Genomic DNA, 57,671 nt, shown 5'->3' with positions numbered 1-57,671 from the left:
TCGGCGCGGTCGCCTGCATCGCGCTCGGCCTCGATTTCTTCGGTACGTGGACGATCACGGTCTGTGCGTTCGTCTCGGGCCTCGCGACGGTGCTGATCGTCTACGCCATGTCCCGCTCGGGCGGCCGCACGGAGGTCGTCACCCTGATCCTCACGGGCATCGCCGTGAACGCCCTCGCGGGCGCCCTGATCGGCCTGTTCCTCTCCTACGCCGACACGGCCGCCGTCAACCAGATCACGTTCTGGCAGCTCGGCTCGCTGGCGCAGGCGACCTGGCCGAAGGTGCTCGCGGTGCTGCCCTGCGCGGCGCTCGGCCTCCTGCTCGCCCCCTTCCACTCCCGCAAGTTGGACCTCCTCTCCCTCGGCGAACGCCCGGCCCGCCACCTGGGCGTGGACGTCGAAAGACTCCGGGTCACCCTCATCCTCGTCATCGCGCTCCTCACGGCGGCGGCGGTGGCGGTCTCCGGGGTGATCGGCTTCGTGGGCCTGGTGATCCCGCACCTGCTGCGGATGCTCGCGGGTCCAGGACACCGTTTCCTCGTCCCCGGCAGCGCGCTCGGCGGCGCGGTCGTCCTGGTAGGGGCCGACCTGGCCGCCCGTACGGTCGCGGCGCCCGCCGAACTCCCCATCGGCATCCTGACCGCCCTGACCGGCAGCCCGTTCTTCTTCTGGCTGCTGCGCCGCACCCGCCGCAAGCAAGGAGGCTGGGCATGACGCCGTCCTGGACGACCCGCATACGACGGCCGAGGGCGCTGCCGCCTCGCCACAACCCCGGCGACACGATCGCCGAGGCCCGCGCCCTGCACGTGAACCTGGGCTCCCGCGAGGTCCTGTCCGGCGTCGACCTGACGGTCCACGCGGGCGAGGTGCTGGCACTGGTCGGCCCCAACGGGGCAGGGAAATCAATCCTGTTGGCAGCGATCGCGGCGGACCTGCCGCCTGCCGCCGGTGAAGTGCACATCGGCGACCGCCCGGCCGCATCCTGGGCCGCGCCCGAACTGGCCCTGCGCCGAGCCCTGTTGCCCCTGTCGGCGGCTCTCTCGTTCCCCTTCACGGTGGAGGAAGTGGTCCGCATGGGCCGGGCCCCCTGGGCGGGCACTCCGTACGAGGACCAGGACGACGCGGCGGTCGCGGCGGCGCTACGGGCGACGGAGACGGAACGCTTCGCGGGCCGCCCCTTCTCGGCACTCTCCGGCGGCGAACGCGCCCGGGTGGCACTGGCCCGCATCCTGGCCCAGTCGACCCGGCTCCTGCTTCTCGACGAGCCGACGGCGGCCCTGGACCTGCGCCACCAGGAACTGGTCCTGCGCCTCTGCCGGGAACGGGCCGCGGCCGGTGACGCAGTCGTCGTCGTCCTGCACGACCTGGGCCTGGCCGCGGCCCACGCGGACCGCACGGCGATCCTCCACGCCGGCCGCGTCACGGCGGACGGCCCCCGGCCGAGGTCTTCGAGGCGGCGCTGCTCAGCGAGGTCTACCAGCACCCGGTCGAGGTACTGGCGCATCCGGGGTCGGGAGCGCCGCTGGTGGTACCGGTCCGCACTTGAGGAACCCCTGAGGCCGACCGGAGACCGGCCGCAGCTCGCCGGGAAATGAAAGGGGCAGACGAGTCGGGCTGTACGCCGGAGAGCATGCCCACGACTCAATGACCCGAGGAAACGTACAGAAAAGGCCTGCGGTCCGGAGGGGGCTTCGTCGCGATTGGAATCAAACGGCCCATTCGAAACACATCGAAGATGCCGGATAGCTGGCGTCCGTCCGAAGGGGCCAGCGGCTTTTCCGACTCAGCCGCCGTAATTAAAGAGCGCCGTCTCACCGAGCACCGAGCGGGCGCTCTCGAAGTCGGCCAAACGGGCCGCCACCGTGGCCTCAGCGATCCGTTCCGGGAGGGCGGCGGAGAATTTCAGGCCGCGTACGGCCCGGGGGTCCACTTCGGGCAGAACGAGGATCCCGCCGACGTCCTTACGAGCTGCAAGCCAGTCTGTCGGGCCAATATTCTCTCGCAGGCGCAGCCAGCTGTCGGTGGGTCGTTGCAGCGGGTCGGTGACCGACTGGAGGGTGGCCGCCAGAGTGGCGTTGGCGCGGTAACCCGCCCAGGTCCACCAACGAACGTCGGAGCCGACGCGCGTAATCAGCGTACCGTCCGGGTGCGCGGTGTCGGGTGCGTCAGTTTCGCGCTGTTCGGTCAGGCAGGCCTCCGCACGCCGAGTGAGGGAGACCGGCGGGGCCGCGCCCAGCAGCACCTCGCGCATGGCACGCGTCAGGGCGAACGACAGTCCGGCGACACCGCCGTTCATCCACTTGGCGATCCCTCCGCCGTCGGCCGGCTGGACGAAGACGCGTTTACGCAGCCAGTCGATGTACGTGACCTGCCAGCTGCGTCCGCCGAGCAGCAACCTCCTGGGGCCAGGGCGTACCTCCGTGAGCACGCTCGGGTCGGTGCGGCCGATCTCCGTGCGTCCGGACAGGACGGTGAACTGCGGGGGTGCGGTAAAGGAGGCGGTGAGTTCGATGAAGTGCTTTTTGCCGAAGCGGCGTTCCGCCTCCGGGCCGACGAAGAGCATCCCGCCGTCGCTTTCGAGGAAGCCCTCCTCGGTGAGGAAGCGCAGGATGGGGGCGGCCGACTTGTCGAACGGGGCGAGACCGTTCCACTGCCGGTCCCACAACTGGTCGCCGAGTTTGTGCTGTTGCAGGGTGACGGCCAGCAGTTGCTGGGCCACCAGGTGACGCGGTTCTGGCGGGGGGACGACCGGTTCCACCCAGCCCCGCGACCACAGCAGCAACAAACCCGCCGCCTGCAGCAGTGAGTCCTTGCGGGTGGTGAGGAACAGACAGTTCCGTACCGTCCCGGACCGCCGCCCTGTGCGTCCGATGCGTTGCAGGAACGAGGCTACGGAGGCCGGTGAGTCGATCTGGATGACGCGGTCCAGGTCGCCGACGTCGATGCCGAGTTCGAGGGTTGACGTGGAGACGATGACGCAATCGCGTGCATCGGCGAACGCCTGCTCGGAACGGGTGCGTTCATCGATAGAGAGCGAGGCGTGGGACAGGAAGACCGTCACCTCGCGCGCGCGGAGCGCCGCGCCCAACTCCTCCACCTGGCGGCGCGAGTCGCAGAACACGAGCCGCTTCTCGCCCTTGTGCAGTGCCGCGATGAGTTTGGCCGCGTTGTCGAGGGAGCCGACGTAGTCGAGTTCCACTTCGCCCGCAGGCCTGCTGGACGGCTCGGCACTGGCTCTGTCGCCGTGTCCGCTGCCGTCGGTGGTCGGCAGGTGCACTCCAGGGGCGACCACCTGACCGGTGCGGCTGCCGACGCCCGCACCTTGCAGCCAGCGCAGCAACTCGGCCGGGTTGCCGACGGTCGCCGAGAGCCCGACGCGCTGGATGGGCCGTCCGGTGACCCGCTCCAACCGTTCGAGCACGGCGAGCAGGTGCCAACCCCGGTCGTCCCCTGCGAACGCGTGCACTTCGTCGATGACGACGGCCCGCACACTCCCCAACAGGCGGACGTGGTCGGTCTTGACGCCGATCAGCATCGCTTCGAGCGACTCGGGCGTGGTCAGCAGGATGTCCGGCGCCTCGGCCCGGATGCGCTGCCGTTGCGATTCCTTGGTGTCGCCGTGCCAGAGCGCGGCCCGTCGCCCCAGCCACTGGGCGTACGTGTCGACGCGGCCGACCAGATTGTTGAGGAGCGCCTTGAGCGGACACAGGTACAGCACGGATGTGCCGGTCCACTTCTGCTCGGTCATCGCCGACAGAAGGGGGAAGCAGGACGCCTCGGTCTTGCCTCCTGCCGTCGGAGCCAGCAGTACGGCGTCCTGCCCCTGCATGAGCGGCGTGATCGCTTCCCGCTGCAGGGGGCGCAGATCGGGCCAGCCGAGGGTGTTGACGATGTGGTGGAGGACGACGGGGTCGAGTCGGTCCAGTACGTCGACGTCCTTGTCACCCGGGTCCTTCCCGGCCGGGAGTCCCGCTTCCTCCATCACAGCTCCAGGTCGATGTCATCGGCCGACGCGGAGCCCCCAGAAACCGTGGCGGCCAGGTTCCGCTCGACGTCGGTGAGTTCGCCGCCAGCGACGGTGAGCCGGTAGTGCTGCCGAGGGTCGAAGTCGTCGAACTGGTCCACGCGGTCGAGCACGTCCCCGACGAGTTTCTTCAGGAACAGCCGGGGGGCCACCCCGACCTTCCCGCCCAACGCCCCGCCGACGGCCACCGCGAGGTCGGCGACATAGGCGTCGTCGACGACCTTCCGCACACGCTCGGGCATTTCTGCCGCATCGGCATACAGGTCACGGATGGTGAGGCCGAGTCCGAGCAAGGACTCCTGGTTGAAGCCGGGAAGCCTGATCTGTACGGCGCGAGGGTTGTCGAAGCGCGGGTCGGTGGTGAAGTCGGTGGCCAGCCGCTGAGCGAGCGGGGCCAGCCGCTGCACGCCCTGCTGACCGTCGTAGAAGGCCGGGGTGCCCGTGATGACCAGATAGAGACCGGGGAAGCGGCCCGAGTGCACCTCGTCGATGAGCTGCCGCAGCGCGTTGAGTGCCTTGTCGCGGGCGTCCGACCGGACGCGCTGCAGCGTCTCCACCTCGTCGAGGACGACGAACAACCCGGTGTGCCCGGAGTCGCGCAGCACGGTGAGGAGCCCCTGCAGGAACCCGAGCGCACCAAAGTGGTCGAGGTCGCCGCGTACCCCGGCGGCCCGGCGGGCGGAGGCCGCGACGTGCGGCTGGCCACCGAGCCACGCCAGGACGGCCGCAGCGGTCGCCTCGTCGCCATCCGCAAGGGCGGCACGGTAGCCGCGCAGAGCGGTGGCGAACGACGGAGCATGCCGGGAGACCTCGGCGAGCCGTGCGACGAGCAGCTTCTCCACCTCGCTCGGAAGCTCCTCCTCGGTCGCGCCGGCCGCGAGAGCGTCCTCCTCCAGGGCGTAGAACCAGGCGTCGACCACGGGCCGCAGGGCGCTGGGCGGGAAACTGGAGGTGGTGAGCCGTTCGGTGAGCCGCCGGTAGACCGTCTCAAGTCGGTGCAGCGGGGTCTCGTTCTCCGAGACCTGGATCTCGGCCACGGCGAAGTTACGGCGCTTGGCCCGCTCCCCCAGCCAGCGGGTGAAGAACGTCTTGCCGGACCCGTACTCACCCCGCACGGCCTTGAACACGGAGCCGCCGGACGCCACGGCGTCCAGTTCCGCGTCCAGGGCCGTTTCGAACCGGCCGAGTCCGGTGGCCAGCAGGTCGAGTCCGCTGTCGGGTACGGCACCGCGCCGCAGCGCGTCGATGACGATACGGCGGCGGGCGGCGCTCACCTGTGCGGGGCGCTGGGATCCGGTGGTGCTCACAGCAACCAGTCTTCCATTTCCACGGGCACGCTCGTACTTTGTTGAATCGATTGACGGTCACCTGGATACGCTGCTGAAATTACTCTCCGTACAGAGGTCAGGGTGGGGAGAGGGACGAACGTGGCGGCGCTCGACAATGTGAAGCTGAAGGACGTACTCGCCGATGTGGCGTCGGGCTCCTTACAGTTGCCCGACTTCCAGCGGAACTGGAAGTGGGACGACGACCGGATCCGCGCCATTATCGCGACAGTGACGTTGGACTATCCGCTCGGCGTGGTGATGACGCTGCAGACCGGCGGATCCACCCGCTTCCGCTCCCGGACGCTCACCGGAGCGTGCCCGGACGGCGATCCGGCCGCGGACCTCCTCCTGCTGGACGGGCAGCAACGCCTCACCTCCCTTTTCCAGGCCTTGTGGTTGGACGCCCCGGTGAAGACCGCAGACGCCCGTGGCAATCCCATCGAGCAGTGGTACTACGTCGACATCGCGAAGGCGGTCGGCCCATCCGCGGATCGCGACGAGGCCATCCTGTCCGTCCCGGCGGACAAGGTGCTCCGCACCGACTTCAACCGCACGGTGGTGCTGGATCTGAGCGCCACGGAGGGCGAGTGCGCGGCCGGTCTCTTCCCTCTACACCTCGTCTTCGACGCCCAGCGCGTGAACCAGTGGAAGAAGACGTACATCAAGGCGGACGAGGACCGGAACTGGGACCTGTGGGGGCAGTTCGACGAGTCGGTCCTTCAGCAGGTCCGTGCCTTCCAGGTCCCTATGATCCGGCTGGCCTCCTCCACCTCCATGGACGCCGTCTGCGCGGTGTTTGAGCGGGTCAACACGGGCGGCGTGCCCCTGAACGTCTTCGAACTGCTCACCGCGACCTACGCGGGGGACCGCGAGTACGTGGACCAAACCGGGGACTACTACCAGCTCCCCGAAGTGTGGCGAGAGATCAAGCAGGGGCTGGCGGCGAAGTACCCGGTCTTCGGCCGACTGGACGGCGGTGTCGAAAACGGACTCAGCAGCATCGACTTCCTGCAGGCCATCGCCCTGGTACGCACCTGGGAGCGGAAGCAGGCGGGCGCCAGGGCCACGGTGTCGTGCAAGCGCAGGGACCTGCTGGACCTGCCGCTGGCCGACTTCGCCCGGCTGGCACCGAAAGTCGCGGACGCCTTCGCCTGGATGGGCGACTTCCTGGAGCGACAGTGCATCGTCCGCCCGAGCGATCTCCCGTACAAGACTCAGCTCGTCCCGCTCGCGGCCGTCCGCGCCATCCTCGACACTGCACTGGACGGCCTGGGAGCGGAGGAGAAGACCGAGCAGTGGTTCTGGTGCGGGGTCCTCGGCGAGATGTACGGCGGCTCCACCGAGACCCGCTTCACCCGTGACGTCGAGCAGCTCATCCCCTGGATCGCGCGGAACGACCGGGCGCCCGACACCGTCACGGACGCCTTCTTCTTCGCCGACCGCCTCGACAGCCTCACCACCCGCAACAGCGCTGCCTACAAGGGCATCTACGCCCTGCTCATCAAGCAAGGAGCGGTGGACTGGCACCACACGAACAGCCCGCTCAGCCCGGGCAGGCTGGACGAATACAGCGTGGACGTCCGGCAGATCTTCCCCAAGACCTGGTTCCGGCGCGGCAGCAGTGAGGGCCTGCCCACGAACTCCATCGTGAACAAGACCCCGCTGTCCTACCGCGCGGCGATGGACATGACCGGGGCACCGTCGTCCTACCTGTCCACCATGGTCGCGGCCTCCGACATGCGCCCCGAGTGGTTCGACGACGTACTCGCCACCCACCTCATCGATCCGGAAGCGCTCCGCGACAACGACTACGTGCGGTTCTACAACGACCGTTCCAAGCAGTTGCAGGATCTCGTGCACTCCGCCATGGGCAAGAGAACCATGCTCCGTGACCTCGCGGAGGGCGACGCCCGATGACGACCACACCGAGCGGGCCGGACCTCGCCATGCTCAAGGGCAGGACCGTCCCCGTGCAGGAGATTCTCGATCTGTTCCAGGTCAGGGTCCGCGACCATCGGACGGTGCACCGCATCTCGCAGGCGCTCACGGACGCCGGGCTGACGACTCTGCCGGACTTCGCCGTCTGCGGTCAGCGCAGCAACGTCGACGTGGTAGCGCTCACGTCCGTCCCCGCGCAGGCCGCCCCTACCGACGCGGAGGAGGACGAGACAGAAGAGGCCCTGCCCTCGGCCGCCCTTCCGCAGCGTCTGCTGCTCGGGGACATCCCGTCGGCGCGGCGCGGCCTGGTGTGCGTCGGCCCCGGTACACCCCTGCCGCAGACCACGTTCCTGATGCGTACCGAGGGCGTCGCACAGGTCCCGGTGACCACCGGCATGGCGCAGATCCACGGGGTGGTCACCTGGGGGTCCGTCGCCAAGATGTACGAGGCGGGCAAGCAGCCGACGCTGGACAACGCGATGGAGAAGGACTCCTTCCCGGTCACCGACACCCGCCAGGAGTTCTTCTCCGCCCTGCCGCTCATCCGCGAACACGGGTATCTCCTGGTCCGAGGCGACGACGGCTGTCTCTCGGGCATGGTCACCGCCGCGGACGTCACGGACCGCTTCGAAGGCGCGGCGCGGCCCTTCTTCATCGTCGGAGAGATCGAGTCCCTGCTGCGCCGCTGCCTGGGCGCGGCGCTGGACGAGGAGACCATCAAGGCCGTCCAGACGAACAAGAAGGCCGAGCAGCGCACCGGCCAGATCTCCGACCTCATGTTCGGCGACTATCTGAAGCTCCTCGACGGCGACCAGACGAAGACATCGCTGGCCGAACGCGCCGACGTCAACTGGGAAGCCCTGAAGTGGCCCAGCATGCCCAGGGAACAGTTCATCGGCCGTCTGAAGCGAGTGAAGGACATCCGCAACCGGATCGCCCATTTCGACGAGAAGCCACTTCCGCGGGAACTGCTCGACGAGCTGACGACGTTCGCGAAGCTGCTGCGGGCGTTCGTGGCCTGAGGCGGCGAGTGGGGCACCAGGGAACGCCGTCAGCCCGCTAAGCCGCTCACAGGGCGAACTGCTCGCGCAGCAGCGCCACATGAAGCCGTAGCGTGCGCCCGTCGGGCAAGGTCTCAAGTACCTGTACGCCGTCGTAGTTGAGAAGTTGCCTCAGGACCGCGGCGAAGCCGTCACCTCGAGTGGTGGGCATGCCCGCGCGCTGGGCGAGCGCGGTCACGGGCAGAGTGCCGCCCGCGTCGAGCAGGGCGGCGAGGGCCTTGTGGACCTGCTCCTGCTGAGGCTTGCGCGCCAGACCGTCGAGTTGCCCCTGATACGTCTCCGAGTCGAGCAGCGCCGTCACGAGCGCCTCGGTCCGGGAGACGACGACCGGCGTGAGCAGGGCGTCATCGCCGTCTCCCCCGGCGGTCAGCGTCACGTCGAAGAGCGCGTCGGGCAGCGTCCCGGGTTCGGGCTGCTTTTTACGAGATTTCGCCGTTCCCTTCTTCGGAGCCGCGACTGCCGGTTGCGCCGGACGCTCGTCCGATGCCGACCTCCCCGCCTCCTCCGGAGCCCACCAGGGCGGCCGCTGGTCACCCAACTCTCGCCATCCCTTGGGCGGTTCCGCCCCGAACGGCAGGAAGGCCAGCACCGGGATGGTGAACTCGGCCAGGGAGGCCCCGCCGTGATAGCCGGCCTTGAGGGCGGTGTAGCGGGAGTCCGCGTCCCAGAGCGCGACGATGGACGCGCCTGTCTCGGGCCAGACCACACGCGGCCCGGAGAGGGCGATCTCCCGTTCTGCCAAGGGGTCGCCAGGCACGCGGTGCCTCGCGGACGCGGGCTCGGTGACCGCGTCGGCCTTCGTTCCGTGCCGGTCGACCACGTGACCGTGGTCGCTGGTGATGACGACCGCCATGCCCTGGGTTGCCGCCACCCTGAGCAGCTCGCGCAGGCCGGGTACGTCGTCGACCCGCCAGGCTCCGTCGCCGAGTTTCTGTTCCTTGGCAAGGCGGTCGTCGATGGCGTTGAGGACTACGGCGACATGGGTCCTGCCGTCGCCGAGCGCTTCAGTGAGGGCCGGGCCGAAGATGTCGCCCGCGGTCTCGGTGCGCAGGTCGTCCTTGTGGAAGACGGCGGCCGGTGCCCCGCTCCACAGCTTCAGCGCGGGGAAGAGCCTCTCCTCATCGGCCTGGGCGCCCTTCATCAGGGTTCCCGCGAAGAGCGATGTCCGGGACACGGAGGTCACGGTGGGGAGGGCTGCGGCCATCGCCCGCCGACGCGGGGCCTCCTGGGCCAGCGGGTCGAACTCCGCCCAGGAGCGGCGTAGTTCCTCGCCGAGTTCGTTCGCTATGGCCGCGCTCATGCCGTCGAGCACGAGCAACAGCACCCGCCGCTCCTCCCCGCGCCGGACGACGGGCCCGACCACCCGGTCGAGGAAGGACTCGACGGTGAGCATGCGGCCGGGCTGGGTGCCGTCCTGTGTCCAGCCGGCCAGCGAGCGCGCGAAGGACGCGTCGATCTGCCGCCGTCGGTCCCTGACGCGCGCGCCAAGGGTGTCGTAGGCGGCCTTGAGGACGGAGTCCGGGTCGCCGCCGGCCTCGATGTGCTCCAGGGCAAGGTCGGCCCAGCCGGTCTCGGCGATGTGCCGCTGTATGCAGTCGCCGACGGAGGGCGCGTCAGTGGACGGGTCGGTGGCCAGCCAGCGGCCGAGGCGCTGCCCCATGCGGGCGCGTTCGACGCGGGCGGAATCCTCCGGATCGGTGGCGAGTCTGTGGTCGGCAAGCCGTTGGACGACCGCCGCGACCGCCGCCGTGTCGCCCGCCGCGAGGGCCTGGCCGACGGCCGTGAACCGGGCTTCCAGTCCGCCGCGCAGGACGGGGCTCGCCGCGACGGCCGCCGCCGCACCGAACTGACGGGCCAGCGCTGCGGCCCGGTCGAGCACAATGCCGGTGGTGCGGCGCGCCTCGCGGGCCTGGTCGGCGCCGCCGCCGCGGTGTCCGGCCGCCAGCAGCGCGCTTACGTACTCCTCGGCGGACCGGCCGAAGGCGCTTATCAGGGCGTCGAGTTGTTCGCCGACGGCCGGGGGCTGGTCGCCGAAGTAGCGTTCGGCACGGCCCCGGGCCTGGTACGTCTCGGGAGCGGGCTCGGCGTGCCGCCACAGGGCCGCGCATACGAGGCCGAAGGCGGCGGCGTCCGCGCCGCGTTCGGCGTCGACGAGAGCGAGCAGAGCGTGGCCAGCGAGACCGGCCTGGTCCTCCTCGCTGAGGAAAGTGGTCAGCCCGGCGTGCTCGGGACCACGCAGGCCCAGCAGCCGCTCGGGGGCTCCGGGCCGGGTCGACCAGTGCAGCAGGGTCTGCGCGTCGAGCCGGTCTTCGCCGAGGCCCCGCGTGCCGCCCTCGGTGTCGTAGCGGCCGAGGCGCAGTCGGCGCCGGGCGAGCGCGGTGAGAGCGTACTGCCGGGACAGCCAGCCGCCGGGCACGGGCGGCCAGCCGCCGGGCGGGGTGGCGTCGAGCAGGGCTTCGGCGGCCCAGTTGGCGTCCTTCAGACGCGGGTCGATCTGCCGGGCGCCGAACGCCTCCCGTACGACGTCCCAGCTGTCGACCATGTCGATGCGCTGCTTGTGGACGCGTGCGGTGATCGCCGGGTCGAGTTCGTTCTGTTCGCGGTCGGTGAGGACGACCAGGACGGCGGGGCCCGGGCGCCGGCCCGTCAGGTGGTCGAGGACGAGTTCGTGGACGGCGAGCGGTGAGGGCGCCACCGCGATGCCGGCCGTCCGGCCCTCGCCCCAGGCGGGTTCGGCGGGCCCGTCCCACTGGGGCGCGGACCGCAGCAGCACGACCCTGCGCCTGCCCCCGCCGTCTCCGGTCAGAGAGGCGGCGAGGGAGGACTGCGAGGACAGGTACTGGGTGACGGTCGCGGTGTTCAGCCGGACGGCGCCTGGGGCGGCGGCGACGGTGTCCGTCATTCGACGACCTTCCAGGTGATCTCAATGGTCGCGTCCGGGTGGCGGGCGGCCAGTTCGGACAGTTCAACCTCGAGGTCGGCAGCGGCGCGGGCCACCGTCGTACGGCGGCCACCGGTCGTTCGGGCGGAGCCGCTGCCCGAGGAGGCCGGTGCGGGCTCTCCCGGCGGGGCGTAGGGGATGCGCGGGTCGCTGGTCGAGGTGTTCAGGGACAGGTCGTCGGCCGTGGGCTCCGGCGCGACGGGAGGGGGTGTTGGGGTGGCGGTGGCCTGGCTGCGCTTCAGCAGGGCCACGACCTCGCGCTGCGTGCGGGCGAGCGCGTCACGCAGGTTGGCGGTGCGCTGATCGTCGCGGGCGATGTTGCGCAGCGATTCGAGCAGGGCCGCGCCCTCGGGGCCGAGTCCGGCGGCGAGTTCGAGGGTGCTCCAGGGCGCGGAGGCGACGGCCTCCGCGACGCTGCGGGCCTGCTTGATGGAGGTGCCGTACCGGTCGGCGCTGGTCTCGCCCAGGTCGAAGGAGGCGAGAACCTCCACGGTCTTCTTCGCACCGGACGCACCCCTGCCGGCCTCCGCCGTGAGCGCGTCGAGGAGTTGCAGGGAACGGCGGGCGAGGGCGAGCCGTCCGGTGTCGGCGGTCTGGTCGAGTCCGAGGAAGGAGGTGTGGGCCTCCAACTGGTGCACCAGGTCCGCCGCGTGGTCCCGGAGGGGGCGGGCGGCCTCAATGATCTGGCGGGCGAACTGGTTGACCATCCGGCCGCGCCGCAGGGCGGGAGCCTTCTCGCCGAAGATCGTCTCGAAGCGCTGCCGTGCCGTGTCCCAGTCCGTCTCAGCGGGCAGCGGCTGGCTGCGCAGCGCGTCATGGTCCTTGATCGCGGACAGTTCGGGCGCGGGGTCGAGTACGCTGCCGCCGCGCACCCACACCCGGTCGTCCATCTCGGCGAAGGCGGCGACGACGAGCCGTGCGAGGAAGTCGGGCAGGCCGCGCGGATCGGGCTTGTCCGTCCAGTCGGTGAGGGTGATCAGGGACAGGTCCCCGGTGACGCCCTGGGCGCTGGCGAGTTGGCGGAAGTGGTCGGCCCAGTAGCGGGACAGCTCGAAGTACGCCTCCTTCTGCTGCCCGAGACGCAGGGGTCCCGCGATCCGCTGCATGAGTTTGCGGTCGGTGGCCGGAACCTCCACCCGCCCGTCACGCGCCTCGGCTGCGGCCCGTACATGGCTGAACACCTTGCGGGTGTCGGGGGACTTGACGGCGGTGCCGGTGGCGTCGGGGTCGAGGTCGGGGTGCGCCGGGTACTGGTGGGCGAGCAGCTTGCCCGCGACGTGCCGGATGCCGTCGTGCAGGCTCTGCCCGAAGGACAGGGTGAGGTCGTCCACGTCGGGCAGCGGGACGAGGTGGTCGTCGAAGTCGGGAATGACGTCGGCGGCCTGCTTCTGGGCAAGCCCGTACGCCTGCTTGAAGGCGCCCTTGACCTGCTTGAGCAGAGCCTCGCGCTGGGTTTCGAGGAGGCCCTTGGCGCGGCTGCGGTTGTCGGCGTTGAGGTGGCCCGCGTACTGGGTGTCGAAGCGGTGCTCGTCGGCGAGGGCCTTGTCGATGACGACGAGGCGCCGGAAGTCGGCGAAGCGCTGCGCGGACAGATGGGCAGGCAGCCAGGCGATGACGAGGGACCGCTCGCCCTGCTGGCGCTCGCGCAGCCGCCGGATGCGGTTGACGTCCTCGACCGGACCCCATTCGCCCTCGTCGAAGGGAAGGTCGATCGCGATACGCCAGCGCCCGTCCTCCTGCGGCACCAGGTCGTGATCGGGCAGCTCGTCCTCGTCGGCGACGTTGCCGAACACGATCTCGGCGGTGCGGGACGTACCGCGCCACACGAAGCCGAGCTGATCGCTCAACTGCCCGTGCTCGACGCCCAGTTCCCCGGACAGCAGACGCCGGGCGAGGGCGACCCGGTTGCCGGGGTTGTCGTTGACCTGGGCGTTGGCGATGACGGAGTCGACGTCGACACCGGACAGCTCAAGCCGTACGCCGGGGTTGACGTCGGTGCCGGTCTCCTTGATCTCGGGGAACCTGGCCGCCCACTCGGCGACCTTGTTCTTGATGATGCCGACCTCGGCGCCCGGGATGGGCGCGAGGACCGACCCATGGTTGAGGGCGCCGAGCCGTCGGATGGTCAGCTCGGCCAGGGCGGGCACGCTGGGCGCGAGCGCCGACAGCAGCAGAGTGCACACGAGCCGGTTGTCGCCGACGAACAGGCGGCAGCGGTTGAGGTGCTGCGGGTCGGTGATGGTCTCGGGCCGCTTGACGTACTGCTCGACGTCGTCCTCGGTGATGTCGTACGAGCTGAGGAGGTAGGGCCGGAGCTTGGTCTTGTAGAGCTTGTCGGCGGCCTCGAAGACGACCTTCAGGCTGTCGGTGAACGGCTTGTCGCCGCCTTTCGCGATCACCGGGTAGAGGTCGCCGACGGGGATGAGCTGCCCGAGGCGGATCTCGTTGCGATGGTCGGCGAGGAGTTCGCCCATCAGCTTCAGACCGGTACGGGAGCGCTGCAAGGCGGACGAGATGTGAACCAGGGTGTCCATGAACGCCGGCGAGAACGGGTACGTCAGCCGGAACGACTCCGCGTCCGCGCCGGTCGTGCCCTTCTCCGAGCCGAGGAGGGTGTCCCATACCTGGGTGCCGACCCGCCTGGTCTGCTCGAAGGCCGCGTCGACGAGCTGTTCGGCCTCGGCGTCCTTCGCCTTGAGGATGCGCGCGTGCGCGATCTGCGGGAGGTTGCGGTCCTCCAGGGTGATCTTGTCGAACCGGCCGGAAGCCAGGTTCAGGGTGTCCTGGATGGAGGCTTCCGCCGCGCCGGACACCTCTTCGCCGACGAGTTCACGCAGGTCGCGCTGGCGGGCGATGAACGACACGACGGGGATGGCGCGTCGGGCGTCACCGCCCTCCACGAAGTTCGTGATCTTGCTGGCTTCGCGGGCCACGAACTTCTGCTCGTGGATCAGGGTCGCGAGCCAGAGGATCAACTCGTCCAGGAACAGGATCAGTCCGTCGTAGCCGAGCGACTTGGCGTGCTCGGCTACGACGGAGAGACCGGCGTCCAGGGAGATGAAGCCGTGCTCGTTCTCGGCGGCGTTCTGGGCGAAGCCGGGGAAGAGGTTGGTACCGGCGTCGTTGACCAGCTTCGCGCGCAGCTCCGCCGGGGTGGAGGGATTACGGAGGTCGAGCGGGGTGCCCCCCTCGTGGTCCTCCTCGGCGGCGAGGGCAGTGTCGAGGAGCTGTGGGGTCCAGGCGAAGCCCTCACCCCACTCGTCCGTTTCACCCTCACCCGCGTCGCCGCCGCCCAGGCCCCGGATGACCGCCTCGTCACCGTAGGTGGAACGGTTGGCCCGGATGTCGGCGAAGAGGGAGTCGGTCCGGTACACCTGCGGGGTCGGGGCGTCCGGGTGCAGCTTCTTGACGTGCGTGACGTACTCGCCGAGCACCCGCTGCTCAAGGGCCTTCGCGCCGAGCATGTGGTAGGGCACGAGCAGGAACTTCTTGCCGTCCGTGGTCAGCCACTCGTGCTTGGTCAGCACCGGGTCGAACTCGGTACGGGCACGGCCGACCGGGTCGCCGCTGAGCAGCGCGTACAGCACAGCCATGAAGTGCGACTTACCGGAACCGAATGAACCGTGCAGGTAGGCCGCCTTGGAGCGGTGCCCGTCGAGCGAGGACTTGATGAGCGCCAGCGCCTCGTCGAAGTTCTCCAGCAGCCGCTCGGTGACGACATAGTCCTTCAGCGCGTGCTGGGCGCCCTCGGGGGTCGTCGCCTCGGCGAGGGACAGCACGAAGTCCGAGGTGGAGACTTTCTCTTTGATGTCGATGACATCGCGGAGGAGGGGCGGCTGCTGGGCCATTACCGGTCACGCTCTCCATCTGGTGGCCTCCGCCACCGCTTGTGCTTGATCGTGCGGGACACCTGCCACTTGTACCAGATTTTGGTACCGATGTGGTACCGTTTTTCCGTACCATGAGGAAGGTGAGAGGTGTTGTAAATGACGATAAGCGCCAGCGAGGCCCGCAAGGACCTCTTCCCACTCATCAAGCGCATCAACGACGACCACACCCCCGTGCGCATCAGCTCCAAGGGGGGCGACGCGGTGCTGATGTCCGCCGAGGACTACGACTCCTGGCAGGAGACCGTCTACCTGCTGCGCTCTCCCGCCAACGCGCGAAGCCTCATGGAAGCCGTCGCACGGGACAGGGCCGGCGAGGCCGAGGTCACCAAGACCATGGAAGAGCTGGAAGAACTGGCGGGTGACGGGTGAGGAGCGTCCACTTCGACCCGGCCGGATGGGAGGACTTCCTGTTCTGGCTCGGCTCGGACCGCGCGAGGGCCCGCAGGATCACACGGCTGATCGCGGAGATCCAGCGCACCCCCTTCACCGGAATCGGCAAGCCGGAACCCCTGAAGGGCGACCTGTCCGGCTACTGGTCGCGCCGGATCGACGACGAACACCGGCTCGTCTACCGGGTGGACGAGAAGGAAGTCAAGATCCTCAAGGCCCGCTACCACTACTGAGGCCATCGCTCGCCCCGGTTCCGATACCCCGCCGCGTCATTCGCCGGGCGGTCTGGTTCATCTGGCGCAAGGTCGGTACGGCTGATTGAGTAACCCCACTTTTTACGCGCCGACTTGGGGGGAATCCAAGGCATGGCAACAGATGCCGACGACAGACCGGATCAGGAACCAGCCGTACGTGGACAGCAGGTCCTCGACCTCCTGAACAAGGCCATCGACGCCCAGAGCCAACTGGTACGCAAAAACATCGCCCGAGCCCGCCAGCGGAACCCGGAGGCGACACCGGCACAGGTGATCCGCAATCTGGAGCGGATGTACGTCAGCGCCTTGACGGGGACGGGTGCTGCGGTGGGAGCGACTGCGGCCGCGCCCGGCGTCGGCACGGGAGTCGCACTGGCACTGTCGGCAGGCGAGACGCTTTCGTCTCTTGAGCTGAGCGCCCTCTTCGCGCTTTCGGTCGCCGAAGTCCACGGCGTCCCCATCGACGAGGTCGAACGCCGCCGGACGATCGTGATGGGCATCATGCTCGGCGGGAGCGGCTCCGCCACCATTGGCAAGGTCGCCGAGCGCACGGGTCAACACTGGGGGCGCCAGGTTGTCGCCAAAGTGCCGGTCGAGACGTTGCGCCAGATCAACAAGATCTTGGGCAGGAACTTCATCACGAAGTACGGCACCAAGCAGGGAATCATCGTTCTCGGCCGAGTGGCCCCGTTCGGTATCGGCGCTGTGATCGGTGGGGGCGCCAACGCGGCCATGGCCTCTCTGTCCGTGAGGGCCGGCCGTCGCGCGTTCGGCCCGCCGCCTACGTCGTGGCAAGAGCTGACGCACGGCACGCCGCCAACGCCCGAGGACTCGTAGGGCTGCCCCCGGTAGGCCTGAGGGCTTCGGGGGCTTCACGGGCCCGTGCCGCGTCAGTGCCCCGCTCCGAGGTTGGTACGGGACGCTGCCGCGTGACGGGCCGCCCCATAGATCACGCTACGAGTGAAGCCAGCCTGCCGCCTGGCCCCCTCACAGGGCGGCCCCGTCCGTCCCACCCATCGAGGACCTTGCCCCCGTCAGAGCGCCGCGAACTCGACGAACGCGGTCCAGGCCGTGGGTTTTACGGCGAGCGCGGCGCGGGTTGTGTCCTTCGAGTCGCGCACGTGAATCCTGGTATGGCAGATGGCGACCTCTACGCATTCACCGCCGTCACCTGCGCTGTAACTGCTCTTGAACCAGGCCCGTCCGTCCAGGCCGAGCCTGACCTCTTCCCCGCTCATCTCTCTCCCAACAGCTCCTCGATCAACAAACGTGATTCTGCCGGAGTGCTGGCTTGTGCGCGCAGGGACCCGCAGGTACGTTCGAGCTCTCGAACCTTCTGACGCTCCGTGTGGACCCGGCTATCGCCTTGTACCTCCGCGTAGGCGATCCTGTGCCCATCCTTCAATTCCATCAAGGTGAACGGGCCAGCCAATCCAGCGTGTTGCTGACGTGAGAGCGGCATCACCTGAACCTCCACGTTCCGCTTCTCCTCAATGAGCAGGAGTTGCTCCAACTGTCCCCGCCATACCGACTCACCACCGAGCGGGCGCAGAAGTACGGCCTCCTCGATCACAAAGCTCAGGTGTGGAGCGGGTCGCCGGTCGAGGATCTCCTGTCGAGCCAGTCGGGCAGCCAACCGCTGCTCGATGACCTCTTCATCCAGCTGCGGACTCCATATGGCGAACACCGTCCGCGCGTAGCCCTCGGTCTGCAGGAGGCCCGGCACAGCCTGGGTAGCGTACACGTGCAGTACAACCGCCTCGGCCTCGAATCTGGCCGCATCCCGAAAGAACGCCGGATACTGAGCTCGCGCCACCTCTTCCTTGCTCGTGCTCAACACCCCACCCGCGTCCAGCACTTCATCTGCTCGATCGACGAACTTCGGCGACGGAATGCGTCTCCCCTGCTCGAACGACGCGATCGTCGAGGCCGAGTACCCGGTCAGCGACCCGAGCCTCGCGCGGTCCATCCCCGCCCGTTCCCGAAACAACTTCAGCTGTCGCCCGAACACGCACAGCATGCCCGCGCCAACCTCGCACTCCGGCTGCTGAACCTCGTCGTCCACGCCGCAGCTCCTCCCATACGACCATCACGGTCAGCGGACTCCGCCCGGCCAACGCATGGCCCGAGAACCGGTCACGCCCGACACCACGTACAAGCGCACCGCCCACGCGTACAGGCCGCACCCGTCAGCGCATCACTCCTGTTCAACGCTACGCAGAGTGCACAACTGTTGGCCGCATGAAGTCAGCAACTCCCCCGAACGGGCATATGCCGCAACGCCCCGTCCCCGAACGCGAGTTCACCATGCGCTTCACCTCAACCCCGCGCGGCGCCCGCCTCGCCCGCCGCCTCGTCTCACACCGACTGAACGACTGGGGCCACCCCTATACGACCCCGATCAACGAGACCCTCACCCGCATCACGGCAGAACTGACCGCCAACGCCGTGTAGCACGGCCACATCAGGCCGGGACTTTCGCTTGAAACTCACCCTAGCCGAGAACATCTTCCGCATCGAGGTGACCGACACCCGCGCCGATAAACAGCCCCCACCCACTGCCCCGGCCCCCGACTCCGCACGAGAGTCCGGCCGCGGTCTCCTCCTCGTCACCGCCCTCGCGGACGACTGGGGCGTCACTCCTCGCCCGACCGCCCCCGGCAAAACCGTATGGGTTGAGCTGCGCGTACCGACGGGAGGCCACCGGCACACGCAGCCGCTGACCCCTCTTTCGGCAGACTCGACATCGGCGTACGGGCACACCACCGCGCCGTTTCCGGCTACTTCTTCACTGCTGCGCGACGGCCTCGGGTTGCGGCCTGGGGCTTCCAGTTACGGAGATCGTCGTCCGTGAGTCCATGCTCGCCCTGCTTCTGCTGACGGTAACCGGCGAAGAAGTCCGCCAGGGAGCCGCTGTAGAGCATGTCGAACTCGTTATGCCACTGGGACAGCCACGGCTGGAGTTCCAGCAGACCGGCGAGGAACGGCGTGATCTCCTCGGCGGTCAGTGCGGCGTTGGTGAAGTACGTGGCGAGAGCCTGCGCCTGCTCCCGGTGATCCCAGCCGGCCCAGCCGAACAGCTCGGGGGTGGCGGCGTTGGTCTGCCCGTACGAGATGAACCGCTCCTTGGGTACGTCGAGCTTGCCGCGCGCCTTCCAGAAGGAGGGGCGGAGGAAGTCGGCTGAGGTGTACTTCGGCGGCACGGGGATGGAATCCCGGATCTTCCGCTTGGCGGGCTCGTCAGGCGCGGCGTCCTCCTTGCGCTGGAGGTCCCAGACCTCTTCCCAATCGGCGCGCTTCTTCATGCCGGATGGCTTGTAGCGCAGAGCGGAGAGGAACGGCACGTGCTCGTCGGTGATCAGCTCGGAAACGACCTTCGCGAGCTCCTTGCGGGGCGCGTAGAGCTTGGCGACGGAGACGAAGTCCTCGTCACGGGAAAGCGCATCCGTGAGACGCGCAAGTGTGAGGATGACGGGCTGCCCGTTCTCATCGAACCAGTGGTCCCGGCTCTCCATCCGGTCGAGCAGCCAGGAGCGCAGGGCCTTCTCCTGGAGCACGTCCCAACCCTCGGTGGCCCAGCGGCGTTTGTACTCGGGGCGCTCAACCATTCCGACGGCACGGTTCGACTCGATGGCGTCGATGCGCTTCCGCACGATCTCCCGGTAAAGGGTGGGCCAGTGGTCCGGGATCTCCGTGATGGGGATGGAGTTGTGCCGCTTGAACCACTCGTCGCTGGCCTCGCCAGCGGCGACCCGGCGGGCCAGGACGATCTCGAAGGCACGCTCGCCGAGGGCGAGTTCCGGGATGTTGGGATCGTCGGGGTCTTTGGAGACACGAAGGTCTTCGGAGTGGAGGTTGTAGAGGGAGTAGACCTGCCAGTCCAGTTCCTCCTGGAGGGCAATCATCCGGGCAAGGAAAGATTCCCAGCTGGACTTGGCCGGACGGAGAACGTTAGCAGTGGGAGTTGCCCTACTCGCCACACTTGCAGGACCAGTTGAGGCAATCCTCTGAGCAAGGCTATCAATAGCGAAGGATAGCGAAGTTGGATACGCGACAGGAATGGGAAATTCCAGCAGAGGCGTGCTGTTGAACTGATAGAAGTCATCAAAGGGATGAGTGCTCTGCCGTGCCCCCTTCGAATCGACCGTACTTCCCATATTGTGACTAACTTGCTTCATCCAGAATCCTGCTGCCGAGCTGTTCAACAGGCCGAGCAAATTGAGATGCTCCTCCTCGCTCGCCCCCTCCCGCAACTTGATCACCGGAGCGGACCTGCCGAACACCTTCCCACCTCGGTCCAACACGAAATGATTATGCGTCGCAACAAATGCGAAAGGGATAGCCCACTGGTGCGCCCCTTGGTCCTTGGGAAGCTGATGCCACTCCCACCATGACCGGCCGTCAGTGAAGTACGTACCGCCTGAGAACGTGGCACGGCTTCCCAGATCGGTGCGATACGGCCATAGCCAACTGGCCAGGTTGGGAAATGCTTCTGGGCGAACCAGCTCGCGTCTGCTGTCGTACGGGTGGAAGGCGTCATCCCCGTCCGCAAATTGGAAGTCTCGCACTTCGTCGCCCACGACAAGGGGTTTGACGTACTCAGACTCGGCATCAACCCTTCTAAATGTGCGGGGAACGGCACTCATGGCGTCGTCTGATCCCATAATCCCGTAGAACCCAATTCGGTGCAGGTCATGCTTCAGAACCGCCTGCTGGGCCCTGTTGATCTGCTCAAGCATCTCTTGGCCGCCATCGATGAGGACCCACGGCTGCTTCGCGAAGTACTTCTCGCGGTCAAGATCATCCACAGACACCCATTGGCTCACCGAACCGGGCTTGTCGATCTGCTCCACAATCGCCCGCCAGACAAGCCCATCTTGGCCATTGTCCGGCACTGACGGCTCTCCCTGCACACTGCGAACGGTCCGGATGGCCAGCGATCGGCCGTGACCACCCCGCCGTCTGCCCACCAGAATGACCGTCGGTGTACCGTGCCCGGGGATGTAGGCACCCGAGGTATCGACGACCTCCGTCAACTCCACCGCATGCCCGAAGTACCCCTCGATAAGCTTCGCCCCGAACTCCCGCTTCATAAACGAGCTGGCAGTGATCTGCCCGACCGCCCCGTAGCCCTGCCCATCAGCGTCTCCACGCTTGGCCAGTTCAAAGAATCGCTGAGCGAATGGCACCGACAGCGCATACTTACCCGCGCACGCCGGATACAGCTCCCGGTAAAGAGCATTGAGCATCTTGTCCTTGACCGTGATGTACGGCGGGTTCCCCGCCACCACGTGATACCGCCCCGGCTGCAGAATTTCGGGGTACTCGTGCACGTCTTCCGTGGCGTACTTGAACTCCGCCAACTCGTCCACGAAATCCTGGTCCACTCCACCGAACAGGTTGCCCTGCTGGGAGCGGCGGGACTTGATCAGTGAGTCTCCCACCGCCAGATGCACCGGCCAGTCGTACTTCGCCGCCTCGACCAGTGTCCGGACACCACCAACCGCCATCGCCGCAACCAACAACCGGAAACGAGCAATCGCCACGGCGAACGGGTTGACATCCACACCGTGTACCGACTTGAGTGCGGCCGACACCCGCTCGTGCACGTCTTTACCTGGCTGGCCCTCACCCCACAGCCGCACCAGCCGCCGAAAGGCCCCCAACACAAAGTGGCCCGACCCGCACGTAGGGTCGATCATCTTCAGTTCCTCGTACCCGAACTCCCGCACCGCCGGATTCATCGTCCGGTCAAGGATGAACTCCTCCACGAACTCCGGCGTCTGGAGCAGGGCATACGTCTTCCGCGCGGTCTCACTCAACCACTGATATAGGTCTCCCAGGAATCGCGTGTCCCACCCCTCCGTGCCGTCCTCATTCAGCGGATCGGTGAAGTCGTGGACGAGGAAACCATCCTCATCCCTCCCCCGCCAGAACTCAACCAGATCGCGCGCACCGTCATGCGAAAGCGGAACCTGGTAGAGGGGGTTGTGCCGCTTGTCGAAAAGCAGCCGTCCCGCCTGCCCCTGTCCCAGTTCCTCGAACGCTTTCTCCAGCCAGCCGCGGTACGTCGGGTCCTCGTCCGACTCCACATATGCGTCGTACCGGGACTCCGCCAACTCCCGCCGGTCGTCCTTCGGCCCCGTGAGGTACGGCTCCAGGGTCAGCCAGTTGTCCTCGCAGAACCGCACGAACACAGTCCCCAGCACCCATGCCGCCGCGACCTGCGTGACCCGCTCGTCCAACCAGGAAGTCCACGTCGCCCCCGTACGCCGGAGGTTCCGGGCCCGGTCGTACTCGGCCCTGAGGCGCGCGCGGACCTCGTCCAGCGCCTTCACCTGTCGCCCAAGGTCAGTCTCGACCGCCTTGACCTGCTGCTTAAGGTCGTTCAACAGAGCCTTGCGGTCGATCACTTCGCGTCTCCCTCGCCACCACTGGCACTAGCCACAACGCCAACGTCACCGGCCCCCCGATGGGCGTTCCCCACCCACGTGTCCGGAAGCTGAATCCACTCCCCCAGGCCGGCCTGGTACGGCACAGCCACCTGCCCGAGCCGGGGCTCGCGCGAGGGGTCGCTCTGCGGGACCAGGAGCCACAGCCCCCGCCCGCCCTGCCGGGCCACAGACGCCAGCCGGTCCAGGACACCCATCGCGTCGTACCGCGCGAACACCCCGGCCTCCGTCAGCAGAACAGGCCCGGCCCCGCCACCAGAGCCACCACCCAGCAGCTCCGCGATCCGGGGCTCCACCACGCCCCACGCGGTCCGCGTGAACTCCGCGAACCGCACCGCACCCTTCGAACCCGCCTCGGCAGCGTCCGCCTTGAGCAGGGTCTCCCAGGTGGGCTTGGTCCCCGGCGTGACCTGCGCGTGCAAAGCCTCCAGGAACAGTTCCGTCACCGACACCGCACCCGTGCCCAGCCGCCCGGCACCCAGTTCCCGCACCGCGTCCCGTACCAACTGCTGCCGTACGGTCAGCACCCGGTACCCGTCCCGGCAGGCCGACGCGAGCAGTCGTTCCTCCGCGCGTACCGCGCCCGCGAGTTGCGGGTCGTCGGCGTACCGCGTCACCGCGCCCGTACGCGTCGACTGCCGCCACGCACCCGTCGTCAGGTAGCTCGACGCGTCGTCCACCCGCGTCGGCAAGTAGCGGAGCACGCCTTCCCGCTCGTGCATGTTGAGCGACAGCTCGAAACCCGCGTCGCGCAACGCCTTGGTGAGCGGGCCGCCCGTCGGCAGTTCGTGGTGCGTGCCGCCACGTCCGTCAGGAACGACCATCTCCGGGAAGCGAGCGCGGACCCTCTCGTGCACGGCCTCACCAGTCAGGCCCGGCTGCTGTCCCTCCGGCATACCCGGGATCCAGCGAACGAGCCCGGCCTGCGTGAGTCGCAGCGCCCGGACGAGCGACAGGTCCCGCGAGTAGATCTCCAGGCGCGGAGTGGCTGCGGCGTTCACGGACGCCGCAGCCGCCAGCTCCACCATGCGCCGCTCGTCCCAGTCGACCGCGCCCGGCGGCACCGTCAGCGCGCCCAGCTCGGCCAGCACCGTCGCCGCTGTCGGAAGAGTGTCCAGCTTGGCGAGCCGGTCCGCCGTCTTGCCCAGCCGTGTCGCGTACTCCAACAGGCCTGGCGCGGTCGGGGTGTCCGGGCCGTCGTTCTCCCGTACGTCGAGGGCGAGCAGACCGGCGCCCAGGGACTCGTCCGTCGCCTTGCGGTTCGGCTGGTGCAGGAACTCGGCTTCCTGCGGGAGGAGTTGCTCTACCTCGACCACTGCCCGCACTGCCGCCAGCGCCATCGCCCGCCGCTGTTCGCGCCCCGCGAGATGCGTACCGCGCCGGACCGCCAAGGCATCGGCGATCTCCACCGCCGACGCGACCCGGCCCATGCTCACCAGCAGGTCGACGATCTCCTCGCGCAGTGCCTGGACGGCGGGCTCCGCCTTCCAGCGCTTGCGCTCCTCCTTGAGCATCTGCGGGATACGGCCGTGGCTCAGCGCCAGCGCGTCCGCGACGTCCTTCTGCTTCGGCCAGACCCCGATGTCGGGCAGCACCCCGTGCTCGTCGGGCAGGCGCAGCAACAGCCGTACCATCTCCGCCTTGTTGCGGTTGGAGCCGTTGTTGTTGACGGCGGGCACGAAGACGGTCGCGAGAGTGTCGAGGCTGACGGAGCGCAGCGTGCGTGGGGGCAACGCGCCCGCCGAAGTGCTCGTGGCGAGTTCGTTGACGAGGGCAGACTCGGCGGCGGTGAGCTGCTCCAGCTCCTCCTTGGCCTCCGCGCGGCCCTTTGGCGTGAGCGGCGAGACGGGAATCTCGCGCAGCCGCTCGCCCCATTCGCGCTGTCGCTGCTGAACCTCGTTGCGGGTCTTGGCGCCGAGGCCGGGGGCGTTGACGAGCTTGCGGCGGCTGTAGTCCAGCAGTTCGCCGACCGTCGCGAGGCCGAGGCCGTAGAGGAAGGACTGCGCGGCGGGCGTGAGGCCGGAGACGGTCAGCGGGGTGTCGCGGGTGACCTCGGCGGCGACGCGGTCGCGCTGCTGCTCGGCGGTCTCCGGCTCGGCGTCCGCGATCGCCACCGTGACGGCACCCTTGGCGGGTGCCCTCTCCTCCGCGACTGCGACGGCCGGGTGGCGGGACCGGTGGCTGGACGGAACAGTCTGCGAGGCGTCGAGGAAGACCTTGCGCCAGGCGTCCCGCATGGGCTTCAGCTCGGGGAACCGCCGACCTGCGTCGCGGTGCAGGGCCTTCTGGAAGAAGGCGACGAGACCGTCCCGTACGGCCGGGTCGAAGGCCTCGGCCGCGATCGTCGGATACGGCCACTCATGCGCGTCGGTCATACGCGGCAGGACACTGCCGTCGCCCCACTTGGGCAGCTCGGCGGAAGCCATCTGATGCAGAGTGACGGCAACGGCGTACCGCTCGGCGTGCGAGTCGTACGAACCGCGGGTGATGACGTCGACGAAGGGGTCGAGGTAGCCGTCGGTGCCCGCGTTGGTGCTCTTCGCCGGGTAGCCGGCGAGGGAGAAGTCGATGAGGACGAGCTCGCGGGTGCGGTTGGGGCGGATCCGGATGGCGATGTTGTCGGGCTTGATGTCGCGGTGCCAGACACCCTCGCCCTCCAGGAAGTCGACGGCCCCGAAGAGATAGTCGCCGTACGCCTCCAACTGGTCCACCTGGAGGCGGCCGTTGTCGCGGAGCTGGCGGGAGACGGTCTCCTCACGGCGGCGCGGACGTCCGCCGCCCTCGGTGCCCTGTCCGTTGTCGTCACGCTCGTCACCGACGTACTCCAGGGCCAGGACGGTACGGCCGCCGATGTGCAGCGGCTCGGGTTCGACAAGGCGGATGATGCCGGAGTGGGGGCGCAGGCGCCGCATGGCCTCGGCCTCGCGGGCGACGATCTCGCTGCGGCTGTCGGAGAGGGCGACCTTCAGCACGGCCAGCGGGCGAGTCTTACGGGCTTCGGCCTGGAGGTCGCGGACGAGGAACGCGCGGCTGGTGGAGCCGGTGCCGAGACGGCGGCGGATCTCCCACCGGCCGGCGAACAGGTCACCGGCAACAGCCTCCAACGGATCCTTGTCGGCGGCAGTCCTGTCGTCCTCGTCGCCCGACCCCTCCGTGGCGGCGGCCGCCGGGGACGGGGCGGTGAGGGAGTCCTCGACGACCTCGAGCAGCTCAAGGAACTCGTCCACGCTGGACAGGCGTTGACCCGGGCGGTAGGCGGTGGCAGCCTGCACCAGCTCGTCCACGTCCTCCGACAAACCGTCCACGAGCGAGCTGGGGCGCAGTCCCTCCTCTGCCTCAAGGCGGGCCAGCAGCTCGGCCTGGCTGGCGGCCGGGGCCTTACCGGTGACCAGCAGGTACGTCAGGACGCCGAGTCCGTACACGTCGAGGTGGACCGGGTCGGGCTTGAGGGCGGTGAGTTCGGGGGCGAGGTAGGCATCGGCGTCGTCGGCCAGGTGCATCGCGGACAGGGCGGTCGGCGCGAAGCGGGTCATGCCCTGGCTCTGTGAGGAGTCGCTGCTGCGCTGGGTGGCGATCTGCCAGTCGGAGATCTGAAGGTGCGGGGTGAGCCAGGCGGTCTCCTCCCCCACGGCCCGGCCCTTCCTGCCGCGCGGCCGGGGGATCACGAGCACGGAGCGGGCGGCGAGCGCCCGGTGGTGGATGCGGCTGGAGTGCGCGGAGCGCATGGTCTCGGCGAGCTGGCGGACCAGCGCCATCCGCCCGAGGATGTCGAGCTTCTCGCCGTACTGGACCAGGTACTCGTCCAGCTTGAGGGTGTCCGGGTGGTAGTCGAAGATCAGCGCGGGGCCGGCCGCGTGCCCGGAAGGGAAGTACTGCTTGAGTTCGACCACGCCCGGGTGCTTGAAGCGGCCGAGCACCGCGGCTTCGCGCCGGGCGGCGTTCTCGACGGACTGGCGCAGGGAGGCGTCGGAGCCGCGCTCGCTGAGATAGATGCGGACCCGGGCGGCCTCGGGGAGGTCGCTGTGGCGGGCGAGGTAGTCCGCCCAGGTGGGCCCGGAGTCGAAGGATTTCCGCTCCAGCTCGTACGGGCCGACCTTGTACTGCGCGTCGCTCTTGCGGATGCCGATGTTCTTGAGGGCCGCCTCGATCTCGCGCGAGCCGGTCACGGTGATACGGCGCCGCTCGTCGCGCGGAGGCTGCTCCAGCATCTCGACCAGCTGGTGGACGGTGTACACGCCGTTCTGGTCGTGCGCGGGCAGGCGCACGCGGAGGCTGTTGTCCGTGAAGCAGACCGCCTCCGCAACCCAGACCCGCTTGCCTCCGGGCAGCGCGAGCAGGCCGGCCAGTTCCTTGGCCTTGCGGTTGACCAGATGCAGTGGATTTCCGTGCGTACGGCGGCGGCCACCGGGAGTGGTCTGTACCCAGGTGCCGTTCTCGGATGCGACCGAGCCGTGCCAGTCCTTCAGCTCGATCATGCAGGCGCCGCCGGGGGCGACGACCAGCAGGTCGACCTCACGGACGTGACCGGTGTTCGCGGTGAAGGTGAAGTTCGACCAGGCACGCCAAGGGCCAGAGTCCGGCAGCCTCTCCCTGATCGCCTCCAGGCCACGGCGTTCGTGCTCGAACTCGGACTCGGTGACCGTGACCCACCGGCCTTCCCGCATGCCTGTTCCCCGCTTCTTACGTCCCTTGAAGGCCACCGTTCCCCCCAGTGGCACCCTCCTCAGCATCCTAGTGTCTGCATGCAACACGAGAAGAGCTGGTGAAGGACGGACCTTCAGGAGATTTACCTCGAACCTCTATCTCCGAGCGCGCCGTGCCTTGCAGTCGGCAGAGCAGGCCCGCATACGCCGGCTGGTCGGTGACCGGGCAGCAGCCGGAGCACGGTTGAATCGAGCAGACCAGTGATTGTCATACCGTCCTACTAAGCTCCCGGCGCATGGGACTTGGGGATATAACGCGCGCAGGTGTACTGGCTGCGGTCCAGGAGTGTCGGGGCATGGGCCGCGAAACGTTTCGCCGTCAGTACAAATTCGGCCGAGCGATGACGTACGAGCTGGACTTCGACGGCGACCGTTATGACTCGAAGGCCATCGCGGGCGTCGCGCACCTGTACTCGGCCGGCACCCTACTGTCGTCCGATGACTTCAGCGGGGGCGCCAACACGGTGGCACGTCGTCTGCGCGCCCTCGGCTTCACTGTGCAAGAGGGAGTCGCCGTCACGGACAGCGAGCAGGAGACCGGCCCGCAGATTGTTCTCCAGCCTCGCGGCGGCGCTGGGCTTCGTGGACCGCAGAACTTCGCCAAGTCGGTACGGCGGGGCATACTCCTCGCCGACATCAGACAGGTACTGGGCGAGCATGCGGAGGCCCTGGCCGACTTGTACCCGGACGGGGTGGCACGGCTGTGGGGCGCCACCCCCACCGCCGAGGCCAACAACGAAAAAGTGCGAGCGCTGCGAGATCGCCGCGTCGGCGACGACATTTACTTCTACACGGAAAATCACTTCATCGCTCGCGCCCGCATCCTCCATCTGTTCGACAGCCCGCTCGTAGCGAAGGAGGTCTGGGGAACCAAGCAGGACGGTGCCACGTGGGAACACATCGTGGCGCTGGGAGAAGTCGAAGAGTTCCCCACCCGTGTGCTGGCCGCGCCCATTTTGCAGCGCATAAACGTTCCTGCACCTCTGCGCAGCCTCACCCTGCGATCAGCCGAGGACTACGGCCGCGTTACCGAACTTCTTCCGAACAGGCGGCAAGCGGGTCCCCCTCGCACCCCGACAGCACCGACAGCACCGACAGCACCGACCCAGCTGAAGCCGAGGGATCTGCTGACACAGCTGAGATCTCTCCACACTCATCGCCGCTCAGAGAACGGTGCTCCTAGCAGGCACCAACCCCTGTCCCTGTTGTGGGCGATTTCCCGCATCGCGGCAGGGAAGCCGCGTCTCGTTCCGTGGTCTGTTTTCCACTCGGAGGTCGGACCTCTGCTGGAGAAGTTCGGACTCCCTGGTTCGAGGGTCACTCCCGAATATCCCTTCTGGCACTTGCGGAACAGTGGTCTGTGGGAGGTGCACGGCATACCGAGCGCCGCTGGCCCAATGCCTCAGTTGGGCCTGTTCAACGATGCCCAGCCCGTCGCTGGACTCACGCATGCGAGCGCCGACCTCCTGAAGAACCCGCTTACGCGCCTGGAAGCCGTAATCAGCCTGTGCAGCATCTACTTGGCCGACGTCGATCAGCGTGAGTTGCTGAACCGGGTGGGCTTCGCCGGGTATGCGACGGCCGACGGCCTGCTCGATGGAGACGAGGACGATCAGGACCGGGAAGTCACCGAAAGGGAGCGGGCAACCGGTCCGGCTGCGCGCCATGATGTCACCTCATCACGGCCAATCCGCAACTCTTCAATCGTCAATGCGGTGAAGGCAATGCACGGCCACGCCTGCCAGGTGTGCCGAACGCGCCTCCAGTACAAGCGCAGGCCCTATAGCGAGGCTGCCCACATTCGAGGGATCGGCTCCCCGCATGACGGCCCGGACGAAATACAGAACCTGCTTTGTCTGTGCCCCAATCACCACGTCCTCTTCGATGGACTCGAGATATACATCGACGATGACGGCTCCGTAAGGCGAACACACTCGGGTGATTCCCTGGGACGCCTTCATCTGCACGCCGGCCATCAGATAGACGAGGCGTACCTGCAGTACCACCGGACTCTATGTGAACTGAGCAAGCTGACGAGTAGGTAGCGACTCGGAAGACACGGTGTCGGCCTGTCCGTCAAGCCGACACTGTTTCTCGCACCACTCCACCTGCCAGTTCCCGCAGCTTCTCGCGGGTCTCCGCATCCGTCGAGTACACGATCGTGCCCACCATGCCCCGGGTCAGCAGCACCTTGTAGGTGTTGCGGATAAGGCGGTCCACGTCCGTGTCGGAAGTGGACCGCTTGAAGACCGGATCCTTCGACGCCGTGCGGTTCGTGATCCAGCGGTCTCCGCGCCACAGCAGATCGGGGCCGACGATCACGCCGGACCAGTCGTACTCGAAGCCCTGGGCGGTGTAGACGCAGCCGACCTGCCCGAAGCCCGTCGGGTCAGTCGCCCACAGGGCGGCCGGGGGCGCGCCCGAGACGGAGCGGTCGCCCCGCAGATTCCAGGGGCGGGCCCAGTCGCCGACCGTGACGTCGGGCGGAAGCGGGGCGCCGGGCTTGGGCTCCGGGGACCAGCGCCAGCAGTAGCCCGCGGACATACGGGCGCCGTAGCCCTGGGTCCGACGAGCCTCCAGGAAGGCTTCCATCTCCTGCGGACTGTCGGCGACCAGCAACTGCATACGGCCATCGGGCTCCCAGGTGACCGGGCCGCCCGCCTCCAGACCGAGGAGACGGACCACCCAGCGGAGGTAGGCATCGCTGCCACCGCAACGGAACTGGCTGTCCAGGGCCACGACTTGGCAGGGGATGTCCCGCTTCGCCGCTGCCGCCTCGATCTCGGCCACGGTGCCCATCTCGCCAGGGCGGACAACTTGGTGCTCGTCAAGGAAGAAGACCGGCACGTATGCGACGTCGATGAGTTCGTCGATCTGTGCCCTGCCGGTACGGTTCGCGGCGCGCGTGAAGCGGTTGGCCGACGTCTCCCGGATGCGGTGAGCCTCGTCGCAGATCAGGGCACCCAGGCTGTTCTTCTCGGCCGACATGAAGCTGTTGAAGTATTTGAACAGGTCCTGGACTTCCCGCTTGCGGGCCCCGGCGACCTTCCTCATCGTCGTGGTGAACGACTGCGAGCCGGTTGCGTGCAGAGCAGGTACCCCGCGGCGGTAGAACTCACCCAGCAGTTGAAGAGCGATCACACTCTTGCCGGTGCCGGGGCCGCCCGTGACGATGACCACTTCCTTGCGGTCTGCGTGCCTCGCCTTCTCCACCGCATTGAGCACCATGCGATAGGCGACTTGCTGCTCGTCGAGAAGGACGAAGTGCGTGCGTTCTCGGACCTCTTCAGCGGCCACGGACATGAGCTGCTTCGACGGCACCGTGGCCCCTGAAAGGAGTTCGTCCGCGGCTCGAGCCCCTGGGCGCTTGTCGCTCAGCCTCGTACGCAGATGGTCGAGGAGGGCGCCGCGGCTGTCCGCGGTGAAGAGCAGCCCGTAGCCGTCACGCTCGATCTCCCGCAGCCCTGCCACGCCGGACTCGTTCGCGTTGTGCAGATAGGCCAATCCGGCCACCCGGTGCGCATGTTCGGCCACCGCCCCGTTGAAATTGACGAGGTACTCGCTGTAGCGGTGAACCTGCTCGATCGGGTTGAGAACCGGATGGGCGTAGGCAGGGACATGGCACAGAGTGGGGTCGTCCTCGTGCGGAGTCGCCTGGCTCCACTGCTTCAGCTCCACCACGACGTAGGACGGTTCTCCCGTGACCGGATGCACTCCGGCGAGGACGACGTCGGCGCGCTTGCTGTTCAGCGGTAGCGAGTACTCCAGCATGAGCTCCACGTCGCCCAGACCGGCGTCGTTGAGTGCGGCGACCAGGACGGGGATGCTGCGCTCCCAGGAACGCGCTTCCGAATCCCCGGGCTGATAGCCGTGCAAGTGGACGAACTGGTCTGTGAGACGCAGGAACAGCGAACCGTCGAGTGCCATGACGGCGACCGTTTTCGCGGACGCGCGGAACAGCAAGGACTTCCCCCCAGGCAGCACGAAGAGACTCGTGCGGGTGGGGGCATGTCCTTCGAAAACTCCACCGGAGTGGAGCGGAAGCCCGTCGGGCCGCGTTGACGACGTTTCCGAGGGTACCTGGCCGTACTGACAGCCGTGCCAGCGACCGGAGTAGCGGCAGCTGACGCCCTGTCCGGTCGCCCCTACCGACGCCCTGGTAGATGGATACGGGCGAACCAGCGCGCGGTGGCTCCGAGTCCGGAGGAGCACACATTCTTCTTCGTCCTGCCAACCCAACGGGCCCTCCGAGGCGACACGCAAAGACCGCACCGAAACGGATCAAGAACCCTCCGAAGGCATCAGTCCGCCCTCCGACTCGATCAAGTCCCCTGCGACGATCAGCGCATCAATGTCGCCAGTCAGCGCATCCCGGATATCGGCGCCGAGCCGCGCCCACCCGAAGAAGCGGGCGGCCTCTCGCAGCAGGTCCTCGCGATGCACGCCCGGTCCCTCGTCGACCATGTTTCGGAGTACGAGCTGCCGCTCCACCACCGGAACCTCGGCCACTCGGCGGGCGCACCACTCCGTCGGCGTGCGACCGAACTCCGTCTCATGACCGGGCATGTCGTAAGCCGTACCGACGTTGACAATCTTGCCCTGCTTGAGCAGCCGGCGAAGGCCTCGGTCGATGCGGTCGCGAACCACCTGGCCGGCTCGTCCGAGGCCCCACGCGAGACGGACCCGGGTATAGACCACCTCCTTCTCGACGGGTCCTTCCACTTCGACCACACACAGCGCCACGTCCGCCACCACGTCGAGGGCCTCGGGGCCCTGCAACTCCACACCCGGCATGCCTCGTTGGCTGCTGGACCTCTCACGCAACTCTGCCAACAGGTCAGGGTCGACATCCTGGTAGGGGCGGCTCCAAGGCGCAGGGCCATCGGCAACCGGCACGAACTCCACTCGCGGGGCCGTCCGAGGACCTGCCGGCCCTTCCGCGGACTCACCGCGCCCCGCGTTCCTGGGCTCGGCCACGGGCTCCGCCGTACCAGCAGCAGTACTACGGTCGTCGCCGCTGCCGTCCGCTACCACCGGGGATGCCACTCGCACCGCATGCGGATCCTCCGCACACGCCCGCTCCACCGCGGCCCGCAGCCGCGCCATCGCATCCCGCCGGTTCCGATACCAGTCCGTACCCCAGATTCGGTGCAGCCTCCAGCCCAGGTCACGCAGGACCGCTTCCCTGAGCCGGTCGCGGTCCCGGGCCGCCCGCGAGGAGTGATACATGGCGCCGTCACACTCGATGCCCAACGCGTACGTGCCGGGCGCGCCCGGGTGCCGGACCCCCATGTCGATGCGGAAACCGGCGACCCCCACCTGCGGCTGGACCTCATATCCCCAGCCGCGCAGGACGTCGATGACTTCTTCTTCGAAGGGGCTCTCCGGAGCCGCGTCCGGATCGGCGGCTGCCGTCTGTAGGATCGCAGGACCGTGCTGGGCGTACTGCAGGTACCGCTTGAGGTGCTGCACGCTCTTGTTGGCGCTGTCCGGCAGATCGCCTCCATAGAAGGAGGCGATGACCTCCATGCGGCGCCGGGCGCGGGTCACGGCCACGTTGAGACGCCGCCAGCCGCCCTCCCTGTTGATGGGGCCGAACGTCGACAGCAGCTTGCCACGGTGGTCGGGACCGTAGCCGATGGAGAGGATGACGACGTCCCGCTCATCGCCCTGAACGGTTTCGAGGTTCTTGATGAAGAAACCGTCGAGGCGGCCCTCCGTGAAGTGGCGGTCGAGGTCCGGGCGGGCCGCTCTCGCCTTCTGCACCGCCTCCTCGATCGCCTCCGCCTGCGACTTCGACAGTGCGACCACGCCGAGGGTGTGTTCGGGGCGGGTGTCGAAGTGGTGGATGACGCGCTGGGCCACCTTGGCAGCCTCAAGGGGGTTGTCGCTGCTTCCGCCACGGTCGTAGACACCGTCCGCCTTGATGAACTCCACGCCGATGTCCGGTCCCTGTTCCAGCGCGCCCGGGAACGTGACCATGGAGTTGTCGTAGAAGTCGTGGTTGCTGAAGGCGATCAGGTTCTCGTGCCGGCTGCGGTAGTGCCAGCGCAGGGGCAGCCCACGCAGGACTCCGCTGGCCTTGCACATATCGAGGATGGACTCGAAGCCGTCGGTGGCATCCTCGTCCCACTCGTCGCCGTCGTCGCTGTCGCCGCCCGCGGCGAAGAACGAGGTCGGCGGCAGTTGCTTCTGGTCACCCGCGACGATGAGGGCTTTGCCCCGGTAGACGGAGTTCACTGCGTCCTGGGGCAGCACCTGTGACGCCTCATCGAAGATCACAACGTCGAACTTGAAGTTCGGCGGCAGGAACTGGCTGACCGTCAGCGGGCTCATCATCAAGCAGGGCTTGACCAGCCGTACGACGTCGCGTGTCTGCTGCAGCAGGTGTCGTACGGGCATGTGACGACGCTGCTTCTCGGCCTCGCGGCGGATCACTGCGGCCTGGCCCACCGATGTCCGACGAGGGCGACGGGAGTTGCACGCGGCGATGACCTCGGCGTGCGCCGCCGCCACCAGGTCCTGGTCCGCCTTCTGGAAGCGATCCACCAACTGGTCGCGTTCCACCGCCCGCATGGGCTTCAGCCTCTGGTCGGTGGCGAGCTGGTGCTCGACCCATGCGGTGAGCACCGCACGTTCCATGGCGGCGGGGAAGTCCTCGGCGGAAACCTCGCGGCGTGCGAGCTGGTCGGGGAGCCCATCCAGGTGGTAGCGGCGCAACACGGTCAGTGCGTCGGCGCAGCTGGTCCACGCTTCCGGGCCGAAGGGGTCGCGGTCGAGGCGGGCCATGACGGACTGGGCCGCGGTGAGAGATTCGGCGAGTTCGCTTCGCAGCTCCTCAGCCCGCCCAGGCTCGAAGTACCCAACGACTGCCTCGCGCTGACCGCTCCAGTCGCCCGCGCGGGCCGCGACGGACGGATCGGTCGGCGCGGCCAGCATCAGCCGGGCCGCCGTTTGCGAAAGGGGCGCGGAGAGACCGCCATGTGCGGTACGACGGACTTTCTGGGCCCAGTCCAGGGCATCCAGGATCGCATCGCGGTCCGTCTCGGCGCCCTCGTAGAGGGAACCGAGGAGGCTTCGGTACGTGGTGTCGTTCTCCGCGAAAGAGGACTCGGCGGCGCGGGCGGAGACGACGACGGCCACCACTTCCCTGGCCCGGGACAGGGCGAGGCCCGTCCCCTCGTCCATGACGCGGGCGGTTGAGCGGATGAGGTCGGCCGCGTCCTCGAAGGGCTCCACGTGCGCGCGGAGCCAGCTCGCCGCCTGGTCGAGGGGGCGGGCGGCGAGTGCTGTACCGACCGCCGCGACGTGGGGCTGCTCGGTGAACTCCTGCCATAGGTCCAGGTCACGGCGGATCCGGTCGGCCCGCGTGAGGAGTTCGCGCGGTTCAGGCCGACCGTCGGCCAGTACGTCGACAAGGCTGGTCCGGCACGCCGAGTCCATGAGCGTGTCGAGTGCGAGACGGGCGATCAGCAGGGCGGAGTCCAGGGCGGCCCGCAAGTCCTCGGTGCGGGGGTGCCCTCCCAGGGCGTACCGGCCCAGCAACTCGCGCTGTAGCTCCGTGGCGTGCGGGCCTGGTTGCTGTCGTGTCAGGTCAAGGCCGCGGCGCAGGAGCTGCCCCATGGGCTCGTAGCCCGTCACGCCGTTGGGCGCGGCGTCGTGCAGGTCGTCCGCGTGCGTTTCGAGTCCCCGATACCAGGGGCCGAGCAGGCTGCGGTCGGTTACGGCCTGAGCGGCGAACGCGGCGGTCTCCTTCTGAGCCGCGTGCGCTGCCGTGACCGCCGTGCGCGCAGAGGCGAGCGTGTACTCGGAACCAGGGCCGCTGTCCCGGCGACCGACCGAAGCCACGGTGTCCAGCAGTGCGACGGCCTGTCGCAATGGGGCGAGGTGGGCGCGCAGCCAGCGGGCAACGTCGTCGAGCGGCTGCTTGGTGAGGTCGGCCGCATGCGGTGCCAGCGACGGTCGGTCCAAGTTCCGTCGCCACGCGGCGAGACCGCCGCGCAGCGCCGTTCCCTGCTCGACGAGTGCGGGGTGCGGCTCTCGGCCGTCGGCCAGGTGAGCGGCGAGCAGACTCCGCCGGTAGGGGTCAGCGACGGTTTCCGGCGCCAGTGCGTGGACCGCTTCGGCGTGCGCGAGCGCCTTGAGCAGTGCCGGGACGTCGGGCAACGCCGCGCCCCGATAGCGGCCTATCAGCTCGGCGTGGGTCGTGGCCAGCGACCGCAAGTTCTGGTAAGCGGCGCACCAGGTGTCGGCGAGTGGCAGCTTGTCGTACAGCTCGCCGCGCCACGATCCGCCGTGCGTCAGCCGGGCCACGAGCTTCCGGTCGGCCCGGATGCCGCTGGACAGCATGCCGGTGAGGCCCTGGCGGCCCTCCATGAGCCGGTGGACCGCTTCGGGCAGTTCGGGCGTGGCGACGACTTCGGGCAGGAAGGTGCCGCGCGCAGCATCCTCCGCGGCAGCCAGGTCTTCGGCGGCTGAGGAGATCTCCGCGACGGCTGCCTGAACCCCGGGAAGTGCCCGGGGATCGAGCCATGCCTCGAGTGTGCGGTCCGAGGCTGTGGCCAGCTCCACGAGCGTGGCCAGGTCCTCCGCCTCGGACGTCGCCTTCGGCCGGTCACACCCGAGGTGCTCGGCCACCGAGTCGGCGTGCTCAGCGGCTGCCTCAAGGGCATCGGCAAGCGTGTCGAAGCGCTCGGCCAGCGCCGCGGCCTCGCGGTCGGTCAGCGCCGCGATGTCGACGCCAGACGGTTCCAGTGCAGCAAGGGCCTGCTCGTTGGCCGGTCGCTCGGCGCTCGCTTCCCGACGCAGTTCGGCCCACCCCGGACCAGCGTGGTCCGTCGCGAGGGCCTGGGCGGAGAGCACCTGGCCCCGTCGGGTGAAGAAGTCCCTCAGTGCATCGGCGGTGACCCCGACCGCCGCCTCCTCTGCCCGCGCGGGGCCTTCCGGGACCAGCCACTGCTCGGGCGGGCGGTGTTCGGTGCCGGCCACGGCGATCACGTCACACAGCTGACGTGCGTCATCGGGGCTGCTGGGATTCGTGAGCCCGGTGAATTGACTGACGCGGGTAAGGCTCTGCAGGGTCCGCTCCAGCACACCAGCGGTCTCGTCGAACTCCCTGGCGAACTGTCGCGCTCGCTCCTCCGTGAGTCCGGCAAGGTCGAGGCCTCGCGGCACCATCGCCGAGAGCGTCTTCTCGGCCTCCCCGGGCTCAGCCGTCAGTCTGGTGGACAGCTCCTGCCATCGCTCGCCCACCGTCGCTCGGACGGCAGTGCTCGTACGCTGCACCTTGCGCAGTTCCGCCAGGAAAGCGTCGACCCGATCGTCCACCTCGTCGGCGAAGGCGTCCGTGGTCAGCCACGCTTCCGGCACCGGACTCCGCATGTCGAGCAGCCGCAGGAGTGCGATCAAACGGTCGATCCCGCTCTGGTCCGTGACGGGCACTCCCCCGGGCGCGAGATCCCGGTACCGGTCGACCGCTGTCGCGAGCGCGTCCCTGGCCGCCTGCGCCTGCTCCAGCACAGGACGTGGATGAGGCAGGCCGGCTCGCAGGTCGCGCCAGGGGAATGACGGGTCGGCGACCGCCTCCCAAGCGTCGGAGATGGCTTTCGTCGCCTCAATAATCAGGCGCAGGTCCTCGTCACTGAGCGACTCGGCGCGAAACGTCGCCCCTGCCCCTGTGGGGGTGTCATCACCATGGCTCAGATAGGCCACCGGCGCCTCGGACAGTCGGCTGACCCGACCGAGTACGTCGTGCAGGGTCCGTCCCAGCGGGTCGCGGACCTCGTTCATCGCTTCGGAGTAGGCGCTGAGCGCAAGGCGCAGTTCCCTGACCTGGGCCAGGGCCTGTTGTGACAGCTGCGGTGCGCGCGGTTCCTCCGCGAGAGCCCGACCCAGCTCCTGGGCCACCGCTTTGCGGCTGGTGTTGTGGCTGTGGAGAGCCAGGGCGTACGAGTCGAGTCCGACCGACTTCAGTCGGTCGAGGACGACGTCGAGGGCCGCCGCCTTCTCACTGACGAACAGCACACTGCGGCCCGCGTGCATCAGACCAGCGACCATGTTCGTGATCGTCTGGCTCTTGCCGGTACCGGGCGGGCCGTCCAGGACGAACGACTGTCCGGCCACGGCCGCGGCCACGGCCTGCCGCTGCGAGGCGTCGGCGTCAAGCACCAGCGGGCTGTCCTCGGGCGGGCTCAGTTCGTCGATCCGGTCGAGCTCGATCTCCTCGAAGTCGAAACGGTCGGAGGCGAGTCCGGAATTCGGGCCGAGCGCCATCGCCCGTACGAGGTCACTGCCGAGAACGCGGTCCTCGTTGTCCAGCAGGTCCTGGTACATCGACTCTTTGTGGGAGGCGAAGAGTGCGAGCACCACACGGTCGGAGATCTGCCATCCGGGCTTGCCCGTCACCGCGTGAGCCGCAGCGGAGAGCACCGCCTGCAGGTCCGAAGGATCCTGTTCGCCAACCGGCGTCCAGTCGATATGGAATTGCTCCAGCTTCACCTTCAGGGCCGGATTGAGGCGCGGTTCCTCGTCGTCGCTCGCCCTGAGGCGGACCCGGCCGTTGCGCGCGCGCTCGATGACCACCGGCATCAGGACCAGGGGGGCGTCGCTGCCCGTCTCGGCTCCGTCCTCACGCCAGCGGAGCATGCCGACGCCGAGGTTGAGGGTCCACAGGCCGTAGTCGTTGAAGACCTGCGTCGCTTTGGTGCGCAGGCTGTTCAACGCACGCAGGAGGGAGGGGGCGGTGGTCTTCTGGGTGACGATTCCGTCGGTGCGGTCGCCCTTCTTCGCCAGGACCACATCGCCGGATCGCATACCCTCCCCGGCCTCCGGCTCCTCGTCCGGGAGCGGCGCGAAATCCCAGCCACGGGCCATGCCCTCGACGAGCTCCTGCGCGGATGGGGTCGCGATCTCCAGTGTCGCCGACTTGGTGTGGCGAAAATTGAGCAGCCTGTTTCGGCCGCTCAGGTCCACCAGAGAGGTGCGCCAGCTCTCAAGCATCGCCTTGAGGCGGTCGAGTTCCTGGCTGCCCCCGAAGTCACCCGAGTTCGTCACGCTGGCCCCTGATGTTGTCGCTTCTGGGCCAACGGAGCATTGGCGTCAACGGCAGTCCCCTCTGCCGCCAACGCAAAGCGCGGCCACAGACGTCCGTACTGTCCTGGTGGCCGCACAAGTCCCGTTGATCCCCCCTGAACGCGAATTCTACGGTCAGCGCACCACTGCGTGAAGCGTTAACTACGGAACGATCTTCTCGCTGTTCACGAAGCCCCGGTGTGCCCAGCCCACAGTCTTCTACGGAATACCAAAGGGAGAGCGAGCCCGGCCACGAGAACAATCCGCTCCCCGCACCCAGGGAGTGAGACAGACCGTCTCGAATAATGAGCTCGGGCGGGGCGTTGGGCCGGTACGACAAAACGGCCCCGCCCCGGAGTCATCCGGGGAGGGACCGTGGAGAGCGGCAGACGAGTCGGGCTGTACGCCGGGTTCTGTCGCCCGGTCACCTCGCGGTGGCCGGGGAGACGGCCATCCATCTAGGGCCGGCGTTGCCACCGGCCTCGTGCGGTCTACCCGCGGACTCGGGCGGGCAGCCCTCGAACGTCCGCGCAGAGCCACCGTCCGAAGAACGGCGGCCCCTCTTGACCTTGCTCCAGGTGGGGTTTACCTAGCCGCCTGAGTCACCTCAGGCGCTGGTGGTCTCTTACACCACCGTTTCACCCTTACCCGGCGCCGAAGCACCGGGCGGTCTGTTTTCTGTGGCACTGTCCCGCGGGTCACCCCGGGTGGCCGTTAGCCACCACCTTGCCCTGTGGAGCCCGGACGTTCCTCGGGAGGTTCCGAAGAACCCCACGCGGCCGTCCGCCCGGCTCGTCTGCCGTGCCGGACATCTTACCCGGGCCGACGGGGGTCTCGGACGAGGTCGGCCGTCTCCAGGTCCTGACGCGGTGTCGACGGGGTCACCTCGACCGCCCGAACGCCCGTCCGCCACGCCGCCCCCAGATCCGCGCCGCCCGGAAACCGGCCGTGGATCTCCAGGATCACCATGCCGTGTGCGAACGCCCAGGTGGCGCGGGCCAGATCGATGTCGCCGCCGCAGGCCCGCACGAGGGGGGCCGCGGCGCGGTCCTCCAGGCCTTCGGGGAGCGCGTGCCGGGGCAGCGGGCGTTCGGTGGCGAGGCGGTAGAGGTGGGGGTGGGCCAGGGCATACGCACGGTAGGCGTCGGTGAGGGCGGCGAGGGAGCCGGGGAAGGCCCGTTCCGCCTCTTCGCAGGCCTCGGCCGATTCGGTGAGCATCTGCGTGACGAGCTCGGCCTCGACGGCGTATTTGTCGGAGAAGTGCTTGTAGAGCGAGGGCGCCTTGATGCCGAGGCGGTCGGCGAGGGCCCGCATGGTCAGGGCGTCGGGTCCGGACGCCTCGAGAAGCGTGCGGGCCTCGGCCGCGATCTCCGTCGCGCGGGGGGTGAGCCGCCGGTCAGTGGCCTCAGGCACGCTGGAAGCCCTCCTTGGTCCGCAGTCCGTAGCCGAAGGCGCGATCGTACGAGATGTGGGCGAGCCAGCCGCACAGACCCGCGAAGACGGGAGCCCAATGGAACGGGAGCACCGTGTACGCGACGATCAGGGCCACCGGGATCAGGGCCCGGTGGGCGGTGTTGTAGAAGGGCACGGCACGGGGCGGGAGTTGACCCTTGCTCATGTGGGGTGCGTCGCGGACGGCGACCAGGAACGTGAGGTCGGGGGCGATGAGGAAGGCCAGGGCGAACAGGCCCGCGAGCCAGCCGTGGTTCACGCCCTCCAGGACCGCGAAGGCGGACCAGAAGAGCGCGTTGAGGAGCCAGGCGGTGCGGCGGATCACGGCGAGCGGCTTGATCGTGGCGACGGCAGAAGCGTTCACGCTCATGAGGGCCTCCAGGCGACAGATCCAGGCTAACGGCGTTAGCCTGGCATGGGTAAACCGTAGGGCTAACGGCGTTAGCCGTCAACCCCTCGGCGCGTGATGCGCTTGACCCTTCCGTAGCGTCAACGTTTCTACTGAGGCCATGAGGATCGGAGAGCTGGCCCGGATGGTCGGCGTCACCACGCGCGCCATCAGGCACTACCACCACCTCGGGCTGCTCCCGGAGCCCGAGCGGCTCGGCAACGGGTACCGGGAGTACGGGCTGCGGCACGCGGTCGAGCTGGCCCGGATCCGGCGGCTGACCGAGCTGGGTGTCGGGCTCGTCGAGGTGCGGGACGTGCTCGCCGACGACGCGGGGCGCGAACTCGTCGAGGTGCTCGCCGAGCTGGACGCCGACCTGGCGCGGCAGGAGGCCGCGATCCACGACCGGCGGGCCAGGCTGCGGGAGCTGCTGGCGCAGGCCGAGCGGGGCCGGCTGCCCGCCGACGGGCCCATATCCCCCGAACTCGCTTCCTTCTTCGGCGAGTTGGACGGGCTTGCGGATCTGGACGCCGAGTCGCCAATGGCCGCGAAGGACCGCGAGATGCTGACCCTGATCGATACGACCGCGCCGCCCGAGTTCCGCGGGCAGCTGATGGCGGCGCTGCTGCCCACGCTCACGGAGCCGGGCGCGCTTGACGCGGCCCGCGAGGTGTACGCGCGGCTCGACGCCCTGGCCGACGCGACACCGGACGACCCGCGGGTGGCCGAGGCGGCGCGGGCCCTCGTCGCCTGTCTGCCGCCGGACCTGCCCACCACCGGGGCGCCGGACCAGCGCGGCTTCCTCGACGCGGTGCTCGCCGACTTCTCCCCCGCGCAGGCCGAGGCGCTGAGACTCGCGCTGCGCATGGCCGCCGAGGGCGGTGCGCGGTGAAGCGGCCCGCGTCGGCGCTCGCCGACACGGTCGCGCGGCTCGTCGGCCACGAGGTACGGGTGTTCGGGAGCTTCGGGCTGTGGGTGGCGCGGCGGCGGCACGGCGTTCCCGCCGGGGCCGACTCCTTCTCGTACGCCCGCGGCCAGGCCACGATGATGTACGCCTTCGCGTTCGTCTGCGTCGTCGAGACCTTCGGGATGTGGGCACTGCTGCGGGACTGGCCGACGGCGCACTGGGTCGTGCTGATCCTCGACGTCTACACGGTGTTCATGGTGCTCGGCCTGCATGCGGCGTCCGTGACGCGGCCGCACGTCGTCACCGCCGACGCGCTGCGGGCGCGCCGGGGCGCCCACGTGGATCTGCGGATACCGCTGGAGCGGATCGCGGCCGTGCGCAGGGAGAATCGCTTCACCCATGCGGTGAGTGAGGGCGAGCTGAATCTCGATGTCGCCGCACAGACCAGTGTCACTCTCGAACTCGCCCCACCCGTCCGGCACTTCACATTTCTGGGACGCCCCAAGGATGTGCATACGGTACGGCTGCACGCCGAGGAGCCGGAGCTGCTGGCGCGCGCCCTCCAGGCACGGCTCACGCAGGGGCGAACTGGACCTTCGCCTGTCCAGGATCGGCCTGTGTGAGGCGTACGCGCAGCCGCTCCCCCAGGGGCAGCGCGGTGGTGCCGCCCTCGATCCTGGCGACGACGGCCGGTTCGGGCAACTGGACGGTGCCGACGGCCTGTTCCTTCTCCTTCACATCCACCACGTAGGCGTCGAACAGCTCGCCGACCCGGTGCTGCAGCAGCGCCGCCTCGACGATGTCGACGCACTCGCGCTCCACGGTGTTGGCCCGCCGGGTGCCGTCCGCCATCTCCTTGGGGAGTACGGCCAGCGCCTCCACCGCCCACTGCGGCGGCTCCTGCCCGGCGCACGCGGCCAGGCACAGCTCGGACGCGTACCGGTCGACGAGGCGGCGCAGCGGGGCGGTGCAGTGGGCGTAGGGCGCGGCGACGGCGGCGTGGGTGGTGAGGGGTGGGGTCTCGCCGCCGGTGAACGCGGTGTAGCCGGCGCCGCGCAGGAGGGTCGTGCACTCCTGGAGGAACGCGGCGTGGTGCGGTACGCGCGGGTCCAGGGAGCGGATGAGGTCGGCGTAGGGGACGTGGTGCGGCCAGTCGATGCGCAGCGCTTTCGCGGTGCGGCGCAGCCGGCCGACCGCGCCGTCGGGGGCGACGGGCAGGGTACGCAGGATGCCGTTACCGGAGGCGAGCATCAGCTCGGCGGCGGCCATGCCGGCGAGGAGGGAGATCTGCGCGTTCCAGGAGTCGGCGGGCAGTGGGGTGCGGTAGGCGAGTTCGTAGACGCTGCCGTTCGCGACGATCTCCTGCTCGGGGACGTCGAGGGAGATGCCGCCGCGCTCGGCCTCCAGCCGCTCGCGCAGGCGCCCGATGTCCGCCAGCAGCGCGACCGGCTCCTCCGCGCTCTTGTCGTCGATGGCCTGCTGCACACCCGCGTAGTCGAGTTTGGAGCGGCTGCGCACGAGAGCCCGTACGACGTCGGTCCTCTCCGCGCGGCCGTCCGCGGCCAGGTCGATCGTCCACAGGACGGCCGGGCGGGTCCGGCCCGGCAGCAGGCTCGCCGCGCCCTCGCTGAGCACGGTCGGATGCAGCGGGACCTTTTCGTCCGGGAAGTAGAGGGTGGTGACGCGGCGGTGGGCCTCCGTGTCGAGCGCGCCCCCGGGCGTGACGAACGCGGCGACGTCGGCGATCGCGTACCGCACGCGGTAGCCGCCGCCGGGGCGCCGGGACAGGTGCATGGCCTGGTCGAGGTCGGTGGAGGTGGGCGGGTCGATCGTGAAGAAGGGGATCGCCGTCTCGTCGTGCTCGGGCAGCCGGGGCGGCGCCGCCGCGACCTGTTCGGCCTCCGCCAGCACCTCGGCGGGGAACTCCTCGGGCACGTCCAGTGTCGTACGCAGGTCGCGCAGCACGGCGCACAGCGGCGCCTGCGCTGCGCCGGTCACGCGGATGTGGCGGCGGGGCATGCACCGAGCGTAGGGCGGACGGAGTGCGGTGGCACGGCGGCACCGGACGCGCGGCCGACTACCCTGGCGCGGGGCCGCACCCCGCCCGGCCGCCCAGAAGGTTCAGAAGGAGAAGCACGTGCTCGTCTTGCTGCCACCGTCCGAAGGAAAGGCCGCCTCCGGGCGAGGTGCCCCGCTGAAGCCCGAGTCGCTCTCGCTGCCGGGTCTTGCCGGGGCGCGGGCGGCGGTTCTGGACGAGTTGGTCGAGCTGTGCGCTGCCGATGAGGAGAAGGCGCGCGAGGTGCTCGGGCTGAGCGAGGGGCTGCGCGGCGAGGTCGCGAAGAACGCGGAGCTGCGCACGGCGGGCGCGCGCCCGGCCGGCGAGATCTACACGGGTGTTCTCTACGACGCCCTGGACCTGGCCTCGCTCGACGCGGCGGCGAAGAAGCGGGCGGCGCGGTCGCTCCTTGTCTTCTCCGGGCTGTGGGGCGCGGTGCGGGTGACCGACCGGATTCCTTCGTACCGCTGCTCGATGGGCGTGAAGCTGCCGGGGCTCGGGGCGCTCGGCGCGTACTGGCGGGCGCCGATGGCGGAGGTGTTGCCGGAGGTGGCCGGGGGCGGGCTCGTGCTCGATCTGCGTTCGGCGGCGTACGCGACCGCGTGGAAGCCGAAGGGCGCGGTCGCGGGGCGGACGGCGACGGTGCGGGTGCTGCACGCGCCGACCCGCAAGGTCGTCAGCCATTTCAACAAGGCGACCAAGGGCCGCATCGTGCGCTCGCTGCTGGCCTCGAAGGCCGCGCCCGAGTCCCCGGCGGAGCTGGTCGACGCGCTGCGGGACCTCAAGTACGCCGTGGAGGTCGAGGAGCCCTCGAAGGGCGGGCAGGCGTGGAGCCTGGACGTCCTGGTGGACGAGGTCCACTGAGAAGGATCGCCGAGGACTCCCCGGCCGTTGCACCATGCGCAACGGGCTTTGCGCATGGTGCGCACCCCGGGGCAGGATGTGCCCATGACCTCCTCTGAGACCTCCTCCGTGCTCGATCTCGCCCCCGTCGTTCCCGTCGTCGTCGTGGAGGATGTCGCCGACGCGGTGCCGCTCGCGCGGGCGCTGGTCGCGGGCGGGCTGCCCGCCATCGAGGTGACGCTGCGCACGCCCGCCGCGCTCGACGCGATCCGGGCGATCGCGGCCGAGGTGCCGGACGCGGTCGTCGGCGCGGGCACCGTGATATCCCCCGCGAACGTCGCCGACTCGGTGGCGGCGGGGGCGCGGTTCCTGGTCAGCCCCGGCTGGACGGAGACGCTGCTCGACGCGATGAAGGGGTCCGGGGTGCCGTTCCTGCCGGGCGTCTCGACGACGTCCGAGGTCGTGGCCCTGCTGGAGCGCGGGGTGAGCGAGATGAAGTTCTTCCCCGCGGAGGCCGCCGGGGGCACCGCGTACCTCAAGTCCCTCGCGGGGCCGCTGCCGCAGGCCCGCTTCTGCCCGACCGGTGGGGTCTCGCCCGCCAACGCCCCCGCATACCTGGCGCTGCCGAACGTCGGCTGCGTGGGCGGCAGTTGGATGCTCCCTGGGGACGCCGTCGCGGCGAAGGACTGGGCGCGCGTGGAGACCCTGGCCCGCGAGGCGCGCCTTATCGCAGGTGTGCGGTCTCGTTGAGGCAGCGGACGCTGGCGTTGCCGTCGGCGTAGTACGCGATCGTCGTCAGGGACGCCGCCGACAGCTCCATGCGGAACAGCGCCTCGGACGGGGCGCCGAGCGCGAGCCGGACGAGCGTCTTGACGGGCGTGACGTGGCTGACCAGGAGGACCGTGCGGCCCCGGTACGCGGCGGTCAGCCGGTCGCGGGCCGCGGCGACGCGCTCCGCGACCGCGGCGAAACTCTCGCCTCCGCCGCTGGGAGCGGCGTCGGGTGCGGCGAGCCAGGTGTTCATGTCGTCCGGGAAACGCTCCCGCACCTCTTTGAACGTAAGCCCTTCCCAGGCCCCGAAGTCGGTCTCGCGCAGGCCGTCGTCGACCGTGACGGCGAGGCCGAGCCGGTCGGCGACGGCCCGCGCGGTCTCCCGGCAGCGCTTCAGGGGTGAGGAGACGATCGCCTCGATCGTGCCGCGCGCGGCGAGGGCGTCCGCCGCGTCGTCCGCCTGGCGGCGGCCCGTCGCGGACAGCTCCGGATCGCTGCCGTCGCCCCGCAGGAACCCGCTCCCGGAGAACCGCTTCTCGGGGGTGAGGGCGGTTTCGCCGTGGCGGAGCAGGACGAAGGTGGCCGGGAGGCCCAGATCGGGCCCCCCGGCCGGTGCTTCGTCGCCGCTCAGAGGCCCGACTCCGAGGTGCGGACCAGGATGCGGTGGCAGTTCTCGCAGCGGACGACCTCGTCGGCGGCGGCCTTGCGGACGTCGTTCAGCTCCGTGATGTTGAGCTCCAGGCGGCAGCCCTCGCAGCGGCGCTGGAACAGCTTGGCCGCACCGACGCCGCCCTCCTTCTCGCGCAGCTTGTCGTAGAGCTTCAGCAGGTCCGCGGGGATGGAGCCCGCGACGACCTCGCGCTCCTTCGTCACCGTCGCCACCTCGGCGTCCAACTGGCCGGCCGCCTCATCGCGACGGGCCGTCGCGTCGTCGGCCTTGGCCTGCACGGCGGCGAGGCGCTCGGCGTACTCGCTCACGCGCTCCTGCGCCGACTCGCGGCGCTCCATGACCTCCAGGACGACGTCCTCCAGGTCACCCTGGCGCTTGGCCAGCGAGGTGATCTCCCGCTGCAGGTTCTCCAGGTCCCTCGGCGACGTGACCGCGCCGGAGTCCAGGCGCTGCTGGTCGCGGGTGGCGCGCTTGCGGACCTGGTCGACGTCCTGCTCGGCCTTGGTCTGCTCGCGGGCGCAGTCGCTCTCCTCCGTCGTCGAGGCGACGTGCAGGTCACGCAGTTGCGCGAGGTCCTTGTTGAGCGAGTCGATCTCGGCGTGCTCGGGCAGCGACTTCTTCTTGTGCCGGAGCTGCTGGAGGCGTACATCCAGATCCTGGACGTCGAGAAGGCGGATCTGGTCGGCGGGCGCGGCGTTCAGTTGGGGGCTCCAAAAGTAGAGAGGGGTTCGTGGTGGGACGCCGCGTGGGCGGTCCAGGGGTCGGTGACCGTACGCGAGACGTGGACGCGCAGGTCCCATCCCTCGCGGTCGGAGATCTCGTCCAGCTGGGCGGCGGCCAGCTCGCACCAGGGCCACTCGGTGGCCCAGTGCGCGGCGTCGATCAGCGCGAGAGGCGCGGTTTCGCGGGCCTCGCTCGCGGGGTGGTGCCGCAGGTCCGCGGTGAGGAAGGCGTCGACGCCCGCGGCGCGCACGTCGTCGAAGAGGCTGTCGCCGCTGCCGCCGGAGACCGCGAGCGTACGGATCGTCGCGTCAGGGTCGCCCGCGACGCGGATGCCCTGCGCGGTGGCGGGGAGCCGCTCGGCCGCGCGGGCCGCGAGCTCGCGCAGGGTGAGGGGGTGGTCCAGTTCGCAGACGCGGCCGAGGCCGCGGCGGCCTGACGGATCGGTGGGGTCCGGGACGAGAGGGCGTACGACACGGACGTCCAGGGCGCCGGCGAGGGCGTCGCTGACGCCGGGGTCGGCCTTGTCGGCGTTCGTGTGCGCGACGTGCAGCGCGATGTCGTTCTTGATGAGGGTGTGCACGGCCCGGCCCTTGAAGTGGGTGGCCGCGACCGTCGTCGTACCGCGCAGATAGAGCGGGTGGTGCGTGACCAGGAGGTCCGCGCCGAGCTTCACGGCCTCGTCGACGATTCCCTGGACCGGGTCGACCGCGAACAGGACCCGGCCGATCTCGGCGTCCGGGTCGCCGGCGACCGTGCCGACCGCGTCCCATCCCTCGGCGAGGGCCGGGGGCCAGAGGGCGTCGAGCGCGGCGGTTACTTCAGACAGACGGGGCACGCACACAGGTTACCTGCGCCGCGTACCCCTTCCCCAAGCCCGGTTACTTCACCAGGTTCGCGCGGAGGTCCTTCAGGACCTCGTCGGCGGCCGTGACGCCGAGACCCAGGTACCAGGTCTCGTCCGGCACGTTCTTCGCCTGCCCGTCCTTGACGGCCTTCAGCTTCTTCCAGAGCGGGTTGTCCTCGGCGCTCGCGCGCTGCGTCTTCTTCGCGTCGCCGTAGACGCCGGTGAAGATCCAGTCGGCGTCGGCGGAGTCGATCTTCTCCGGGCTGATCTCGGTCGCCAAGTCGTCGACCTGCTGGTTCTTCGGGCGCGGGATGCCGGCGTCATCGAGGATCGTGCCGATGAAGGAGGCCTTGGCGTAGAGCCGGATGCGGTCCGGCATGTAGCGCAGCATCGTCACGGTCGGGGCCTTGCCACCGTTCGCGCGCTGCACGTCGGCGCCGAGCTTCTCGACGTTCTTGTCGTACACCGCGAGGTTCGCCCTGGCGGCTGCCGTCCGGTCGAGGGCGGACGCGTTGAGGAGGTAGTTCTCCTTCCACGTGAAGCCGGGGCGGATGGAGAAGACGGTCGGGGCGATCTTGGAGAGCTGCGGGTAGAGCTTGGCCGCGCGCAGCTCGCTGCCGAGGATCAGGTCGGGCTTGAGGTTCGCGATCGCTTCCAGGTTGAGGGAGTTGATCGTGCCGACGTTCTTGGGGTCGCCCGCTTCCTTCTTCAGGTAGGACGGGATGCCCGCGTCCCCCTCGGTGGGCGCGTAGCCGACGGGCTTGACGCCGAGCGAGGCGACGTTGTCGAGTTCACCGACGTCGAGGACGACGACGCGCTGCGGCTTCTTCGGCAGCTCCGTCTTCCCCATGGCGTGCGTGAGGGTGCGCGGGAACTCGCCGGGCTTCGCCGTCGTGCCCATCTTCGCCGTCTGCTCGGCGGCCTTCGAGAAGTCGTCGCCGCCCTGCGCCACGGCCTTGGATCCCGCGCCGTTGTCGCTCTTCGCCGAACCGTCCTCACCCGCACCGGAACCGCAGGCGGTGAGGGCGAGCGCCGCGGCTGTCGTGACGGCGGCGTCCGCGATCCGGGTACGGCGACGCGGGGACATCGGGGGCATCGGCTTGCTCCAGCTCTGGGTGCACAGAAAGCTCAAAGGTTTGGTTAGGGAAACCTAACATCAGCTGCTCCGGTCCCCGCCGCCGGTCCGTGAGCACACCAAGCACTTACCGCACAGCCGATTCGGGACACGGCCACCCGTTGGTGTGAAGAGGCGGGCCCGGAGCGCCCCGGAGGTACGTACGAAAACTAGCTTCGGCTGCGAAGACGAACGGGGCGGAACACCAGAAAGACAGGACAAGGACCAGCGGAGGCGACGGATCCCCATGACGGCTTTGGCCATCGAGCCCGAGACCCAGACGCGACCGGAGCCGCCGCGGGCCGGATGTGTGATCACCGCGGACGCGACGTACGCGGCCCGGCTCGCGCACGACGGGGCGAGCCCCGGGTCGTGGTACCCCGAGCGCTGGACCCTCGACGGCCCCGAGCCCTACGCCGTGCCGCTCCCCGCCCAGCAGCCGGAGGAGCCGGGCACCGCCGTCCTGCCGCTGGCCGACGGCCGGGTCCTCATCCGGCGCGAGGCCGCGGGCCGCCACCTGTTCTCCCTGCTCTACCCGACCGGGCCCGGCACCGGCGAGGTGCTCCTCGGAGCCGTGGAGTGCGGGGAGCTGACGCTGCTGCCGCCCGCTCCGGACGGGCGGCGCGCGTACGCGCTGGCGGCGCGCGAGGAGATGACGGACGTGTGGCTGGTGGCGGGCGGCGCGTTCGGGCCCGAGCACGTGGCCGAGGTGAAGGGGCGCTGCTCGGGCGGGGTGTGGCTGGACCGTGCGGGGCGGCTGCTCGCGCTCGACCGGGAGCCGCCGGGGGGCGGGCCCGTGAAGACGGTGGCGGTGGACCTGGAGCGGGGCGGGGAGATCTCCCCGCTGCTGCAGATCACCGAGGACAGTGAGGACCGGCTGCTCCTCGCCGACGTGGACAGCGGTCTGATCCTGGTCCGCTCGGACGCCGCGGAGCCGGGCCGGCCGCGGCTCGGCTGGGGCGTGCTGGGCAGTACGCTGCCGATCCGCTTTCCGCGGGCGCTGCGGCTCGCGGGGTGCGCGGTGACGCCGTTCGCCGTGCAGCCCGGACAGACGCTCATGCCGGAGAGCTGCGCGGTGGCGCTGCGCATCGAGAGCGCCGCGGGCCCGCAGGGCCGTGCGCCGTGGCTCGGGGTGTGGCATCCCACCGACGGAAAGGTGCAGCAACTCGCCGCGCCGCACGGGTGGTTGGCGGGCTGCGGCTTCTGGTCGCGGGACGGCGTGCTCGCCCTCCCCTACGTCACCCAGGACGTGCCGTGCGGAGTGGCCCGGGTCGCCGTGCCGGAGCCCGAGCCGGAGGAGGAGGCGGCGCAGGCTCCCGCGCCCGCCGCCCCGCCGACGCCCGCCGCGCCGCGTCCGGTGCCGTTGGCGCAGGCGCCTCTCGGGGGGCGCGGGACGGGTGGTTAGACTCGTCCGGCTGCAGAGCTGTAAGTGAACGATGTTGTACAGGTTTACGGGGTGAGTTTTCCGATGACGGGAAGCAACAGCAGGAACGCGAGAACGAATGCCGCGGAGCGGATCGAGTCCGCGGACGACGGCCCCGGCCGCCACCGCGGCGCGGTCGCCGGCTCCGCCACGCAGGGCGAACAGCCCGAGCCGCGCGGGCGGCACCGGGGACCTCGCGCCGATGAGGTCTAGGTTCCGCACGGAGCGCATTTCTGGCGCATTTTCGTAGCGCACGAAGAAGGGCCCGGTGTTTTCGCCGGGCCCTTCTTCATGCCGGGAGTGGCTCAGCCGTGCTTGAGGCCGAGCACTTCCGCCGCCGCGAACGTCTCGTTCGGCGGTCGGTCCTTGTAGTGCGGGGTGAGCAGGGCGTCGAGTTCGTCGTACGTGAACACTTCCTTGGCGGTGTCGAACTGCGCCTGCACCTTGGGGCGTTCGACGACCGCGACCATGCCGCCGTGCACGACGAGGAGCTGGCCGTTGACGTTCGCGGCCGCGGGTGAGGCGAGGTAGCCGACGAGCGGGGCGACGTGTTCGGGCGCCAGCGGGTCGAGCCCTTCGTCGGGTTCGGCGAACCCGGCGAAGACGTCCTCGGTCATCCGGGTGCGGGCCCGCGGGCAGATGACGTTGGCGGTGACGCCGTACTTGGCGAGGGCCAGCGCCGTGGACGTGGTCAGTCCGACGATGCCGCCCTTCGCCGCCGCGTAGTTGGGCTGCCCCGCCGATCCCGCGAGGAACGCCTCGGACGACGTGTTCACGATGCGGCCGTGGACCGGGGCGCCGGACACCTTGGACCGCTCCCGCCAGTGGCGGGACGCGAAGTGGGTCGTGTTGTAGTGGCCCTTGAGGTGGACGTGGATGACCGAGTCCCACTCGTCCTCGGACATCGAGAAGATCATGCGGTCGCGGAGGATGCCGGCGTTGTTGACGAGGATGTCCAGCGCGCCGTACGTGTCCACGGCCAACTCGACCAATTGCGAGGCCTGTTGATGGTCGGCCACGTCACCGGTATGGGCGGTCGCGGTGCCGCCGGCCGCGCGGATCTCCTCGGCCACCTGTTCCGCGGGGCCGGCCGCGGCCGCCCCCGACCCGTCCCGCCCCGGCTGCCCGAAGTCGTTGACGACCACGTTGGCGCCGAGCCGCGCCAGTTCCAGGGCTTCGGCGCGTCCTAGGCCCCGGCCTGCACCTGTCACGACTGCGGTGCGACCTTTGAGCGGCGTTGACATGTGCGGGATCCTCTTTCCTGTAAGCCCCTGCGGCGATTGAGCAGCGGGGTCCGGGGCGGAGCCCCGGGGCCTCAGCGACATCGCCGGGTGCGGCACCGTCGTGGCTGGTCGCGCAGTTCCCCGCGCCCCTGGCGGGGCACAAGCCCCGCCCCCTCAAAAGTTCGGGCTAGATCTCGATACACGTACGAAGGGCGGAGCCCGTGCGCATCTGGTCCAGCGCCTCATTGATCCCCGCCAGCGGCACCCGGTGGGTGATGAGGGACTCCAGGTCGATGCGGCCCGCCCGCCACAGGGCGATGGCCCGCTCGTAGGACTGGAGGACGTCGCCGCCCCCGTACATCGAGGGCAGGATCCGCTTCTCGTCGAAGAACAGCTCGAACATGTTGAGCTGGAGGAAGTCGTCCATCGCGCCCGCGCCGACGACGACGAGCGTGCCGCCGCGCCGCGTGGTCTCGTACGCGGTGCGGGCCGTGGCCGACTTTCCGACGACCTCGAAGACGTAGTCGAAGCCCTCGCCCGCCGTGACGCGCTGCTTGGCGTCGGGCAGTTCGCCGGGGGCGACCGCTTCCGTGGCGCCGAATTTGAGGGCCGCCTCGCGCCGCGACTCCACGGGGTCCACGGCGACGATCTGCGCCGCGCCCTTGAGCCGGGCACCTTGGATCGCCGAGATGCCGACGCCGCCGCAGCCGATGACCGCGACCGACGAACCCGCCTTCACGTCGGCGGTGTTGATGGCGGCGCCCAGACCGGTGGTGACGCCGCAGCCGATGAGGGCCGCGATGTCGAAGGGGACGTCGTCGGGGATCGGAACGGCGCACCCCGCGTCGACCACGACCTCCTCGGTGAACGTGCCGGTACCGGCGAAGCCGAACACGTCGCCGCCGGGGCGCTTGAAGTTGGGGGTGCCCGCGTTCATGAACCCGGCGAGGCAGAGCTCGGTCTGCCCGCGCTTACAGGCGGGGCAGGTGCCGCAGGCGGGCAGCCAACAGACGAGCACGCGCTGACCGGCTGTCAGATGCGTGACCCCGTCGCCGACTTCGAGGATCTCGCCCGCGCCCTCGTGGCCGGGGACGAACGGGGCGGGCTGCGGCAGTACGCCGTTCATGGCGGAGACGTCGGAGTGGCACAGGCCGGTCGCCCGCACCCGGATTCTCACCTTGCCGGGGCCGAAGCCGACCGCTTCGACGTCGTCCAGTACTTCGAGTTTGCCCTGGCCTATCTCGTGCAGTACGGCTGCTCGCATGGGGTGCGGCTCCTTCGCGTAAGGCGTGATGCGTGCGGTGCGGTGCGTGCTGTCAGCTGTGGTCGATGACGGTGTCGGCCAGGACCGGGGCCTCGTCGCGCTCCACGGCCGCCACCGTCACCCGCACCCGGCCCGGCTCCTGCCACATCCGGATGCGCAACGTCTCGCCGGGGAAGACGACGCCCGCGAACCGGGTGGCGTAGCGGGTGACGCGGGAGACGTCACCGTCGAGGACCGTGTCGACGACGGCCTTGAGCGTCATGCCGTACGAGCACAGGCCGTGCAGGATCGGCTTGTCGAAGCCGCCCAGCTTCGCGAACTCCGGGTCGGCGTGGAGCGGGTTCCAGTCGCCGGAGAGGCGGTAGAGGAGGGCCTGGTCCTCGCGGATCGGGCGGTCGACGGTGCGGTCGGGCTCGCGGGCGGGGACCTCCGGGCGGCCGGAGGGCCCGCGTTCGCCGCCGAATCCGCCTTCTCCGCGGATGAAGATCTGCGCGTCGCTGGTCCACAACGGACCGTCGGCGTCGGCGACTTCGGTGCGCAGGACGACGACGGCGGCCTTGGTCTTGTCGTAGACGGCCGCGACCCTGGCCGTCGTGTGCGCCGCGCCCTTCACGGGGATGGGGCGGTGCAGCTCGATGGTCTGGCCGCCGTGCAGGACGTGGGCGAGGTTCACGTCGATGCCGGGCGCGGCGAGGCCGCCCATCATCGCCATCCCGGCGCCCGCGACCGTCGCGAAGCTCGGCAGGACGTGCAGCTTCGACTCGAGGGTGTAGCGCAGTTCGCCGGGGTCGGTGGCGGGGGTGCCCGCGCCGAGGCCGAGGTGGTAGAGCTGGATGTCCTTGTGGTCCCAGGTGATGTCGGCGGTCCGGGGCGCGGCGGCTACGGCCTTCGCGGCGTCGATGGGCATGGGCGGGCGCTCCTCAGACGGATCGAGCGGTCAAATCCAGCGGCGGATCGAGCGGGCGGATCGAGCTGGTCAAGACCTCGGTGCGGCCGTCCGCACCGTCGGCCGCACCGAGGTCGTCGCGGGCCGGTTCTAGAACCTGTTTCATTCTGCCCGGCGATCCTCATGTATAGCCAAGAGCGGATGGGTTGGGAAGGGCCGGGCCGGGCTTTTCTGACGTTGCGTCAGGTGGTGGGGCGTGACGTGCGGCTGTGACATTTGTACCGGCGAGGTGTGGACACCTCGCATCTGCCGCACCCCCGCCCCTGATCCGTAGCGTCGTGGCCATGACGACGAGGGCGACAGGGACCACAGGGATCACAGGGACCACGAGGACGACGCAGACAGCGGGCGCCGCCACAGGCACCGCACCGGCCGTGTCCTTCACGGGGGCCGTCAAGACGTTCGGGAGCGTGACGGCGGTCGACGGGCTCGACCTGGAGATCGCGGCCGGCGAGACGGTGGCGCTGCTCGGCCGCAACGGCGCGGGGAAGTCCACCACCATCGCGCTGCTGCTCGGCCTGGACGACCCGGACGAGGGGCGCGTCGAACTGTTCGGCGCCGCGCCCCAGGACTCCGTCCTGGCCGGGCGGGTCGGGGCCATGCTCCAGGAGGGCCGGGCCGTGCCCCGGGTCACCGTCGCCGAGCTGGTGGGCTTCGTGGCCGGGCGCTATCCGGCGCCGATGGCCGTGGCGGAGGCGCTGCGGCTCGCCGGGATCGAGGAGCTGGCCGGACGGCGGGTCGACAAGCTGTCGGGCGGCCAGACCCAGCGGGTGCGGTTCGCCGTGGCGCTGGCCGGGAACCCGGCGCTGATCGTGCTCGACGAGCCGACCGCCGCGCTCGACGTAGAGGCGCGGCACGCTTTCTGGGCGTCGATGCGGGCCTTCACCCGGCGCGGCCACACGGTCCTGTTCTCCACGCACTACCTGGAGGAGGCCGACGCCAACGCGGACCGGATCGTCGTCATCGACCGCGGCCGGGTCGTCGCCGACGGCAGCGGCGAGGAGCTGCGCCGGGCGGGCGGCGGCAGCCTGGTCTGCTTCGACCTCGCGGGACGCGGCTCGGAGGGGCTCGGCCAGTTGCCGGGCGTGCTCTCCGTGGAGATCCGCGGCGACCGGGCGCGGCTGCGCACCGAGGACTCGGACGCGACGGTCGTGGCGCTGGCCGCGATGAACGCCGTACGGAACCTGGAGGTCGCCCCGGCCTCCCTCGACGACGCCTTCATGGCGCTGACCGCGGACCCCCGCGACCTGGAGCATGTGTGATGTGGGACTACCTGCGGCTCGAAGTACGGCGCACGCTGCGCGACGGGAAGTTCGTGATCGGCACGATCGCGATGCCCGTGATGATGTACCTCCTGTTCACCAACCTCGGTGATGACGCCGGGGGTTGGAAGACGGCGTCGATGGTCGGCATGGCGGCGTACGGAGCCCTTGGCGCGGCCCTCAACACGGGCGCGGGGGTCGCCGAGGACAAGGCGATCGGCTGGCTGCGGCAACTGCGGATCACGCCGATGACACCGCGCCAAGGTGTCGTCGGGCGGGCCCTGACCGGGGCGGTGACCGTACTGCCCGCGATCACTGCGGTGCTGCTCGCTGGCGCCCTCGTCAACGGCGTACGGATGGACGCCTGGAAGTGGCCGGCCGTCGCGCTGCTGCTGTGGGCGGGCTCGCTGCCCTTCACCATGCTGGGCCTCGGCAACGGCTACCGGCTCACCTCGCAGGCCATGGGCGGCATCAACATGCTCTGCTATCTCGGGCTCGCGGTGCTCGGTGGCCTGTGGTTCCCGGTGGAGCTGTTCCCGGGCTGGTTGCGGCACGTCTCGTCCTTCACCCCGACCAACCGCTTCGCGCAGCTCGGCCGGGCGGTCGCCGACGGGAACGCACCCTCGCTCGCGGCGCTCGGCATTCTTCTCTGCTGGCTGCTGGCCTTCGGTTCGTACGCTGTGGTCTCGTACCGCAGGGCCGCGCGCACCATCTGAGGCACGGCACGGTCGGGCGGCCGCACGGCACGACGGGGAATCGGAGAATGACGGACATGTCCTGGTGGAGCAAGGTCAACGGGCAGTTCCACGAGCTGCGCACGACGCAGGCCGAGTGGAAGGCCGAGAACGAGCGCGTGAAGGCGGAGCGCCGGGCGCGCGGCGAGCACGGCCGACCGCCCGAGGAGCTGGGCCCGCCGCCGACCGGCTTCGCGCTGCTGCCGTGGCTGCTGATGGGCCTGGGCGCCTTCTCCAACATCGTCCAGGGCAAGTCCGGCAACCCGTGGCTCGGCGGCCTGGGCCTGCTCACCTTCAACTCCCTCTACATCTATGTGGTGTTCAGGGCCTTCCACAGGAAAACCCGGAACGCGACGTCGACGCGGGTCGCGCTGGCCCTGATGACGCTGCTGACCTGCGCGCTGGTCAGCGGGTTCGGCGGCAACTGGGTGGCGTTCTTCCCGCTGCTGGGGCTCGCGGCGGGCGCGATCGTGCGCGGCCCGCACCTCGGCAAGGTCGGTCTGGGCCTGAGCGCGCTGGCGGGAGTCGTCGCCGGGCTGAAGGAGGGCTGGGACGCGGTCGGCGCCGTGTACGGCACGTTCCTGTCGATGATGGTGACCGCGGCGATCCTCTCGCTGTCCGAGGCGGTACGTGAACTGCGCGCGGCCCGCGAGGAGTTGGCGCGCCAGGCGGTGGAGAAAGAACGCATGCGCTTCTCCCGCGACCTGCACGATCTGCTCGGCCACACGCTGTCGGTGATCGTGGTGAAGTCGGAGGCTGCGCGGCGGCTCGCGCCGCGCAGCATGGACGCGGCCCTGGAGCAGGTCACCGACATCGAGGCGGTGGGGCGCCAGGCGCTCACCGAGATCCGCGAGGCCGTCACCGGTTACCGCGAGGGCAGCCTCGCCACCGAGCTGGACCGGGCCCGCTCGGCGCTCACCGCCGCCGGTATCGAGCCGGTCGTACGCCAGTCGGGCCCGCCGCTGTCCGCGCAGACGGAGGCGCTGCTGGGCTGGGTGGTGCGGGAGGCGGTGACGAACGCGGTGCGCTACAGCGCGGCCACCACGTGCACGATCTCCGTCGAGGGCGCGGCGGAGCGAGTGCGGCTGCGGGTCGCGGACGACGGGGTGGGCGCGGCAGCGGTGGTCGACCGGGCGGTCGGCGGCACCGGCATCAAGGGCCTCACCGAGCGGCTCGCCACGGCGGGCGGCTCCCTCGATGCGGGGCCCGGCGCGCGTGGCGGGTTCGTGGTGCGGGCCGAACTGCCGGTCGGCGAGCGGGATTCGGCGCCGGGCGCGGCACTGGCGGAGAGCGTCTGACGAGGCCGGGCGGGGTCCGGGCACGTAATCTCTCCCCGTGACAGAGATGCCGCAAGACCACCGGCCGGCCAAGAGTGTGCGTGTCCTGCTCGCCGAGGACCAGGGAATGATGCGGGGCGCGCTCGCGCTGCTGCTCGGCCTGGAGGAGGACATGGAGGTCGTCGCGCAGGTCGCGGCCGGCGACGTCATCGTCGACAAGGCGCTCGAATGCCGTCCCGACATCGCCCTCCTGGACATCGAGCTGCCCGGTTGCAGCGGCCTGGACGCCGCCGCGCTGCTGCGCGACCAGGTGCCGGACTGCCGGGTGCTGATCCTGACGACGTTCGGGCGGCCCGGGTATCTGCGCCGGGCGATGGAGGCGGGCGCCGCCGGTTTCCTCGTCAAGGACGGCCCCGTCGAGGACCTGGCCGAGTCGATCCGCAAGGTGCTGCGCGGCGAGACGGTCGTCGACCCGGCGCTTGCGGCTGCCGCCTTGAGCGCGGGCCCGAACCCGTTGACGTCCCGTGAGGCGGATGTCCTACGGGCGTCGGCGGACGGCGCGACGGTCTCCGACGTGGCCGGGAAACTTCACCTCTCCGAGTCGACCGTGCGGAATTATCTCTCGTCGGCGATCGGCAAGACAGGCACGCGCAACCGCATGGAGGCGCTCCGGGAAGCGCGGCAGCAGGGCTGGCTGTAACGCGCGGCTTTCGTCGTGGCTGGTCGCGCAGTTCCCCGCGCCCCTGGAGCATGCGGCTTCGCCGCAGCCCCATGAAATGGCGCACGCAGTGCGCATTTCAGGGGCGCGGGGAACTGCGCGAGAAGTCCCCGCCGGGCCGCGCTCGGCGACGATTCAGCACCCGGCAATGGCGCCCAGCCCCGGGGCTCCGCCCCGGACCCCGCTCCTCAATCGCCGGAGGGGCTTGAGCTTGCCCGGCCGGAGGCCTTCGGCATCCACACCACCAGCACCACAACCGCCACCACCAATATCCCCGCCCCGCACAAGAACGCGGCGGCGTACCCGCGGGTCAGCGCGGCAGGATCCGCCGACCCCGCGGAGCGACTCGCCGCCACCGTGGACAGGATCGCGAGGCCCAGCGAACCACCCAGCGTCCGGGACGTGTTGACGAGCCCGGAGACGAGACCCGCGTCGCCCGGCGCCGCCCCGGACGTCGCCAGCGAGGCGAGCGGTGTCATCGCGAACCCGGCCCCGGCCATCATCACGATCCCGGGCAGCATGATCGTCGTCACGTACGAGCCGTCCGCGCTCATGGTCGACTGCCACGCGAACCCGGCGGCGGTCACGAGCACACCGGTCACCGCCACGTTCCGTGCCCCGAAGGTCCGCATCAGGCGCGGCGCGGTCTTCGAGCCCGCGACCACCGCGAGCGAGCTGGGCACGAGGGCCAGGCCCGCCTCGATGGGGGTGTAGCCGAGTACGTTCTGCGCGTACAGCGTCATGAAGAACCACATGGCGAAGCTGCCCATGCCGCAGACGAACATCGCCGCGTTGGCCGCGGCCACCGCCCGCACCTTGAACAGGCCGAGCGGCATCAGCGGCAGCCGCGTGCGGGCCTCGACGAGCAGGAACCCCGCGATCAGCGCGAGGGCGACACCCAGCGGCACCAGCGTCGAGGCCGCGCCCCAGCCCTCCGCCTCGGTCTGCACGATGGCGTACGCGAGGGTGGCCGTGCCCGCCGTGACGAGGAGCGCGCCCGGCAGGT

Annotated in this window: 40 protein-coding genes, 1 other RNA gene and 2 pseudogenes (2 of these 43 cut by a window edge); 20 read left to right on the top strand and 23 right to left on the bottom strand. The window is 69.6% G+C overall.

The window, feature by feature from the left end; all coding sequences use genetic code 11:
- Positions 1-713: the 3' portion of a FecCD family ABC transporter permease gene (locus ACIREE_RS24380; protein WP_404156080.1), read on the top strand. It extends 298 nt beyond the left edge of the window; only the last 713 of its 1,011 coding nucleotides appear in the window; the start codon falls outside the window, past its left edge; its stop codon occupies positions 711-713.
- Positions 710-1,545, top strand: a pseudogene (locus ACIREE_RS24375) (heme ABC transporter ATP-binding protein). The gene ACIREE_RS24380 and the pseudogene ACIREE_RS24375 overlap by 4 nt, the downstream one beginning before the upstream one ends.
- A gap of 237 nt (positions 1,546-1,782) precedes the next feature.
- On the opposite strand, the gene ACIREE_RS24370 reads toward ACIREE_RS24375, so the two are convergent.
- Positions 1,783-3,981 (bottom strand): DEAD/DEAH box helicase, encoded by a 2,199-nt coding sequence (locus tag ACIREE_RS24370; RefSeq protein ID WP_404155804.1) that lies wholly within the window; start codon positions 3,979-3,981, stop codon positions 1,783-1,785.
- The gene (gene brxD, locus ACIREE_RS24365) at positions 3,981-5,330 is read right to left on the bottom strand and encodes a BREX system ATP-binding protein BrxD (RefSeq protein WP_404155801.1); all 1,350 of its coding nucleotides are present in this window, start codon (positions 5,328-5,330) and stop codon (positions 3,981-3,983) included. The genes ACIREE_RS24370 and brxD overlap by 1 nt, the downstream gene beginning before the upstream one ends.
- Positions 5,331-5,450: 120 nt before the next feature.
- Between brxD and ACIREE_RS24360 the strand changes: the two genes are divergently transcribed.
- Entirely contained in the window at positions 5,451-7,268 is a 1,818-nt protein-coding gene (locus ACIREE_RS24360; protein WP_404155799.1) for a DUF262 domain-containing protein, read from the top strand.
- Complete coding sequence (locus ACIREE_RS24355) at positions 7,265-8,311, top strand: CBS domain-containing protein (protein WP_404155796.1); 1,047 nt, start codon at positions 7,265-7,267, stop codon at positions 8,309-8,311. The genes ACIREE_RS24360 and ACIREE_RS24355 overlap by 4 nt, the downstream gene beginning before the upstream one ends.
- 46 nt (positions 8,312-8,357) lie before the next feature.
- Here ACIREE_RS24355 and pglZ read toward each other — a convergent pair whose 3' ends face one another.
- Together pglZ and ACIREE_RS24345 are read right to left on the bottom strand one after the other, a co-directional pair.
- Complete coding sequence (pglZ, locus tag ACIREE_RS24350) at positions 8,358-11,252, bottom strand: BREX-2 system phosphatase PglZ (protein ID WP_404155793.1); 2,895 nt, start codon at positions 11,250-11,252, stop codon at positions 8,358-8,360.
- Positions 11,249-15,139, bottom strand: a complete 3,891-nt coding sequence (locus ACIREE_RS24345; protein WP_404155790.1) for a phage resistance protein — start codon at positions 15,137-15,139, stop codon at positions 11,249-11,251. The genes pglZ and ACIREE_RS24345 overlap by 4 nt, the downstream gene beginning before the upstream one ends.
- Before the next feature lie 138 nt (positions 15,140-15,277).
- Here ACIREE_RS24345 and ACIREE_RS24340 point away from each other — a divergent pair, with 138 nt between their 5' ends.
- From ACIREE_RS24340 to ACIREE_RS24330, 3 genes are all read left to right on the top strand, one after another.
- Positions 15,278-15,550, top strand: a complete 273-nt coding sequence (locus tag ACIREE_RS24340; RefSeq protein WP_404155787.1) for a type II toxin-antitoxin system Phd/YefM family antitoxin — start codon at positions 15,278-15,280, stop codon at positions 15,548-15,550.
- Positions 15,547-15,804 carry a Txe/YoeB family addiction module toxin gene (locus ACIREE_RS24335; protein WP_363208427.1) on the top strand — a complete coding sequence of 86 codons (258 nt, stop codon included), beginning with the start codon at positions 15,547-15,549 and terminating at the stop codon, positions 15,802-15,804. The genes ACIREE_RS24340 and ACIREE_RS24335 overlap by 4 nt, the downstream gene beginning before the upstream one ends.
- Positions 15,805-15,936: 132 nt before the next feature.
- Positions 15,937-16,662 (top strand): hypothetical protein, encoded by a 726-nt coding sequence (locus ACIREE_RS24330; protein ID WP_404155784.1) that lies wholly within the window; start codon positions 15,937-15,939, stop codon positions 16,660-16,662.
- 197 nt (positions 16,663-16,859) lie between these two features.
- Here ACIREE_RS24330 and ACIREE_RS24325 read toward each other — a convergent pair whose 3' ends face one another.
- Both ACIREE_RS24325 and ACIREE_RS24320 read right to left on the bottom strand, forming a co-directional pair.
- On the bottom strand, positions 16,860-17,063 hold the full coding sequence (locus ACIREE_RS24325) for a DUF397 domain-containing protein (protein ID WP_404155781.1): 204 nt from the start codon (positions 17,061-17,063) through the stop codon (positions 16,860-16,862).
- Complete coding sequence (locus tag ACIREE_RS24320) at positions 17,060-17,890, bottom strand: helix-turn-helix domain-containing protein (RefSeq protein WP_404155778.1); 831 nt, start codon at positions 17,888-17,890, stop codon at positions 17,060-17,062. The genes ACIREE_RS24325 and ACIREE_RS24320 overlap by 4 nt, the downstream gene beginning before the upstream one ends.
- 176 nt (positions 17,891-18,066) lie before the next feature.
- On the opposite strand from ACIREE_RS24320, the gene ACIREE_RS24315 reads away from it, so the two are divergent.
- On the top strand, positions 18,067-18,279 hold the full coding sequence (locus ACIREE_RS24315) for a hypothetical protein (protein ID WP_404155776.1): 213 nt from the start codon (positions 18,067-18,069) through the stop codon (positions 18,277-18,279).
- A 67-nt stretch (positions 18,280-18,346) separates the two neighbouring features.
- Positions 18,347-18,679, top strand: a complete 333-nt coding sequence (locus ACIREE_RS24310) for an ATP-binding protein (RefSeq protein WP_404156077.1) — start codon at positions 18,347-18,349, stop codon at positions 18,677-18,679.
- On the opposite strand, the gene pglX is transcribed toward ACIREE_RS24310, so the two are convergent.
- Both pglX and pglW read right to left on the bottom strand, forming a co-directional pair.
- Complete coding sequence (gene pglX / locus ACIREE_RS24305) at positions 18,606-22,238, bottom strand: BREX-2 system adenine-specific DNA-methyltransferase PglX (RefSeq protein WP_404155772.1); 3,633 nt, start codon at positions 22,236-22,238, stop codon at positions 18,606-18,608. The two genes, ACIREE_RS24310 and pglX, sit on opposite strands and share 74 nt — an antisense overlap.
- Entirely contained in the window at positions 22,235-26,941 is a 4,707-nt protein-coding gene (gene pglW, locus ACIREE_RS24300) for a BREX system serine/threonine kinase PglW (protein WP_404155769.1), read from the bottom strand. The genes pglX and pglW overlap by 4 nt, the downstream gene beginning before the upstream one ends.
- A 335-nt stretch (positions 26,942-27,276) precedes the next feature.
- Between pglW and ACIREE_RS24295 the strand changes: the two genes are divergently transcribed.
- The gene (locus tag ACIREE_RS24295; protein ID WP_404155767.1) at positions 27,277-29,025 is read left to right on the top strand and encodes an HNH endonuclease; all 1,749 of its coding nucleotides are present in this window, start codon (positions 27,277-27,279) and stop codon (positions 29,023-29,025) included.
- Positions 29,026-29,056: 31 nt separating this feature from the next.
- Here the strand turns inward: ACIREE_RS24295 and ACIREE_RS24290 are convergent, their stop codons facing one another.
- The 5 genes from ACIREE_RS24290 to ACIREE_RS24270 all read right to left on the bottom strand — a co-directional run bounded on the left by ACIREE_RS24290 (position 29,057) and on the right by ACIREE_RS24270 (position 39,872).
- Positions 29,057-30,943, bottom strand: a complete 1,887-nt coding sequence (locus ACIREE_RS24290; RefSeq protein WP_404155765.1) for a DNA/RNA helicase domain-containing protein — start codon at positions 30,941-30,943, stop codon at positions 29,057-29,059.
- Between the two features lie 318 nt (positions 30,944-31,261).
- Positions 31,262-38,032: a DUF3320 domain-containing protein gene (locus ACIREE_RS24285; protein ID WP_404155762.1), complete on the bottom strand. Its 6,771-nt coding sequence runs from the start codon at positions 38,030-38,032 to the stop codon at positions 31,262-31,264.
- Positions 38,033-38,436: 404 nt separating this feature from the next.
- An RNA gene (rnpB, locus tag ACIREE_RS24280) (RNase P RNA component class A) lies at positions 38,437-38,845 on the bottom strand.
- An 18-nt stretch (positions 38,846-38,863) separates the two neighbouring features.
- Positions 38,864-39,463, bottom strand: coding sequence for a TetR/AcrR family transcriptional regulator (locus tag ACIREE_RS24275; protein WP_404155759.1), 600 nt, complete (start codon positions 39,461-39,463; stop codon positions 38,864-38,866).
- Positions 39,456-39,872: a DUF4260 family protein gene (locus tag ACIREE_RS24270; protein ID WP_404155756.1), complete on the bottom strand. Its 417-nt coding sequence runs from the start codon at positions 39,870-39,872 to the stop codon at positions 39,456-39,458. Before ACIREE_RS24270 ends, ACIREE_RS24275 begins: the two co-directional genes overlap by 8 nt.
- A 139-nt stretch (positions 39,873-40,011) precedes the next feature.
- Between ACIREE_RS24270 and ACIREE_RS24265 the strand changes: the two genes are divergently transcribed.
- Complete coding sequence (locus tag ACIREE_RS24265; RefSeq protein WP_404155753.1) at positions 40,012-40,782, top strand: MerR family transcriptional regulator; 771 nt, start codon at positions 40,012-40,014, stop codon at positions 40,780-40,782.
- Positions 40,779-41,420 carry a hypothetical protein gene (locus ACIREE_RS24260; RefSeq protein ID WP_404155750.1) on the top strand — a complete coding sequence of 214 codons (642 nt, stop codon included), beginning with the start codon at positions 40,779-40,781 and terminating at the stop codon, positions 41,418-41,420. Before ACIREE_RS24265 ends, ACIREE_RS24260 begins: the two co-directional genes overlap by 4 nt.
- On the opposite strand, the gene ACIREE_RS24255 is transcribed toward ACIREE_RS24260, so the two are convergent.
- Positions 41,371-42,816 carry an RNB domain-containing ribonuclease gene (locus tag ACIREE_RS24255; protein WP_404155747.1) on the bottom strand — a complete coding sequence of 482 codons (1,446 nt, stop codon included), beginning with the start codon at positions 42,814-42,816 and terminating at the stop codon, positions 41,371-41,373. The two genes, ACIREE_RS24260 and ACIREE_RS24255, sit on opposite strands and share 50 nt — an antisense overlap.
- A 118-nt stretch (positions 42,817-42,934) precedes the next feature.
- Here ACIREE_RS24255 and yaaA point away from each other — a divergent pair, with 118 nt between their 5' ends.
- Positions 42,935-43,717 (top strand): peroxide stress protein YaaA, encoded by a 783-nt coding sequence (yaaA, locus tag ACIREE_RS24250; RefSeq protein WP_404155744.1) that lies wholly within the window; start codon positions 42,935-42,937, stop codon positions 43,715-43,717.
- 84 nt (positions 43,718-43,801) lie between these two features.
- Positions 43,802-44,446 carry a bifunctional 4-hydroxy-2-oxoglutarate aldolase/2-dehydro-3-deoxy-phosphogluconate aldolase gene (eda, locus tag ACIREE_RS24245; protein WP_404155741.1) on the top strand — a complete coding sequence of 215 codons (645 nt, stop codon included), beginning with the start codon at positions 43,802-43,804 and terminating at the stop codon, positions 44,444-44,446.
- On the opposite strand, the pseudogene ACIREE_RS24240 reads toward eda, so the two are convergent.
- The 4 genes and pseudogenes from ACIREE_RS24240 to ACIREE_RS24225 form a co-directional block, all read right to left on the bottom strand.
- Positions 44,421-45,077: pseudogene (locus ACIREE_RS24240) on the bottom strand (histidine phosphatase family protein); the annotation flags it as partial. The gene eda and the pseudogene ACIREE_RS24240 sit on opposite strands and share 26 nt — an antisense overlap.
- Before the next feature lie 17 nt (positions 45,078-45,094).
- Positions 45,095-45,838 carry a zinc ribbon domain-containing protein gene (locus ACIREE_RS24235; RefSeq protein WP_404156075.1) on the bottom strand — a complete coding sequence of 248 codons (744 nt, stop codon included), beginning with the start codon at positions 45,836-45,838 and terminating at the stop codon, positions 45,095-45,097.
- On the bottom strand, positions 45,835-46,695 hold the full coding sequence (locus tag ACIREE_RS24230; protein ID WP_404155738.1) for a Nif3-like dinuclear metal center hexameric protein: 861 nt from the start codon (positions 46,693-46,695) through the stop codon (positions 45,835-45,837). The genes ACIREE_RS24235 and ACIREE_RS24230 overlap by 4 nt, the downstream gene beginning before the upstream one ends.
- Before the next feature lie 43 nt (positions 46,696-46,738).
- Positions 46,739-47,791, bottom strand: a complete 1,053-nt coding sequence (locus tag ACIREE_RS24225) for an ABC transporter substrate-binding protein (RefSeq protein ID WP_404156072.1) — start codon at positions 47,789-47,791, stop codon at positions 46,739-46,741.
- A 274-nt stretch (positions 47,792-48,065) separates the two neighbouring features.
- Between ACIREE_RS24225 and ACIREE_RS24220 the strand changes: the two genes are divergently transcribed.
- Positions 48,066-49,223: a hypothetical protein gene (locus ACIREE_RS24220; RefSeq protein ID WP_404155736.1), complete on the top strand. Its 1,158-nt coding sequence runs from the start codon at positions 48,066-48,068 to the stop codon at positions 49,221-49,223.
- 63 nt (positions 49,224-49,286) lie between these two features.
- Entirely contained in the window at positions 49,287-49,454 is a 168-nt protein-coding gene (locus ACIREE_RS24215) for a hypothetical protein (RefSeq protein ID WP_404155733.1), read from the top strand.
- Positions 49,455-49,546: 92 nt separating this feature from the next.
- Here ACIREE_RS24215 and ACIREE_RS24210 read toward each other — a convergent pair whose 3' ends face one another.
- The 4 genes from ACIREE_RS24210 to ACIREE_RS24195 all read right to left on the bottom strand — a co-directional run bounded on the left by ACIREE_RS24210 (position 49,547) and on the right by ACIREE_RS24195 (position 52,780).
- A complete protein-coding gene (locus ACIREE_RS24210) occupies positions 49,547-50,485 on the bottom strand; it encodes a 3-oxoacyl-ACP reductase (RefSeq protein ID WP_404155730.1) in 939 nt (312 codons plus the stop codon).
- A 166-nt stretch (positions 50,486-50,651) separates the two neighbouring features.
- Complete coding sequence (locus ACIREE_RS24205; protein WP_404155727.1) at positions 50,652-51,728, bottom strand: Zn-dependent alcohol dehydrogenase; 1,077 nt, start codon at positions 51,726-51,728, stop codon at positions 50,652-50,654.
- Positions 51,729-51,780: 52 nt separating this feature from the next.
- The gene (locus ACIREE_RS24200; protein WP_404155724.1) at positions 51,781-52,635 is read right to left on the bottom strand and encodes a MaoC/PaaZ C-terminal domain-containing protein; all 855 of its coding nucleotides are present in this window, start codon (positions 52,633-52,635) and stop codon (positions 51,781-51,783) included.
- Between the two features lie 13 nt (positions 52,636-52,648).
- A complete protein-coding gene (locus tag ACIREE_RS24195; protein ID WP_404155721.1) occupies positions 52,649-52,780 on the bottom strand; it encodes a hypothetical protein in 132 nt (43 codons plus the stop codon).
- Positions 52,781-53,048: 268 nt separating this feature from the next.
- Between ACIREE_RS24195 and ACIREE_RS24190 the strand changes: the two genes are divergently transcribed.
- Genes ACIREE_RS24190 through ACIREE_RS24175 form a run of 4 tightly spaced genes read left to right on the top strand, consistent with a single transcriptional unit; the run spans position 53,049 to position 56,647 of the window.
- Entirely contained in the window at positions 53,049-53,936 is an 888-nt protein-coding gene (locus ACIREE_RS24190; protein ID WP_404156071.1) for an ATP-binding cassette domain-containing protein, read from the top strand.
- Positions 53,936-54,652 (top strand): ABC transporter permease, encoded by a 717-nt coding sequence (locus ACIREE_RS24185; RefSeq protein ID WP_404156068.1) that lies wholly within the window; start codon positions 53,936-53,938, stop codon positions 54,650-54,652. The genes ACIREE_RS24190 and ACIREE_RS24185 overlap by 1 nt, the downstream gene beginning before the upstream one ends.
- Before the next feature lie 56 nt (positions 54,653-54,708).
- Entirely contained in the window at positions 54,709-55,968 is a 1,260-nt protein-coding gene (locus ACIREE_RS24180) for a histidine kinase (RefSeq protein WP_404156065.1), read from the top strand.
- 46 nt (positions 55,969-56,014) lie between these two features.
- A complete protein-coding gene (locus tag ACIREE_RS24175; RefSeq protein WP_404156062.1) occupies positions 56,015-56,647 on the top strand; it encodes a response regulator in 633 nt (210 codons plus the stop codon).
- 206 nt (positions 56,648-56,853) lie between these two features.
- Here the strand turns inward: ACIREE_RS24175 and ACIREE_RS24170 are convergent, their stop codons facing one another.
- Positions 56,854-57,671 carry the 3' portion of an MFS transporter gene (locus ACIREE_RS24170; protein WP_404155718.1) on the bottom strand. The gene runs 712 nt beyond the window's last position, so the window shows 818 of its 1,530 coding nt (coding positions 713-1,530); its start codon lies beyond the right edge, outside the window; the stop codon is at positions 56,854-56,856.

This window comes from Streptomyces sp. NPDC102467, assembly GCF_044765445.1.
Lineage (GTDB): Bacteria > Actinomycetota > Actinomycetes > Streptomycetales > Streptomycetaceae > Streptomyces.
Note: the sequence above shows the minus strand (reverse complement) of the source record. Positions and strands in the feature narration are given on the sequence as shown.

Coding starts and splice junctions, on each gene's coding strand:
- ACIREE_RS24370 (WP_404155804.1), bottom strand. CDS start 3,981: ATGGAGGAAGCGGGACTCCCGGCCGGGAAGGACCCGGGTGACAAGGAC.
- ACIREE_RS24355 (WP_404155796.1), top strand. CDS start 7,265: ATGACGACCACACCGAGCGGGCCGGACCTCGCCATGCTCAAGGGCAGG.
- pglZ (WP_404155793.1), bottom strand. CDS start 11,252: ATGACGGACACCGTCGCCGCCGCCCCAGGCGCCGTCCGGCTGAACACC.
- ACIREE_RS24345 (WP_404155790.1), bottom strand. CDS start 15,139: ATGGCCCAGCAGCCGCCCCTCCTCCGCGATGTCATCGACATCAAAGAG.
- ACIREE_RS24340 (WP_404155787.1), top strand. CDS start 15,278: ATGACGATAAGCGCCAGCGAGGCCCGCAAGGACCTCTTCCCACTCATC.
- ACIREE_RS24330 (WP_404155784.1), top strand. CDS start 15,937: ATGGCAACAGATGCCGACGACAGACCGGATCAGGAACCAGCCGTACGT.
- ACIREE_RS24325 (WP_404155781.1), bottom strand. CDS start 17,063: ATGAGCGGGGAAGAGGTCAGGCTCGGCCTGGACGGACGGGCCTGGTTC.
- ACIREE_RS24315 (WP_404155776.1), top strand. CDS start 18,067: ATGAAGTCAGCAACTCCCCCGAACGGGCATATGCCGCAACGCCCCGTC.
- pglW (WP_404155769.1), bottom strand. CDS start 26,941: ATGCGGGAAGGCCGGTGGGTCACGGTCACCGAGTCCGAGTTCGAGCAC.
- ACIREE_RS24295 (WP_404155767.1), top strand. CDS start 27,277: ATGGGCCGCGAAACGTTTCGCCGTCAGTACAAATTCGGCCGAGCGATG.
- ACIREE_RS24270 (WP_404155756.1), bottom strand. CDS start 39,872: ATGAGCGTGAACGCTTCTGCCGTCGCCACGATCAAGCCGCTCGCCGTG.
- ACIREE_RS24265 (WP_404155753.1), top strand. CDS start 40,012: ATGAGGATCGGAGAGCTGGCCCGGATGGTCGGCGTCACCACGCGCGCC.
- ACIREE_RS24255 (WP_404155747.1), bottom strand. CDS start 42,816: ATGCCCCGCCGCCACATCCGCGTGACCGGCGCAGCGCAGGCGCCGCTG.
- eda (WP_404155741.1), top strand. CDS start 43,802: ATGACCTCCTCTGAGACCTCCTCCGTGCTCGATCTCGCCCCCGTCGTT.
- ACIREE_RS24225 (WP_404156072.1), bottom strand. CDS start 47,791: ATGTCCCCGCGTCGCCGTACCCGGATCGCGGACGCCGCCGTCACGACA.
- ACIREE_RS24220 (WP_404155736.1), top strand. CDS start 48,066: ATGACGGCTTTGGCCATCGAGCCCGAGACCCAGACGCGACCGGAGCCG.
- ACIREE_RS24215 (WP_404155733.1), top strand. CDS start 49,287: ATGACGGGAAGCAACAGCAGGAACGCGAGAACGAATGCCGCGGAGCGG.
- ACIREE_RS24210 (WP_404155730.1), bottom strand. CDS start 50,485: ATGTCAACGCCGCTCAAAGGTCGCACCGCAGTCGTGACAGGTGCAGGC.
- ACIREE_RS24205 (WP_404155727.1), bottom strand. CDS start 51,728: ATGCGAGCAGCCGTACTGCACGAGATAGGCCAGGGCAAACTCGAAGTA.
- ACIREE_RS24200 (WP_404155724.1), bottom strand. CDS start 52,635: ATGCCCATCGACGCCGCGAAGGCCGTAGCCGCCGCGCCCCGGACCGCC.
- ACIREE_RS24195 (WP_404155721.1), bottom strand. CDS start 52,780: ATGAAACAGGTTCTAGAACCGGCCCGCGACGACCTCGGTGCGGCCGAC.
- ACIREE_RS24185 (WP_404156068.1), top strand. CDS start 53,936: ATGTGGGACTACCTGCGGCTCGAAGTACGGCGCACGCTGCGCGACGGG.
- ACIREE_RS24180 (WP_404156065.1), top strand. CDS start 54,709: ATGTCCTGGTGGAGCAAGGTCAACGGGCAGTTCCACGAGCTGCGCACG.
- ACIREE_RS24175 (WP_404156062.1), top strand. CDS start 56,015: ATGCCGCAAGACCACCGGCCGGCCAAGAGTGTGCGTGTCCTGCTCGCC.